Origin of the sequence: Flavobacterium sedimenticola, from assembly GCF_030053345.1 — a bacterium.
GTDB classification, from domain to species: domain Bacteria; phylum Bacteroidota; class Bacteroidia; order Flavobacteriales; family Flavobacteriaceae; genus Flavobacterium; species Flavobacterium sedimenticola.
On record NZ_JASGBP010000002.1, the window covers coordinates 57672 to 115342 of the forward strand.

The 57671-nt window shown below is 42.1% G+C and carries 43 protein-coding genes and 1 pseudogene (2 of these 44 cut by a window edge); 21 read left to right on the plus strand and 23 right to left on the minus strand.

Annotated features, from left to right (window positions below; genetic code table 11):
* A protein-coding gene (locus tag QHT84_RS04500; RefSeq protein ID WP_283238358.1) for a GEVED domain-containing protein crosses the window boundary here: on the plus strand, window positions 1–5710 show its 3' portion. It extends 3479 nt beyond the left edge of the window; 5710 of the gene's 9189 nt are visible here — the last part of the coding sequence; its start codon lies beyond the left edge, outside the window; it ends in the stop codon at window positions 5708–5710.
* Between the two features lie 69 nt (window positions 5711–5779).
* Here the strand turns inward: QHT84_RS04500 and QHT84_RS04505 are convergent, their stop codons facing one another.
* Window positions 5780–6160 carry an RNA-binding S4 domain-containing protein gene (locus QHT84_RS04505; RefSeq protein ID WP_283238359.1) on the minus strand — a complete coding sequence of 127 codons (381 nt, stop codon included), beginning with the start codon at window positions 6158–6160 and terminating at the stop codon, window positions 5780–5782.
* 79 nt (window positions 6161–6239) lie between these two features.
* Between QHT84_RS04505 and QHT84_RS04510 the strand changes: the two genes are divergently transcribed.
* A complete protein-coding gene (locus QHT84_RS04510) occupies window positions 6240–7214 on the plus strand; it encodes an FKBP-type peptidyl-prolyl cis-trans isomerase (RefSeq protein WP_283238360.1) in 975 nt (324 codons plus the stop codon).
* Between the two features lie 56 nt (window positions 7215–7270).
* Here the strand turns inward: QHT84_RS04510 and QHT84_RS04515 are convergent, their stop codons facing one another.
* Together QHT84_RS04515 and QHT84_RS04520 are read right to left on the minus strand one after the other, a co-directional pair.
* A complete protein-coding gene (locus QHT84_RS04515; RefSeq protein WP_283238361.1) occupies window positions 7271–8224 on the minus strand; it encodes a transketolase family protein in 954 nt (317 codons plus the stop codon).
* A gap of 4 nt (window positions 8225–8228) precedes the next feature.
* On the minus strand, window positions 8229–9074 hold the full coding sequence (locus QHT84_RS04520; protein WP_283238362.1) for a transketolase: 846 nt from the start codon (window positions 9072–9074) through the stop codon (window positions 8229–8231).
* 226 nt (window positions 9075–9300) lie between these two features.
* Here QHT84_RS04520 and QHT84_RS04525 point away from each other — a divergent pair, with 226 nt between their 5' ends.
* From QHT84_RS04525 to QHT84_RS04555, 7 genes are all read left to right on the plus strand, one after another.
* Window positions 9301–9708, plus strand: a complete 408-nt coding sequence (locus QHT84_RS04525; protein ID WP_283238363.1) for a response regulator — start codon at window positions 9301–9303, stop codon at window positions 9706–9708.
* A 334-nt stretch (window positions 9709–10042) separates the two neighbouring features.
* Window positions 10043–11173 carry a tRNA guanosine(34) transglycosylase Tgt gene (gene tgt, locus QHT84_RS04530; RefSeq protein WP_283238364.1) on the plus strand — a complete coding sequence of 377 codons (1131 nt, stop codon included), beginning with the start codon at window positions 10043–10045 and terminating at the stop codon, window positions 11171–11173.
* 79 nt (window positions 11174–11252) lie between these two features.
* On the plus strand, window positions 11253–12338 hold the full coding sequence (locus tag QHT84_RS04535; protein ID WP_283238365.1) for an LptF/LptG family permease: 1086 nt from the start codon (window positions 11253–11255) through the stop codon (window positions 12336–12338).
* Window positions 12325–13209: a DMT family transporter gene (locus tag QHT84_RS04540; RefSeq protein ID WP_283238366.1), complete on the plus strand. Its 885-nt coding sequence runs from the start codon at window positions 12325–12327 to the stop codon at window positions 13207–13209. Before QHT84_RS04535 ends, QHT84_RS04540 begins: the two co-directional genes overlap by 14 nt.
* Window positions 13210–13317: 108 nt before the next feature.
* Window positions 13318–14271: an acetyl-CoA carboxylase carboxyltransferase subunit alpha gene (locus QHT84_RS04545; protein WP_283238367.1), complete on the plus strand. Its 954-nt coding sequence runs from the start codon at window positions 13318–13320 to the stop codon at window positions 14269–14271.
* Between the two features lie 141 nt (window positions 14272–14412).
* Window positions 14413–15960 carry a replicative DNA helicase gene (dnaB, locus tag QHT84_RS04550; protein ID WP_283238368.1) on the plus strand — a complete coding sequence of 516 codons (1548 nt, stop codon included), beginning with the start codon at window positions 14413–14415 and terminating at the stop codon, window positions 15958–15960.
* Window positions 15961–16124: 164 nt separating this feature from the next.
* The gene (locus tag QHT84_RS04555) at window positions 16125–17384 is read left to right on the plus strand and encodes an asparagine synthetase B (protein ID WP_283238369.1); all 1260 of its coding nucleotides are present in this window, start codon (window positions 16125–16127) and stop codon (window positions 17382–17384) included.
* A 198-nt stretch (window positions 17385–17582) separates the two neighbouring features.
* On the opposite strand, the gene QHT84_RS04560 is transcribed toward QHT84_RS04555, so the two are convergent.
* From QHT84_RS04560 to QHT84_RS04590, 7 genes are all read right to left on the minus strand, one after another.
* Window positions 17583–19715, minus strand: a complete 2133-nt coding sequence (locus QHT84_RS04560; protein ID WP_283238370.1) for a S9 family peptidase — start codon at window positions 19713–19715, stop codon at window positions 17583–17585.
* A 57-nt stretch (window positions 19716–19772) separates the two neighbouring features.
* Window positions 19773–20234, minus strand: coding sequence for a DinB family protein (locus QHT84_RS04565; protein ID WP_283238371.1), 462 nt, complete (start codon window positions 20232–20234; stop codon window positions 19773–19775).
* A gap of 66 nt (window positions 20235–20300) precedes the next feature.
* Window positions 20301–22919 (minus strand): cyanophycin synthetase, encoded by a 2619-nt coding sequence (cphA, locus tag QHT84_RS04570; protein WP_283238372.1) that lies wholly within the window; start codon window positions 22917–22919, stop codon window positions 20301–20303.
* Between the two features lie 377 nt (window positions 22920–23296).
* The gene (locus QHT84_RS04575; RefSeq protein WP_283238373.1) at window positions 23297–24139 is read right to left on the minus strand and encodes an alpha/beta hydrolase; all 843 of its coding nucleotides are present in this window, start codon (window positions 24137–24139) and stop codon (window positions 23297–23299) included.
* A gap of 33 nt (window positions 24140–24172) precedes the next feature.
* The gene (locus QHT84_RS04580) at window positions 24173–24952 is read right to left on the minus strand and encodes a zinc ribbon domain-containing protein (RefSeq protein ID WP_283238374.1); all 780 of its coding nucleotides are present in this window, start codon (window positions 24950–24952) and stop codon (window positions 24173–24175) included.
* Window positions 24953–24955: 3 nt separating this feature from the next.
* Entirely contained in the window at window positions 24956–26050 is a 1095-nt protein-coding gene (locus QHT84_RS04585; RefSeq protein WP_283238375.1) for a Nif3-like dinuclear metal center hexameric protein, read from the minus strand.
* An 83-nt stretch (window positions 26051–26133) separates the two neighbouring features.
* The gene (locus QHT84_RS04590) at window positions 26134–26700 is read right to left on the minus strand and encodes a hypothetical protein (RefSeq protein ID WP_283238376.1); all 567 of its coding nucleotides are present in this window, start codon (window positions 26698–26700) and stop codon (window positions 26134–26136) included.
* A gap of 119 nt (window positions 26701–26819) precedes the next feature.
* On the opposite strand from QHT84_RS04590, the gene lpxK reads away from it, so the two are divergent.
* Window positions 26820–27863, plus strand: coding sequence for a tetraacyldisaccharide 4'-kinase (lpxK, locus tag QHT84_RS04595; protein WP_283238377.1), 1044 nt, complete (start codon window positions 26820–26822; stop codon window positions 27861–27863).
* A complete protein-coding gene (locus tag QHT84_RS04600; RefSeq protein WP_283238378.1) occupies window positions 27835–28647 on the plus strand; it encodes a purine-nucleoside phosphorylase in 813 nt (270 codons plus the stop codon). Before lpxK ends, QHT84_RS04600 begins: the two co-directional genes overlap by 29 nt.
* Here QHT84_RS04600 and QHT84_RS04605 read toward each other — a convergent pair.
* The 5 genes from QHT84_RS04605 to QHT84_RS04625 form a co-directional block, all read right to left on the minus strand.
* Window positions 28644–30818, minus strand: a complete 2175-nt coding sequence (locus tag QHT84_RS04605; RefSeq protein WP_283238379.1) for a tetratricopeptide repeat-containing hybrid sensor histidine kinase/response regulator — start codon at window positions 30816–30818, stop codon at window positions 28644–28646. The genes QHT84_RS04600 and QHT84_RS04605 overlap by 4 nt on opposite strands.
* Window positions 30819–30863: 45 nt before the next feature.
* On the minus strand, window positions 30864–31853 hold the full coding sequence (gap, locus tag QHT84_RS04610; RefSeq protein ID WP_283238380.1) for a type I glyceraldehyde-3-phosphate dehydrogenase: 990 nt from the start codon (window positions 31851–31853) through the stop codon (window positions 30864–30866).
* Entirely contained in the window at window positions 31843–32721 is an 879-nt protein-coding gene (locus tag QHT84_RS04615; protein WP_407649232.1) for a cation diffusion facilitator family transporter, read from the minus strand. The genes gap and QHT84_RS04615 overlap by 11 nt, the downstream gene beginning before the upstream one ends.
* A gap of 8 nt (window positions 32722–32729) precedes the next feature.
* The gene (lipA, locus tag QHT84_RS04620) at window positions 32730–33599 is read right to left on the minus strand and encodes a lipoyl synthase (protein ID WP_283238381.1); all 870 of its coding nucleotides are present in this window, start codon (window positions 33597–33599) and stop codon (window positions 32730–32732) included.
* 105 nt (window positions 33600–33704) lie between these two features.
* The gene (locus QHT84_RS04625; protein ID WP_283238382.1) at window positions 33705–34952 is read right to left on the minus strand and encodes an MFS transporter; all 1248 of its coding nucleotides are present in this window, start codon (window positions 34950–34952) and stop codon (window positions 33705–33707) included.
* Window positions 34953–35138: 186 nt separating this feature from the next.
* Between QHT84_RS04625 and ygiD the strand changes: the two genes are divergently transcribed.
* On the plus strand, window positions 35139–35972 hold the full coding sequence (ygiD, locus tag QHT84_RS04630) for a 4,5-DOPA-extradiol-dioxygenase (RefSeq protein WP_456071406.1): 834 nt from the start codon (window positions 35139–35141) through the stop codon (window positions 35970–35972).
* Between the two features lie 31 nt (window positions 35973–36003).
* On the opposite strand, the gene QHT84_RS04635 is transcribed toward ygiD, so the two are convergent.
* Window positions 36004–37095, minus strand: a complete 1092-nt coding sequence (locus QHT84_RS04635; protein WP_283238384.1) for a C1 family peptidase — start codon at window positions 37093–37095, stop codon at window positions 36004–36006.
* A 123-nt stretch (window positions 37096–37218) separates the two neighbouring features.
* Here QHT84_RS04635 and QHT84_RS04640 point away from each other — a divergent pair.
* The 7 genes and pseudogenes from QHT84_RS04640 to QHT84_RS04670 all read left to right on the plus strand — a co-directional run.
* Window positions 37219–38064 (plus strand): annotated as a pseudogene (locus QHT84_RS04640) (1,4-dihydroxy-2-naphthoyl-CoA synthase); the annotation flags it as partial.
* A gap of 19 nt (window positions 38065–38083) precedes the next feature.
* Window positions 38084–38599, plus strand: coding sequence for a PH domain-containing protein (locus tag QHT84_RS04645; protein WP_283238385.1), 516 nt, complete (start codon window positions 38084–38086; stop codon window positions 38597–38599).
* Window positions 38599–40092: a PH domain-containing protein gene (locus tag QHT84_RS04650; RefSeq protein WP_283238386.1), complete on the plus strand. Its 1494-nt coding sequence runs from the start codon at window positions 38599–38601 to the stop codon at window positions 40090–40092. The genes QHT84_RS04645 and QHT84_RS04650 overlap by 1 nt, the downstream gene beginning before the upstream one ends.
* Window positions 40093–40136: 44 nt before the next feature.
* Window positions 40137–41066, plus strand: a complete 930-nt coding sequence (gene menA, locus QHT84_RS04655) for a 1,4-dihydroxy-2-naphthoate octaprenyltransferase (protein ID WP_283238387.1) — start codon at window positions 40137–40139, stop codon at window positions 41064–41066.
* Between the two features lie 15 nt (window positions 41067–41081).
* The gene (locus QHT84_RS04660; RefSeq protein WP_283238388.1) at window positions 41082–41759 is read left to right on the plus strand and encodes a metal-dependent hydrolase; all 678 of its coding nucleotides are present in this window, start codon (window positions 41082–41084) and stop codon (window positions 41757–41759) included.
* Between the two features lie 70 nt (window positions 41760–41829).
* The gene (locus QHT84_RS04665) at window positions 41830–43029 is read left to right on the plus strand and encodes a tetratricopeptide repeat protein (protein WP_283238389.1); all 1200 of its coding nucleotides are present in this window, start codon (window positions 41830–41832) and stop codon (window positions 43027–43029) included.
* Window positions 43030–43033: 4 nt separating this feature from the next.
* Entirely contained in the window at window positions 43034–44077 is a 1044-nt protein-coding gene (locus tag QHT84_RS04670) for an o-succinylbenzoate synthase (protein ID WP_283238390.1), read from the plus strand.
* A 45-nt stretch (window positions 44078–44122) separates the two neighbouring features.
* Here the strand turns inward: QHT84_RS04670 and creD are convergent, their stop codons facing one another.
* Genes creD through QHT84_RS04695 form a run of 5 tightly spaced genes read right to left on the minus strand, consistent with a single transcriptional unit; the run spans window position 44123 to window position 47233 of the window.
* Window positions 44123–45478 carry a cell envelope integrity protein CreD gene (gene creD, locus QHT84_RS04675; RefSeq protein ID WP_283238391.1) on the minus strand — a complete coding sequence of 452 codons (1356 nt, stop codon included), beginning with the start codon at window positions 45476–45478 and terminating at the stop codon, window positions 44123–44125.
* Window positions 45479–45489: 11 nt separating this feature from the next.
* A complete protein-coding gene (locus QHT84_RS04680; protein ID WP_283238392.1) occupies window positions 45490–45813 on the minus strand; it encodes a hypothetical protein in 324 nt (107 codons plus the stop codon).
* Between the two features lie 2 nt (window positions 45814–45815).
* Complete coding sequence (locus QHT84_RS04685; RefSeq protein ID WP_283238393.1) at window positions 45816–46271, minus strand: hypothetical protein; 456 nt, start codon at window positions 46269–46271, stop codon at window positions 45816–45818.
* Between the two features lie 53 nt (window positions 46272–46324).
* A complete protein-coding gene (locus tag QHT84_RS04690) occupies window positions 46325–46621 on the minus strand; it encodes a winged helix-turn-helix domain-containing protein (protein ID WP_283238394.1) in 297 nt (98 codons plus the stop codon).
* A 3-nt stretch (window positions 46622–46624) separates the two neighbouring features.
* Complete coding sequence (locus QHT84_RS04695) at window positions 46625–47233, minus strand: hypothetical protein (RefSeq protein WP_283238395.1); 609 nt, start codon at window positions 47231–47233, stop codon at window positions 46625–46627.
* 85 nt (window positions 47234–47318) lie between these two features.
* Between QHT84_RS04695 and QHT84_RS04700 the strand changes: the two genes are divergently transcribed.
* Together QHT84_RS04700 and QHT84_RS04705 are read left to right on the plus strand one after the other, a co-directional pair.
* Complete coding sequence (locus QHT84_RS04700; protein WP_283238396.1) at window positions 47319–48689, plus strand: M28 family peptidase; 1371 nt, start codon at window positions 47319–47321, stop codon at window positions 48687–48689.
* Window positions 48690–48921: 232 nt separating this feature from the next.
* Window positions 48922–49272: a DUF1801 domain-containing protein gene (locus QHT84_RS04705; protein WP_283238397.1), complete on the plus strand. Its 351-nt coding sequence runs from the start codon at window positions 48922–48924 to the stop codon at window positions 49270–49272.
* A 36-nt stretch (window positions 49273–49308) separates the two neighbouring features.
* Here the strand turns inward: QHT84_RS04705 and QHT84_RS04710 are convergent, their stop codons facing one another.
* Window positions 49309–57492, minus strand: coding sequence for a choice-of-anchor L domain-containing protein (locus tag QHT84_RS04710; protein ID WP_283238398.1), 8184 nt, complete (start codon window positions 57490–57492; stop codon window positions 49309–49311).
* 30 nt (window positions 57493–57522) lie between these two features.
* On the minus strand, window positions 57523–57671 hold the end of the coding sequence (locus tag QHT84_RS04715; protein ID WP_407649233.1) for a hypothetical protein. The gene runs 691 nt beyond the window's last position; only the last 149 of its 840 coding nucleotides appear in the window; its start codon lies off the right edge, out of view; the stop codon is at window positions 57523–57525.

Below are 57671 nucleotides of genomic sequence, written 5' to 3' on the forward strand. Positions count from 1 at the left end.
GCCGGTGAATGCTGTTACATCAACAGGATTTAATGCTTCCTTTACCGTAGCCGGAACTGCCGGTGTAACTTACGGGTATCAGTGGCAAAGAAGACTGACTGTTTCTCCTGAAACATGGACTAACTTGACTGATGATTATGTGGCACCTTCTACAGGTAATTATACCGGAACCAATACCGCTACTTTGAATGTATTCAGAGCAGGTTCGGCACCGGCATTGACGAATACCGTATACAGATGTATTTTAACACCGCCGTCTCCATGTGCTAACTTAGTGTCTAATAATGCTACGTTAACTGTGGGAACAACCGGTATCGTTTCGAACCCGCAAAGTTTATCTATCTGTTTACCGGCTCCGACCAGTCCGCTGCCACAATTTAACGTGGTGACCAGTGGTTCAACACCAAATACTTTGGTTTGGTCTGTGAGTACTAATGGAGGTGTAAGTTATGTAAACATGCCAATGTATAACATTAGTACTAATGCCTATACAGGTCCTAATACCACCGCTGTTCCTGGATTAACTTTTGAGCATCCGGTAGATTCTTCTAATCCGTCATTACGTGATTACAAGACATTAACCGTTTCAGGGATTAATGGTGCTACACCAAACAATTTAAGATTCAGAGTGACTATTAACACATTTGTGGTAAGTCAACCTGCAATTCTTACATTGGCAAATCCTGTGGCCATCACTAATGATTTATCCACAACTCCTGTTAAAGTTTGTTATGCTCCGACAGCTGCACCAACTACTTTCACGGTTTCTACTTCCGGAAGTGTTGGAACTGTAGTGTGGAAATATGCGACCAGCGCGAGCGGTCCTTACACAGATGTGGCTTTGGGTACCCCGGCCGGAGTTTCTTATGTTACTGCTGCTGCGTCAAACAACTACTCATTGACTGTTAATACAACTGCGGGTGTTACTCCTCTGGGAACATACTATTACAAAGCATTTGTAGGCAGTGCCGGATCTTGTCCGACAGTTGAATCGAATGCAGGTGCCATTGAGGTAAGCCGACCAACTATTACCGCGTCAGCTTCGTCAGCTTCTTATTGTACTCCTGGTCCGGCTGTTACCTTGACAGCAGGAGGTAGTGATATTGGCAATTATTCTTGGTCAACTTCACAAACAGGGGCTACTATTGGAGTTACTCCTTCTAGTGCTACTACGTATACCGTTACAGGAACTGATTCTAACGGATGTTCTAACACGGCTCAGGTAACCGTTGGAGTTGGAGGAGCGTTTACCGCTGCAGCCAATTCAAATACAAACACTGTATGTCCTGGTGCACCGGTACTTTTAACGGGTGCTGCAACAACATTGAACCCATCTTACGGAGGTTTAGTGGGCGCTTATACGTTCTCTACATCCACAGGTGCGGCTTTAGACAACATGAGCGGTGCTACTACATTGGTAGGAACATCTAACGATGATACTCCTGTTGCCGGTGTAGCAATTCCGTTCCCATTCAATTTCAACGGAGTTAACTATACGTTCTTTAGTGCTTCTCCTGACGGATTTATCAGATTAGCAAACACTAACGCTGCTGCTACCAGCCAGTTCTCAAATTCGGTAACCAGTACCACAAACATTCCTAAAATCTATCCGTTGTGGGATGATTTAGCGACAGGTACTGACGGATGGGTTAAAACGGTAACCAGAGGTACGGCTCCAAACAGAATTGTTGTTATAGAGTGGAGAGTTACGGTACCTAGAAATACAACCGGTGCAGCAAACTCTAACTTCCAAGCTTGGTTATATGAAGGCTCGAATAAGATAGAATTCCGCTATGGCTCTATTGGTACCACAGGATCGGCTTCTGCAGGTCTTACCGGTTCCGGAACGCAATACCAAAGTATTACGTATTCAACCAATACGTCAAGCAATTCTACGTCGAACAATTCACTTACTACACCACCAGCCAGTGGAAGAATGTATACATTCTTACCTCCGGTGATAGATACTAACACGTATACGTATGCTTGGACTTCTACACCTGCAGGATTCACTGCGTCCGGTGCCTCTGTAACGGCTTCACCTTCGGTGAATACAACGTATAATTTGACAATCACATCGCAATCAGGATGTACCGCTCAAGCTACTAAAGCTATTAGTGTTGACTCGGCGCCTCCTGTGATTGGTACACAACCGGCTGCTTTACAGCAAGTTTGTCAAGGAACTACTGTAACCATAAGTGTAGCAGCAACAAGTGCTACGCCTTTAACCTATCAATGGTTTAAAGATGGCTCTCCTGTAGCCAATGGTTCGGGTATTTCCGGTGCTACTACCAATACTTTAACCATTACAGGTTCTACTCCTGCAAACTCAGGAAACTATACGGTTAATGTAACTAACTGTTCTACAGTAACCAGCAGTACAGCTGCTTTAACGGTATATCCAACGCCAACTGTGGTAGCGCCTGCAGCTCAAGCTTACTGTATCGATGCAACAATTCCTTCGATTCCTTTGGTAGGAACACCTTCAGGAGTAACATTTGATATCAGTGGTGGTGCTGCTCTAGGTTTGGCTAATCAAACCGGCGTAACGGCAATACCATCTTTTGTACCGACTGCCAGTGGAACGGCTACTATTACAGTAACACCTAAAGCTAATGGTTGTACCGGTACAGCGGTTACGTACAGTTTAACGATCAATGCTTTACCGGCTGCTCCGGTATTGACTTCAACACCGGTGTGTGAGGGCAGCACGTTAAACTTAAATGCTAGCGTTGCACCTCTTACAGGGTACACTTTGAACAGTAACAGCGGAGTATCGTTTATTGATATTAATGCTACCGGAACTTCAGTAGGTACTCTTGAGGATGATAGTGAACATAACATTACAATTCCTGCGTTTACCTTTAATGGTGTATCTTATACAACAGCCAGAATTGGAAACAACGGGGTAATTGTATTCGGTTCTAGTTCTGGTGAGATTACTTTCTCTAATACGTCACTGCCAACTACTTCAGTTGCTGCGGGTAATGCTTTCTTAGCCCCATATTGGGATGACTTAGATGTTCAAACCGGAGCCACATGTAAAACTCAAACAGTTGGTAACATACATATTATTCAGTTTACCACTATGGCGCATGACGCCTTCACCACGGGTTCAATTACTTTCCAAGTTCAATTGAATCTTACTACAGGGGTTATTAATTTTGTATATCCTGATGTTATTTTCGGCAGCTCTACGTATGATTCCGGAGTTAATGCTACTATCGGTATTCAGTACAGTAGTTCAGCGGCACTACAGTATTCATCAAATACAGCTAGTTTGGTTAATGGACAAAGTTTAACCTTTACCCCTCAGGCATATTCTTATGCTTGGACAGGTCCGGGCTTTACTTCAGCGGTTCAAAATCCTAGCATAGCCAATGCTACTCCGGCGAATAGCGGAGCGTACACACTTCAAATTACAAATCCTAACGGATGTAAATCAAGTGCTACGGTTAATGCAACAGTATATCCGACACCAACAGCGGTGGCTCCGGCGAACCAGCTATACTACAATGGCTTAGCTACTGCAGCTATTCCGTTGAGTGGTACGCCTTCAGGCGTTACGTATGATATCAGTGGCGGTGCCGCTGTGGGATTAGCAAATGCTACCGGAATTACTACGATTCCTTCATTTATTCCAGTAACAGGTTCTGCTACCGTATCGATTACGCCTAAAGCCAATGGATGTACCGGTGCTACAGTGACTTATAACATTGTGGTAACCGCTGTTAATGCGAATCCAATTGCAAACCAAGTATATTGTGAAGGTGTTACAACTGCAGCTATTCCTTTGTCAAGTACTCCGGCTACAGTGGTAGGGGCTACAATTACCTATAATCTTAATGTAGTAGGGGATGATATCGGATTGTATAGTGCAACCGGATTAACTGAGATTCCGTCTTTTGTTACCAAACCTGGTTCTGCTACCATTACAGTGTATCCGGTTTACGGAGGTGTATTTGGTGGAGCCGTTTCGGCAACCATTACGGTAAATCCGTTACCAACAGCTACTATCAGTGGTACAACTCAAGTTTGTAGAAACGATGCGTCTCCTTTAATTACCTTTACAGGAGCTAACGGAACAGCACCATATACCTTTACATATACCTTAAATGGTGGTGCAAACCAAACCATTGTATCGTTGGGCAATGTGGCTACTATATCTGTTCCTACGTCATCTGCAGGTACTTACACGTATACTTTAGTAAGTGTTCAAGATTCAAGTTCAACCACTTGTTCTCAAGCACAAGGCGGCTTTGCTTCAGTAATTGTATATCCTACACCTACTGCTGTTGCTCCTGCTAACCAATTGTATTACAGTGGATTTGCTACGGCGCCGATTCCGTTGTCTGGAACTCCGACCGGAGTAACATTCAACATCAGCGGCGGTGCTGCTGCAGGATTACCGGATATGACTGGAATTACAACTATTCCGTCGTTTATTCCAACTACTACTCCAGCTACGGTAACGATTACACCTGTAGCCAATGGTTGTATCGGAGCCCCGGTATCATATCAAATTTCGTTTAGACCGGTTATTGTTAATATTTCTTCCAATGTTTGTGGTAGCATCAATAACGGTTTGAACAATCAAATCAACTGTACTCAAGTAAGCGTACCTGGATTTACAACAACAGGTTACCAATTTGAAGTAACCAATACCGATACCGGTGAGGTTTCTATTGTACAAAGCAGTCAACACCACTTTAAGTTAACTGATGCAGCGAACTATGCTTATGGTACTACATTTACCATCAGAGTAGCGGCTATCTTAAATGGTAATGTTCAAGGATACTTCGGTACTACTTGTTCGTTAACTACTGCTTCTGTGGCTACTACTAAAGTGGTTACAGCACAGTGTGGCGCTACATTGTTGTTCATCAATTCAACAATTAATGCTAACTCTGTAGGTTCTACCAACTTGTACCGATTCAGAGTAGCATTGGCTACTGCTCCAACTACATATTACTATGTTGAGCGTACAGTGCCTAACTTCAAGTTAACCGACGTAGCAGGTTTACCATTGTTGTATGATACAGAGTATAAAGTAGACGTTCAAATCAGAGTGAAATTAGCCGGATTTGAAGCTTGGTCTCAATACGGACAACGTTGTTCGGTATTTACGCCATCGGCTCCTGAAACGTCTTTGGTAACGTCTCAATGTGAGGACTATCAAGTACCTTCATACACGACTACTATCAATGCCATTGCATTCCCTGGAGCAACCAAATACCGTTTCAGATTAGTAGGCTATGATGAGTTTGGTGATGTTAACTATGATCAATATGTTGACAGTACTACGCCAAGCTTTACGTTGAGTATGTTTACAGGTTTAACACCTTCTACAACGTACACGGTTTCAGTTGCCATGGAATTGTTCGGGTCATTTACCGCTTACGGAAAAGATTGTAGTATCATCACTCCGTCTATTGCAAGACAAGTCGATCCTTCAATGGTTATTGAGTTCAAAGCAACAGCATATCCTAACCCGTTTGCGGCGAACTTTATGTTGAATGTGAGAACCTCAAGTTCATCTGTTATCACTATCAAAGTGTACGATATGGTTGGTAGATTGGTTGAAGCAAGATCCGTAACAGTTGCCGAATTAGAAAACGCAACTATTGGTGATCGTTATCCGTCAGGCGTATACAACGTTGTTGTGTCTCAAGACGAAACCGTTGAAACCGTTCGCGTTGTTAAGCGATAATTAACCAGTAATAAAAGAAAAACCCATCAAGAAATTGATGGGTTTTTTTATTGTTTTAAAAAGTAAAAATTATATTTCTTCCTCAGCGCCAAACTCAAAATCATCCAAGTCTCTTCGGTCTTTTTTGGTAGGTCTTCCGGTTCCGGATTTTCGATAATGTTCTTTGGATAATTTTAAAAGTTCCAAATGCGCAAAGGCTTCCGCAGGTGTTTCATCTTTTCGGTAAATGTCTGTTAATTTGGCTCCTACACGGTTTAAGGGAATATCCAGAACCTTTAGGGTATAGGTGATTTGATCTTTCCGGAAAGTAATCGTATCACCGGGATATACGTCTCGGGATGCTTTGGCCACTTGACCGTTTACCGTAATTTGGTTTTTCTGACAGGCTTCCGTCACCATGTTTCGGGTCTTGTAATACCGAACACACCACAAATATTTATCTACTCTCATTTTTTTTCCAAAATCAACGTTAAATAGTTCACAAAAATAAATCAATATTGTATCTTGCGTGCTCAAAAATCAGATTAAAATGAGTAATTTTTTTAAAGCTATTGTAGTGGTCTTTTCGGCTTTGACAATAGTTTCATGTAACAAAAATGATGACAGCTCGGTGCCGTTACGGGATTATGCGGAACAGTACCAAAAAGATATTGCCCTTATTGAAGAGTTTTTACAAACCCACTACATGGATGTCGTAGATCATCCGGGTTTTCCGGATGACCAAAATGTTATCTTTACCAAAATTCCCGATGGGGGAACCCAAACACCTATTTGGAATGATCCGAATTTAGTAACCGATTTTACAGTTGATTTACACGACATTACCTATAAGTTGTATTACATCAAGCTAAGAGAAGGTTCGGGGCCGAACAGTAAATCGCCTTGTAATGTGGATAAGGTACTAACTTCCTACAACGGTAAATATTTATATGAAAAAACAGAAACCGTAAACGGTGCTTCAACGCAGGTTTTAACATTAAAACAATTTGAAGAATCCATCAACCCGCAAAGTTTTTTTAGTTTGACCGGTGTAATCCGAGGTTGGAGCGAAGTTTTTCCTAAGTTTAAAACCGGCTCTTATTCGAGTAATCCTGACGGGACATTGAGCTTTACCGATTTTGGTGCGGGCGTTATGTTTCTACCTTCCGGATTGGGATATTTTGCCAATTCCACCGGGTCGATTCCGGCGTATTCACCTTTAGTATTCTCCTTCAAATTATACGAAATTGAAAGAGTTGATCACGATAGCGATGGTATTTATTCGTATCAAGAAGATATCAACGGCGACGGTTATGTGAGAGTTTTGGAAGAAGGCGTAGCCAATCCGGATGATACCGATGGTGACGGAAAACCGGACTTCTTAGATATAGATGATGACGGTGATTTCTTTACTACAAAATCAGAAATAGAGGATCCGTTAACCGGCGACCCGTATCCGTTCGATTTGATCCCGACCTGCAGTGACGGAAAGAAAAGACATCTGTCTAACTTGTGTCATCAGTAAAACGTATATACTAAAAAAGCCGCTCTTTGAGCGGCTTTTTTTTATATGACTGACATTTATTTTCTTTTCATTACTTTCTCAACAGCGGCTTCTATAGCTTGATGGTTGAGTTTGTATTTGTCCATCAACTGCTCCGGTGTGCCGCTTTCACCAAAACTGTCTTGTACGGCTACAAATTCCTGAGGTTTGGGATGATTAAGCGCTAAAACACGGGCAACACTTTCGCCCAAACCCCCTAAGATGTTGTGCTCTTCGGCCGTAACCACACAACCGGTTTTAGCAACCGATTTTAAAATGGCTGCCTCATCCAAAGGTTTGATGGTGTGAATGTTGATAACTTCAGCCGAAATACCTTTGGCTTCCAAAGCTTCTGCCGCTAGTAATGCTTCCCAAACCAAATGTCCGGTGGCAATAATAGTCACATCAGTACCTTCATTCAACAAGATGGCTTTTCCAATCACAAAAGGCTCATCGGCAGGCGTGAAGTTAGGTACTACCGGACGGCCGAAACGCAAATAAGCCGGTCCGTGATGCTCGGCCAATGCAATGGTGGCCGCTTTGGTCTGGTTGTAATCACAGGTGTTTATCACCGTCATGCCCGGCAACATTTTCATCAAACCGATATCTTCCAAAATTTGATGCGTAGCGCCGTCTTCTCCTAAAGTTAATCCGGCATGCGACGCACAAATTTTCACATTCTTATCCGAATAGGCTACCGATTGTCGAATTTGGTCGTACACTCTTCCGGTCGAAAAATTGGCAAAGGTTCCGGTAAACGGAATTTTCCCGCCGATGGTTAACCCGGCAGCGATACCAATCATGTTGGCTTCGGCAATACCAATTTGGAAAAAACGTTCCGGATGATTCTTTTTAAAATCGTCAAACTTTAAGGAACCAATCAAATCGGCACAAAGTGCCACTACATTTTCATTTTTCTGACCCAATTCGGTCATGCCCGCACCAAAGCCGGAACGGGTATCTTTACTTCCTGTATTTGTATATTTTTTCATAATTCTAGTAGTCTCCCAAAGTTTCAGTATTTTGTGCCAACCCGATAGCCAATTGGTCATCATTTGGCGCTTTTCCGTGCCAAGCATGTGTGTGCATCATGAAGTCGACACCATGCCCCATTACCGTATGCAATAAAACACACACCGGTTTTCCTTTGCCGGTTCTGTTTTTCGCTTCAGCCATTCCGGCTATAATGGCTTCTATGTTGTTTCCTTCTGTTATTTCCAATACATCCCAATCAAAGGCTTCAAATTTGGCTTTTAAATTTCCTAACGATAATACGTCCTCGGTAGCCCCGTCAATTTGCTGTCCGTTGTAATCTATGGTGGCAATAATGTTGTCAACTTTTTTGGCAGAAGCATACATGATAGCTTCCCAATTTTGACCTTCCTGTAACTCTCCGTCACCGTGTAACGAATACACCAAATGGGCATCGCCGTTGAGTTTCTTGGCTAAAGCAGCGCCAATCGCTACCGATAACCCCTGACCTAATGAGCCTGAAGCCATGCGTACGCCCGGCAGTCCTTCATGAGTCGTTGGATGGCCTTGCAAACGGGAATTCAATTTTCGGAAAGTAGCCAATTCCGACACCGGGAAATAACCGCTACGGGCTAAAACACTGTAAAAAACCGGTGAGATGTGACCGTTAGATAAGAAAAATAAATCTTCCCCGATACCATCCATGGTAAAGCTCGGATTTCGTTTCATTTGGTGTTGGTACAATACCGTAAAAAACTCAGCGCAACCCAGTGAACCACCCGGATGTCCCGAATTTACAGCATGAACCATGCGAAGAATATCTCTTCGTACTTGTGTTGTAAAATCTTGTAAATGTTGTGTGTTAGACATTATTGAACAGTATAAATTAATTGCGTCAAAAGTAATTCTAATTTTTGCAAGCCACAAAAGTTTTCCGAATTAGTTATCAAAAAAACACCGCCATTAATAGTGTGTAATGCGCAACCCGTTGCGTGGCTTTTTTATTGTTCAAGATAGAAATTGTGTAAGAAAAACAGATTATTTTGTAACAGCCAATGCCGTTTCTTATAGTAGCTTTACCAAAAAAGAATGGACTATGAAAAAAGCGCTTACGTTATTTTATCTCGATGACGATTTCGAAGACTTAGATTTTTTTCAGGAAGTAGCCGGTGACTTAGGGCATACCGTTCGTGTTTTTGCCGATGGTCGAATCATGCTTTTGGTTTTGGAAACGGAAGCCGTTAAACCTGATGTGATTTTTCTCGACATTCATATGCCGATTCTCAACGGGCAGGAAATCCTCGAAATCATCAAAAAAACAGATACCCTAAAAGACATTCCGGTGGTGATGGTATCGGGAGCGTACCCTAAAAAATTAGTGCGCCATTTTTCTGAGTTGGGTGTCAATTACTTCCTCAAAAAGCACCATGTACACGATTATCGTGAATCTTTGAAAGAGTTGCTCAACGACCATTTAGCAACTCGAAAGGCAACAGCCAAATAAGCGACCATCCATAATCAACCTTTAGTACTAATTCATGAAAAGCCCTTCAACGACGGGCTTTTCCTTATTTTGACACTTAATAAGGGCGTGTCCCTTGCCTGCTCATAAAGCCGGCAAGGGTCAGGCTGTTCACTATATCTTTTTTACCGTTAGTTCGAGTGTTCTTATAATAAGGATGTATCGGGAACCAGTAAAAAAGGATGCCGTTGCCATCCTTCACGCTTTTAAACCCAATCGATATCAATTTTTTGCGCCGTCGTTGTTATTTAATTCCTAATTCCTAAATTCCTAATTCACAATTCTATTATCTTTGCCGACTGATTAAGCGATTACAATGAAATTTGATTTATTAGCCAAAGATCCCAATTCAAGGGCACGCGCCGGAAGTATCACTACTGATCACGGCGTAATTGAAACCCCCATATTTATGCCTGTTGGAACGGTTGCTTCGGTCAAAGGAGTACACCAACGCGAACTTAAAGAAGAAATCAACCCCGATATTATTTTAGGGAATACCTATCACTTATACCTTCGCCCGCAAACCGAGATTCTCGAAAAAGCCGGTGGCTTGCATAAGTTTATGAATTGGGATAGAAATATCCTCACCGATAGCGGCGGTTACCAAGTGTATTCGCTTTCGGCCAACCGAAAAATCAAAGAGGAAGGCGTAAAGTTTAAATCGCATATTGACGGTTCGTACCATTTTTTCACACCCGAAAATGTGATGGAAATTCAACGTACTATCGGTGCCGATATCATCATGGCTTTCGACGAATGTACACCGTATCCGTGCGATTATCGCTATGCCCAACGTTCGATGCATATGACTCATCGTTGGTTGGATCGCTGCATACAACACCTCGAAAAAGTGCCAACCAAATACGGGTATGAACAAACCCTTTTTCCTATCGTTCAAGGGAGTACCTATAAAGATTTACGTCAACAATCGGCCGAATACATCGCCAATGCCGGCGCACAAGGCAACGCCATCGGTGGTTTGTCGGTTGGAGAACCCGCCGAGGAAATGTACGCCATGACCGAAGTCGTTACGGCTATTTTACCCCAAGACAAACCACGCTATTTAATGGGTGTCGGAACACCTATCAATATTCTGGAAAACATCGCTTTGGGTATCGACATGTTCGATTGTGTGATGCCGACCCGAAACGCCCGAAACGGTATGTTGTTTACCGCCAACGGGATTATCAATATCAAAAATAAAAAGTGGGAAGACGATTTTTCGCCTATTGATGAAATGGGACATACTTTTGTAGATACCGAATATACCAAAGCCTATTTGCGCCACTTATTTGCCGCCAATGAATATTTAGGAAAACAGATTGCGACCATTCACAATTTAGGTTTTTATATGTGGTTGGTTCGTGAAGCCAGAAAGCATATCTTAGCGGGAGATTTCAGAGCTTGGAAAGACATCATGGTCAAACAAATGAGCCAACGATTATAAAGTAACGCGTTCCGAGTTGAAAGTTCCGAGTTTAATTTTAACTCTGAAACCTTGAACCCGAAACCCGAAACCAACATTTATGTTAAGAATAATTGACAAATACATTCTCAAACGTTACTTAGCCACATTCTCGGTGATGTTGCTGATGTTTATTCCTATCGGAATTGTGATTGATGTTTCGGAAAAAGTCAACCGCATGATTGAGAACAAGGTTCCGTTTGGGAAAATTGCGGTGTATTATCTCGATTTCACCATTTATTTTGCCAATTTATTGTTCCCTATATTTTTGTTTCTTTCCGTAATTTGGTTTACCTCTAAATTGGCCAACAATACCGAAATCATTGCCATTTTAAGTTCCGGAATTTCTTTTACGCGCTTTTTACGACCTTACATCATCGGGGCTACCATAGTGTCTTTGTTTGCCTTGGTGATGAGTATTTTTCTGGTGCCCAGCGCCAGTGCCGGATTTAAAAATTTCAGGTATATGTATCTGATTGGAAACGGTCAAAATGAAATGCGGGACAACTCCGATGTGTTTCGCCAAATCAGCAAAGATGAGTACCTTTTTGTGAGTAATTTCAATGAAGTCAGTAAAATGGCATTCAATTTTTCGATGGAAAAATTTGAAGGAGATAAACTGAAATACAAAGTGACGGCCAGTCGCATCAAATGGAATGAAAGTAAAAAAAATTATACGTTGTTCAATTACAGCAAGCGCAAAGTAGGAGCGTATGGCGACATCCTGGAAAAAGCCGAAAAGAAAGATACTGTTTTCCATTTTGACCTCGACGATTTAACACCAGTGGTTTATATTGCGGAGACATTGCCACTTAACGACTTGCATAAATTTATCGATAAAGAAAAAGCACGAGGCTCTTCCAATATTAATACGTATTTGGTGGTTTTGTACAAAAAATACAGTATTCCGGTATCGGCTTTTATTTTAACGATTATTGCAGTGGCCGTTTCCTCCATGAAACGCCGTGGCGGTATGGGAGTCAACTTAGCTATTGGTATCGTATTGGCTTTTGCCTTTGTCTTCTTAGATAAAGTATTTGGTGTTTTGGCCGAAAAGTCTACAGCACCGCCCTTGCTCGCGGTTTGGACACCTAATATTGTTTTCGGAACATTAGCTATTTACCTTTTGCGCAATGCCAAGCGATAGTTTGAAACATTACCTACACCTTCATTTGATTGTGTTTATTTGGGGATTTACGGCCATATTAGGTGCGTTAATTTCTTTGGAAGCCTTGCCTTTGGTGTGGTTCCGAATGCTGTTTGCTATAGGTTTTATTGCGGTATACATTTACTTTAAGAAGTTACCACTCCGCATTACCTTAAAAATGATGTTGCAATTTTTGTTGGCCGGACTTATCATTGCCCTGCACTGGTTTACCTTTTTTCACGCCATTAAAATTTCCAACGTATCTATTACGCTGGCGTGCTTGTCAACAGGAGCCTTATTTGCTTCATTGCTCGAGCCGATTCTGTACGGAAAGAAAATTGTTTTTTATGAAGTAGTATTCGGATTACTGGTAGTCATAGGGTTGTATATTATTTTTTATGTTGAAATTCAATATTTCTGGGGTATTGTTACTGCATTGACTTCCGCTTTTTTATCGGCATTGTTCACGGTTATCAATAGCAAACTGGTAAAATCATGCGACGCCACTGTAATCTCCTTTTACGAATTATGCGGCGGTGTTTTGTTTTTTACGCTGTTTTTGTTAGGTACACAAAGCTTTTCAACAACTTTTTTTAAGCTCACGGCTTCCGATTTAACCTATCTTTTGGTGCTCAGTTCCGTTTGCACGGCATATGCCTTTATTGCCTCAACTTCATTAATGAAATTTTTAAGTCCGTACACGGTTATGCTCACCATCAACTTAGAACCTATTTACGGGATTATCTTAGCCGTTCTACTATTTGAAGATAAGGAGAAAATGAGTTTTCAATTCTACCTTGGCGCCCTGATTATTGTCATTACAGTGGTTTTAAATGCCATACTTAAAAGCAGAAAGAAATCGTTAACCTGACTTTTTCACACGCATGGTTTTTTGTTTAAAACAAATGACTCGGATTTGCTTTTTATCACAATTTAAAATTTTATATTTGCTATTCGATTAAACAAAACGACTTATCCTATGGAATATTTAGATTTTGAGCTTCCTATCAAAGAGTTGGAAGATCAACTCGATAAATGCCAGCTCATCGGTCAGGAATCCAATGTAGATGTGACCAATACCTGCAAACAGATTGAAAAAAAATTAGAAGAAACCAAAAGAAAAATCTATAAAAACCTTACGGCTTGGCAGCGTGTACAATTGTCTCGTCATCCGAACAGACCGTATACTTTAGAGCATATTGCGAATTTAACCAAAGGAACGTTTTTAGAAATGTTCGGCGATCGCAATTTCAAAGACGATAAAGCCATGGTGGGCGGATTGGGTAAAATAGACGGTCAATCGTTTATGCTCATTGGCCAACAAAAAGGAATCAATACCAAAATGCGTCAGTTGCGTAACTTTGGTATGGCGAGCCCCGAAGGGTACCGCAAAGCGCTTCGCTTGATGAAAATGGCCGAAAAGTTTAATATTCCGGTAATTACTCTAATCGATACTCCGGGAGCGTATCCCGGCTTGGAAGCCGAAGAGCGTGGTCAAGGAGAAGCCATCGCCCGAAATATATTGGAAATGGTGCGTTTAAAAGTACCGATTATTTGTGTCATTATCGGAGAAGGTGCTTCCGGTGGTGCTTTGGGAATCGGAGTAGGCGACAGAGTACTTATGATGGAAAACACCTGGTATTCGGTAATTTCACCCGAATCGTGTTCTTCTATCTTATGGAAAAGTTGGGAATACAAAGAGCAAGCAGCCGAAGCCTTAAAACTGACCTCTGCCGATATGAAAAAAATGAAATTGGTAGACGATGTGATTCCGGAGCCACTGGGCGGCGCGCATTACGATAAAGAAACCACTTTCAAAACGGTTGAGCAATATATCATGAAAGCGTTTAACGAAGTGAAAGATTTATCAACAGAAGAATTAGTTGCGCAAAGGATGGATAAATACAGCAAGATGGGCGAGTTCAAGGAATAAAATCTTACAAAACTTAACGTAAATCCGAAGCCTTGCCGTTTCGGATTTTTTTTGGGTTATCAACAAAAAAAGGAAATTTATAAACATTGTTTTTGAATAACTCAATCACAATAATGCGGTCAAAATGGTTACTTTCGTTTTATGGAAAACATCAGAAATATTAATCCTATTAAAGTAGATAAAACTACCATCATAAACTTAGAGAAAGGCAAACTCCCGCCGCAAGCCATCGATTTGGAGGAAGCGGTATTGGGTGCTATGATGATTGATAAAAAAGGAGTCGATGAAGTTATCGATATCCTGCAACCGGATGCCTTTTACAAAGACGCACACAAGCATATTTTTGAAGCCATTTTTCAGTTATTCACAGATTCGCAGCCGATTGACTTATTAACAGTGTCTTCCCAGCTCAAAAAGAACGGGAAACTCGAGTTGGCGGGCGGTGATTTTTACCTCATTCAACTCACGCAAAAAATATCGTCATCGGCGCATATTGAATTCCACTCACGCATCATTTTGCAGAAATACATTCAGCGGAGTTTGATTAAAATTTCTTCCGAGATTATTGAGGAATCGTATGATGAAACCACCGATGTGTTTGATTTGCTAGACAAAGCCGAATCGAAACTCTATGAAGTGACCCAAGGCAATATCAAGCGCAGTTCGGAAACCGCGCAAAGCTTAGTAATTCAGGCCAAAAAGCGTATCGAAGAAATTGCCAACAAAGAGGGGTTGAGCGGTATACCAACCGGTTTTGAAAAGCTGGATAAGGTAACCTCGGGTTGGCAACCGTCCGACTTGATTATCATTGCAGCGCGTCCCGGTATGGGTAAAACCGCTTTCGTGTTGTCGATGGCGCGTAACATGGCTATCGATTTTAACCAACCCGTTGCCGTGTTTTCTTTAGAGATGTCGTCTGTACAGTTGATTACCCGTTTGATTTCCTCCGAAACCGGCTTGTCTTCCGAAAAATTGCGTACCGGAAAACTTGAAAAACACGAGTGGGAACAACTCTCCACCAAAGTAAAAGACTTAGAAAAAGCACCTCTATACATCGATGATACGCCTTCGCTTTCTATTTTCGATTTGAGAGCGAAAGCCCGTCGTTTGTCGTCACAACACGGCATCAAATTAATCATTGTCGATTATTTGCAATTAATGACGGCCGGTGGCAGTAACGGAAAAGGGGGCGGAAACCGCGAGCAGGAAATCTCGACCATTTCCCGAAATTTAAAAGCGTTGGCCAAAGAATTGGAAGTGCCCGTGATTGCCTTGTCGCAGTTATCACGTGCCGTGGAAACCCGTGGTTCGAGCAAACGTCCGCTGTTGTCCGACTTGCGTGAATCGGGCGCTATTGAACAAGATGCCGATATTGTATCGTTTATTTACCGCCCGGAGTATTACAAAATCGACGAATGGGATGACGAAGAGCAATCGCCAACCGCCGGTCAGGCCGAATTTATTATCGCCAAGCACCGTAACGGCTCCCTCGAAAATATCCGTCTGAAATTCATTGGTAGCTTGGGTAAATTTGACAATCTCGAAGAGTATGGTGGTGGTTTCGACGACTTACCGTCGCGTATGAACAGCGATGACAATCCGTTTTTCACCAAAAACCTGCCATCGCCTAACGAAGCGTTCGGCAGCAATATCAACCGAGAGGATGATGACAGCGATGTGCCGTTTTAAAATACCAATCCCGATGCTGTCGGGATTTTTTTTTAGGCTTTTCTTCACATAAAAACGACTAATTTTACAAAAAAGAAATGCCGAGTAAAACCGAATGTCCATCGGACATTTTAATATCAAATCGTCACAGTAAATCTACTATCTTTGAATAAAATGCGATTGCCATGTTGAGAAAGACCGTTTATTTTTTTCTATTGTTACTTTCCTTTACTGCGAAGGCCAACTTTTTATTGTTGCCGATGGATGATGTTTCGCAAAAGAATCACCTCAAGGCTTACGGCATTACCTATTGGGCATTAGACAAACAATACAAAGCGAGTTGGTTGCTCAACTACCGCGGCGGTTCTTTTTTATTGCCCGATGCAACTGAAATTCGAAAAGAATGTCAAATTCGAGGCGTGAGTTTTGAAGTCTTGTCGGATGCCGAAATGCAATCGATTTTGGATGCTATTTCGAGTCCGTCTCAGAACATGGAAACCGTAGTGTTGGAAAAAGCACCCAAGATAGCCGTGTATTCGCCGCCGGGCAAGCAACCATGGGACGATGCGGTAACCATGGTGTTAACCTATGCCGAAATTCCGTTCAAAGTGGTTTACGACGAGGAAGTGCTGAGTGATCAGTTAATTTTATACGATTGGTTGCATTTGCATCACGAGGATTTTACGGGTCAGTATGGTAAATTTTACGGTGCCTACCGAAATGCCCCTTGGTATATTGAGCAAAAGAAAGAGGCGGAGGCGTTAGCTGTCAGATTGGGATTTGGTAAAGTGTCGCAAGAAAAACTGGCGGTCGCCAAAAAAATACGTGACTTTGTAATTGGTGGTGGTTTTATGTTTGCCATGTGTTCGGCAACGGACAGTTTTGATATAGCGCTTTCGGCGGAAGGCGTGGATATTTGTGAACCGATGTTTGATGGTGATGACAGCGACCCGAATTACCAATCGCGTATTGATTACAGCAGAACGTTTGCTTTTAAAGATTTTATATTGGACAGAAAACCGGAACACTATGAGTTTTCGGATATTGATATGACCGAGAAGCGACGCATTCCGTTTGAAAAAGATTATTTTACCTTGATGGAATTCTCCGCCAAATGGGATGTCATTCCGAGTATGTTATGTCAGAATCATACCCAATTGGTAAAAGGATTTATGGGACAAACCACGGCGTTCGACAGTAATTTGATCAAGTCGAGCGTATTGGTTTTGGGCAAAAACGAGCTTAATGACGAAGCGCGTTATATTCACGGGCAAAAAGGCAAAGGCTTCTTTACGTTTTACGGCGGTCACGACCCCGAAGATTACCAACACCGCGTAGGCGATGAGCCAACAGTTTTGGATTTGCATCCTACTTCTCCCGGTTTTCGCTTGATTTTGAACAATGTACTGTTTCCGGCGGCACGTAAAAAACCACAGAAAACATAAAAAAATCCCAAACGATATTGTTTGGGATTTTTTTTAGCCCCGATTACTTCACTGATTTAACATTTGTGATCCGGTGTTCAGGGAATGTTTTGCATTTGAAGCGGCATCCTTTTTCGTGTTCTCGATACACAGTTGTCACCGCACTCGAACTGACGAAAAAGATACAGCGGAAAGCGGGATTACCTGCCGGCAGGGCTTCTACTTATTATTATCGATCACGTAGTTGAGTACTTTTTGAATCAAATGCACGCGGTCTTTACCGGTCACGTTGTGTTTGTGCATCGGGTACGGGAAATAGTCGACTTGTTTACCGGCTTCGACAAACTTTTTAACCAAGGATAAATTGTGTTGTTCTACCACAACATCGTCGCTGGTACCATGAATTAAAAGCAATTTTCCTTTTAAGTTTTTAACGTAATTGTACACGGTGGTTTCTTCAAATCCTTTCGGGTTTTCGGCCGGAGTATCCATATAGCGCTCGCCATACATGACTTCGTACCAACGCCAATCGATTACCGGTCCACCGGCTACACCCACTTTGAACGTATCGGGTTTGCGTAGCATTAAGGAAGTCGTCATAAAACCGCCATAGCTCCAGCCGTGTACCGCCAAACGATTGCCATCAACATACGGCAACGATTTTAAGTATTCCACACCTTTAAGTTGGTCGTCCATTTCGTTGGCGGCTAAGTTGCCGTGAATGATGCTTTCGAAGGCAAAACCGCGATTGTCGGAACCGCGATTGTCTACGGTGAACACCAAGTAGCCTTGTTCCGCCATCCAGTACATCCACAAATTAGCACCATCCAAGTAAGAATTGGTAATCATTTGCGCATGCGGTCCGCCGTAAACATAAACCAAAACGGGATATTTTTTGGTTGGGTCGAAGTTGCTTGGCTTAATCAAGCGCGTATACAAATCGGTAGTACCGTCGGCCGCTTTGATGGTTTTGATGTCGGCTGTTCCGATTTCGTAACCGTCGTATTTATTCGGACTCACCAAAAGGGTTTTGGCTTTTAGGTTTTTGTCGTACAACACCGATTTGGATGGCGTGTCGTGGTTGGAAAATTCGTCAAAGAACCAGTTTCCGTCGGCACTCGGAATCACATTGTGTACGCCCGGGTCTTTGGTAATTAGGGTTTGTTTGCCTTTTAAATCGACTTTGTACACCAACATGTTGGTCGGGTTCGGACCGGTAGCTTTGAAATAAATCTCGGTTCCGGCAGTGTTGGTGCCAATGATATCGCGTGTAACGAAGGCGTTGTTGGTTAGTTGCTTGATGAGTTTGCCTTCCAAAGTGTAATAGTATAAGTTTTGGAAGCCGCTTTTTTCGCTAAACCAAACAAAGTTATTCGATTTGGCATTCGGGAAAAAAGCTTCGTGTTCGGGTTCTACCCAACGCTGATTTTTCTCGTTTAAAATCGTTCTCACAAACACCCCGGTGTTGGCTTCGTACAAATTCAAGTTCATGTCGTTTTGCCCGCGGTTGAGTTCGGCAACTAACACGTATTTTTCATCGGGTGTCCAAGACAAGTTGGTTAAATAGTCGTCTGGGTTGCCACGAGGCGTAATGAAAACCGTTTTTCCGGTAGCTACATTGTAAATACCTACGCGTGGTTTTTCGCTTTTTTGTCCAATCATCGGGTATTTGATGTTGACCAATTGACCCGGTGTTTGGGTAATGTCTAACAAAGGATAGTCGGCTACTTCCGTTTCGTCTTTTTGATAGAAAGCCAAATAATTGGATTTTGGCGACCAAAAAATCCCGCCGCTGATACCGAATTCATTTCTGGCAATGGATTGTCCGGAAACGATTCCCTTATTGGTTTCATTGGTTACAGCAATTTTTTCTCCTTTACCATTGATGAAGTACAAGTTGTTTCCTTCAGTAAACGCCAGATTTTGTTTGTTACCGTCGAAAGTGGTATTCTCAGCGTTTTCGGGCGACTTCAAGATTTTTTTTCCACTCTGAGTGGTAACGTTGTAACTGTAATAGGTACCGTTTTCTGAAACCATAAACGAAGTGGCATCGAGCCATTGTAAACCAAAGAAGTTTTTGAGTTTGGTGCCCAAAGCAGTGTTGATGTCCGTTAAAGTGATTAATTCGGTTGCCGCATCGTTACTACTGGAAGCCGATTTCATTTTGGTCCAGGCATCGGTGTAAAACACGTATTTGTTGGTGTTGGGAATCCATTGAAAACCGGTTAAACCATCGGCTCTAAAGGCACGACCTTGTTGTAGTACGGCTTCTTCTAATGTTATTTTTTTCTTTTGAGCTTGAAGGGATAATGTCAGCAAGAAGCTGAGGAAAAGGATAATCTTTTGGTTCATGAAGTACAGTTTTTGTTGTGTGTAAATGTATAAAAAAAGGACAATTTATATCGAAAATTAGCCTTTGTTTAAGATGTCGTTAACGATTTTAAGATGATGATTGGTATGTAGTTTCAGAAACCAAATGGCCGATTTCAGGTTTAAGTCTCCAAAATACGGATGGGTGAAGTAGCTGTTCGCCGGCAGGCTTTGCAGAAGTGCTGTTTTTTCTTTTGCTGTAGCCAATTTGCTTTGTAAATCATCAAGTGATGCCGTCTCTATTGGTCTGACTAACTTCGGCGCTTTGGCTCTTCCTCTGGGAATGGAATTGCGAAGTTGGATATAGGTTCGTTTCCAATTGGGACGCCATTGGTAATTTTCGGGGTTCGACTGCTCCAATTGGTTAACAATCCCGATAATGACCAATAAGCTATGATCCAATTGCCAACCCACGGTGGATTGCGAAACGGTAAGATTGGCTTTTTTATGGTATTGAAGATAGTCTTCAATCTGTTGTAATAATGAGGTTAGTGTTGGCATCAAGTTAGGGTATAAAAAATCCCAAAAACCTCTCGGAATTTGGGATTTTGATTTCGGTACATGGTATTATGATTCTTCGTTTTCTTTGTCCAGATACTCCTGTACAATTTCAATGGCATTGGTCACCACATCGCTCAAGGCCGTAATAAAAGTGCCTTCTTGCGCGCTGTTGATGGCGTGTTTGATGGCTTCTACTTCTTTGGTGATGATTTCATGGGTCACATTTCGGCCCGAAGCATTGATGCCATCCATAATGAGTCCGATGATTTCTTCCTCGGTGCGTCCGCGCAAATGTTTTTCCTGACGGATGATGATGTGATCAAACATGCGTGCCGCAATAGTTGCACACTCTTTGATGTCTTCATCACGACGGTCACCAACCCCGGCGATGATGCCTATTTTTTTGGTGGCTTCTACCGATGACAAATATTCTTCGACACCGCGATACCCGGCCGGATTGTGAGCAAAGTCAATCATGACTTTGAATTTCTTGAATTCAAAAATATTCATACGACCCGGTGTTTGCGCTGCACTCGGGATAAAGGTTTGTAACGACAAACTGATGTCTTCCGTTTTGAATCCCCATAGGTAACTGGCTAAAGTGGCGGCCAAGGCATTGGCAATCATAAATTTGGCTTTGCCGCCTAAGGTCAGCGGCACGTGAGTGGCGCGCTCCACTCTGATTTTCCATTCGCCTTTTTTGATGGTGATGTATCCGTTTTCATAAACGGCTACGATTTTACCTTCTTTGGCAAATTTTTGAACGGTTGGGTTATTTTCGTCCAAACTGAAGTAAGCGATGTTGCAGCTCAACTCATTAGCAATCTTCAAGCATTGCTCGTCTTCGGCATTTAGGATGGCCCAGCCGTCTTTTTTCACCGAACGTACGACTACGCTTTTTACACGCGCCAAATCGTCCAACGTATGGATGTCGGCCAAGCCCAAATGGTCTTCCTGAATGTTCGTAATGATGGCAATGTCGCAACGACTGAAACCCAATCCGGCGCGGAGAATTCCGCCACGAGCCGTTTCGAGTACCGCAAATTCCACCGTCGGGTCTTTTAGGATGTATTCGGCCGATAATGGTCCGGTAGTGTCGCCTTTTTCCATCATGTGGTTTTGGATGTAAATCCCGTCTGAGGTGGTAAACCCAACTTTATAACCGTTGTTTTTTACGATATGCGCTAACAATCGGGTAGTAGTGGTTTTTCCGTTGGTTCCGGTTACGGCTATGATGGGAATACGGCTTGGTTTGCCCGGCGGATACAGCATATCGATTACCGGAGCCGCTACGTTTCTAGGCAAGCCTTCGCTGGGCGCCAAGTGCATGCGGAAGCCCGGTGCTGCGTTGACTTCCAAGATACAACCGCCGTTCTCCTTTAGCGGTTGTGTTAGGTTTTCGGCCATAATATCGATACCGCAAATGTCTAAGCCGATAACACGCGAGATGCGTTCACACAAGAAAATGTTTTCCGGGTGCATCATGTCGGTGACATCGATAGAGGTTCCTCCGGTGCTGAGGTTGGCGGTCGATTTTAAATACACAATCTCTCCGTTTTTCGGGACCGAATCTACCGTATAGTTGAGTTTTTCCAATAAATCTAAGGTGTCGCGGTCGACGTCAATTTGAGTCAGGACATTTTCGTGTCCGTAACCGCGACGCGGATCGCGATTGGTTTCGTCGATAAGTTGTTGTATCGTATCTTTTCCGTTTCCGATGACGTGCGCCGGTTCGCGCTTGGCGGCGGCTACTAATTTGTTATCGATGACTAAAACACGGAAGTCAAAACCGGTGATGAATTTTTCAACGATGACACGACGGCTGTATTTTTTGGCATATTCTAATCCGGCTACGGCATCTTCCCAAGTTACTACGTTAATCGAAGCGCCTTTGCCGTGATTGCCGTCGAGTGGTTTGATGACAATAGGGTAGCCAATCTTTTTGATGGTGTTTTCCAAATCTTCTTCATCGACACAAATGCTGCCACTGGCTACCGGAATCGAAGCCAGGTCGAGCATGCGTTTGGTTTCTTCTTTATTACAAGCGATGTCTACGGCAATGTTACTGGTTTTACAAGTAATGGTCGCTTGAAAGCGCATTTGGTTGACGCCGTATCCCAATTGCACTAAGGAATTGGTGCCTAAACGAATCCAAGGAATGTCGCGCGCTACGGCTTCATCCACGATACTTCCGGTGGAAGGACCGAGACGCACGCGTTCGCGGATTTCACGCATTTTTTGGATGTCGGCTTCGACGTCGTAGTCTTTGCCGGCAATCAGGGCTTCGGCAATGGCTACGGCACTTTCGGCGGCAAACATACCCACGCTTTCTTCGGTATAGCTGAACACTACATTATAGACTCCCGGTGTTTTGGTTTCCCGGGTACGTCCGAAACCGGTTTCCATACCGGCTAAGGTTTGGATTTCGAGGGCAATATGTTCGATGACGTGTCCCATCCAAGTGCCGCGTTCGATACGGGAAAAGAAACCGCCGCGTACGCCTTCGGAGCAGCGATGCTCAATCATGGTGGGAAACATGGCTTCGATACGTTCGCGGAAGCCTTCGATTTTGTTGGTAGGGAATTGTTCCATTTCTTCGAGGTCCAAACGCATTTGAATGAGTTTTTTGCGTTGGACACTCCACAAATTCGGTCCGCGTAACGCTTGTATTTTTAGAATTTTCATAAAGTAGAATGAATTGTAATGTGATTGTGTAATGATTTTGTTAAAAATAGGAAATAATTGTTTTTATCCCACACTTTTTTTAAACAAACCCTAAAAAAGTAATTTTAGTTTCGATGATTTGCTTTTGGAATATTGATAGTCAGTGATTTAAAGGTTACAGATACAAAAGACGATGGCTCTTTAGCCCCGATTGCAGTGGAAATCCTTTGCCGTCAGTTCGAGTATTTTGTTTGGCTTCTCGATACATTCCGATAAATCGGAATACTCGAAGCGACGCATTGAGCGTAAATGACAGCTGAGGGAAACAAAAGGTATCGAGAACTCGGCAAAGATTGCAACGGAAAGCGGGAATAGGGATTACTGATAAGCCCGAGCTTTTACGCTTCAATAAAAGCACATATTTTTTGGTACAAATCGGCGTCGTGCATGCTGTGACCCAAACCTTGAGTTTCGATATACGTAGCATTTTTCCAGGCTTTGGCGTAGTGGCGGCCTTCTTCGACCATGATGACGTTGTCCTGACTGTCGTGGGCGATGATGGCTTTGTGGTGAAAGTTTTGAGCAAACAAATGACCCGCGAAATCGTTGATGTGCATGTTGAATTTTTCCTGATAGTACTGCTCTAAAAGCCGCTTCATTTTGGTGTTGAGGCTGAGCAGGTTGATAAAGTTGTCGCTGATTTTTTTGAAACTGGACGGGGCACCGAGCAGCACAATTTTTTCAATATGCGGATTGGGATACTTGTTGAGGTAAAAGGTGATGGCGGCTCCTCCGATAGAGTGGCCGATTAAGGTTTTGGGTTGGTATTTTTCGGTTAGTACACGGATGAATTCGGCGTACCGCGGCGCATTGAATTCCTTACCCGAACTGAGTCCGTGTGCCGGCGCATCGATGGCAATGATGGTTTTGCCCAACGGTTTGAGATGATTGAGTAGCTTTTTCCAGCGGGCGGCATTGCTTTCCCAGCCGTGCAACAAAAGGATGCTGTCTTCGGAACCCTGCCAGATGTAGGCTTGGAAGGTTTCGCCATCGTACTGCAGGGTTTGTTGTTGGGCGCTGCGCAGCGATTTGGGCAGGGCTTCTTTTTGAAGTTTGCCTTTGCGCGGTGAACTGAAAATTTTGTAAGCGATATTGCGCGCTTTCACAGGCTTAAAATAGCTGACGGTGTTGAGGTAGAGGCCGACCGACTTGGCGAGGAAGAAGAGTTGAATTTTTTTCATAAAAAAATCCCGAGCGAGTCGGGATTTAAACGATTATAGGTGAGCGAATAATTGTTGCATTTTTTCTCTTTCCTCTTGCGCTAAGGCGGCATCTACTAAGATTCTGCCGGAGTGCTCATCGGTGATGATTTTTTTGCGGGCTGCAATTTCCACTTGTGTTTGCGGCGGAATGGTAAAGAATGACCCTGCCGAAGCACCACGCTCGATAGAAACAACGGCTAAACCGTTGCGAACGCTGGAGCGGATTCTTTTGTAGGCCGCTAACAAACGAGGCTCGATTTGTGCTTCAAACTCAGCAGATTTTTCCATTAAGAAGTTTTCTTCTTTTTGGGTTTCGGCCATGATATCGTTCAATTCCGCTTTTTTGTGTTTTAAGTGTGCCGTTTTTTGGTCTAATTTTTCTTTAGAATTGGCAATCACCTCTTTTTTATGCTCGATAGAAGCTTTGAGTTCTTTGATTTGTTTTTCGGCCAATTGGATTTCCAATTCCTGGAATTCGATTTCCTTGGTTAACGAGTTGAACTCTCTGTTATTGCGAACGTTTTTTTGTTGTTCGGAGTATTTTTTTATGGCCGCTTGGTGTTCTTCGATAGCGCTTTTTTTGTTTTTGATTTGCTCTTCGATGGTTACCAAATCAACTTTTAATTTGTCTAAACGAGTGCTTAAGCCGGTTACTTCATCTTCTAAATCTTCTACTTCTAAAGGTAATTCTCCTCTCACGTTTCTGATTTCGTCAATTCTGGTATCTATGATTTGCAAGTCATAGATTGCTCTCAATTTGTCTTCAACACTTAGTTCTTTTGTCGTCGCCATATTTTATAAGTACTTAACTGGATTTGTATTTTCTTCCGAAAAAATGATGGCAAAATTAAGGATTTTTTTCTTAAGAAAATCAACAATGTAATTTTTTGTAAATCTTTCACTTTCGAAGTGTCCGATGTCGGCTAAAACCAATTGATTTTCGGCTTCAAAAAAATTGTGGTACTTTAAATCGGCGGTCAGAAAAACATCGGCTCCGGCTCTTTTGGCATCATTGATGGCAAAACTTCCCGAGCCGCCAAGGACCGCTACTTTTTTTATCCGTTTACCCAATAAAGCACTGTGTCGGATGCCACCGCATTGCATGGTTTCTTTTACATGCTTGAGAAACGCTTTTTCTTCCATAGGTTCGGTAAGTTCCCCCATCATGCCGAGTCCTATGTTTTGGTGTGCGTTTTGGAGTTCGTAGATTTCGTAGGCCACTTCTTCATATACATGATGGTTGAAGAGTGCTTTTAATACTTTGGCTTGCAGGTGTTTTTCAAACGTAACTTCAATTTTGATTTCTTCGTTCTCTACAAATTCGAAGCGCTCTCCAATTTCGGGTTTGCTGTCCTCGTTACCCATGTAGGTTCCGATGCCTTTGGAGTTAAAGCTGCAATCTTCGTAGTTGCCAATCTTTCCGGCTCCGGCATCGAACAGTGCATTGCGCAATTGCTCCACGTTTTCGGGAATGGTATAGGTGACTAACTTTTGAATGAAATTTTTCTTAGGGACCAATATTTTGGTGTGGGTCAATCCGAGTGCATCACAGAAGATTTTATTAACGCCGTGTTTGTGGTTGTCGAGAGCCGTGTGTACCGCATAGATGGCAATATCGTTTTTGATAGCCTTGAGTACGGCGCGTTCCACATAATTTTTACCGGTAATTTTTTTGAGTCCCGAAAAAAGAATAGGATGGAAGCAAACCACTACATTGCACTTTTTAGCAATGGCTTCCTCGATGACGCTTTCCAGCGCATCGTGGCAAACCAATACGCCTGTAGCTTCCGTATTGGCATCGCCTACGAGTAAGCCTACGTTGTCAAAATCTTCGGCGTAGGCCAAAGGTGCCATTTCTTCTAGTATCGAGAGGATTTCTTGTATTTTCATGTTTTGGTTGTATGTTGTAACTCGTACGTTATGTGTTATCAGTTATCTGAAAATCCGAGCAGCTGAATATTTGTCATCCGATCTCACGTAGCCCATTCGTTTAAATACTCTTTAATGACCCAGTTGTCGTTTACTTTTTCGAGCAGTAAAAAGCGACCGCTGTTGTGTTCGATGGTTCGGTAAAAGGCCACTTTTACCAAGGCAAATTGGTTTTGGGCAAAATAAATAGGTTTATTAACGATGAGCATGCGTTGGTTGTTTTCGCCGTATTGGGCCGTTTCAGCCTGAAATTGTTCCAGCGAAACACAGTCGTTTACCTTACTTTTCAAATACTGATTTTGGTTGGTGAATATTATGTTGTATTCGGTCGACCAGTCCTCAGGAGCTCCGATGCCGATTTGCTTTTTGATTTCGGCGGCGTTCTTTTTGAGTAGATTGTGATTGGCAATCACTTCCAAGACTTCTTCGTTATTGGGTGCCTTTTGGCAATAAAACCGCAATAGCTGCAGGCGGTTTTTGGCAATCACTTTTTCCTCTTTGTAATATTTAGCAAAGATGATTTTCAGTAGGGCCGCATTGTCTTCTTGTTGCGAAAAGACAGCCAAAGAGTGGGTTAAAAACAAGATGAGAATTAAATGTACTGTTTTCATTTTGGAGCTACGAATGCATAATTAAATGATACCCGGAAACTTTACCAAAGATAAGGTCTTTTGTTTCAAAAATATAAAAACATTCGTGTATTCGTGGGTTATATTTTTATATTTGTTAGATGAATTTTTTGCGAAAATTACTTTTTCCCTTGGCCATTTTGTACGGCTGGGTTACTTCCATCCGAAATTATCTTTACGATACAGGAATACTCAAATCCCGTTCTTTCGATGTTCCTGTGATAGTTGTGGGTAATTTAAGCGTAGGCGGAACGGGTAAAACACCACAGATTGAATACCTCATTCGGTTGCTGTCGCCGCATTATAAAGTGGCTACGTTGAGTCGCGGTTACAAACGAAAATCAAAAGGTTTTGTTTTGGCTGATGCCACAGTTAATGCTGAGGTTTTGGGTGATGAACCCTTTCAATATTTTCAAAAGTTTCCGCAGATACAAGTCGCTGTTGATGTCGATCGCTGTCACGGAATCCAACAATTGTTAGCACAAAAAGAAGCTCCCGAGGTTATTTTGTTGGATGATGCCTATCAGCACCGCAAAGTAAAAGCAGGGTTTTACATTCTGCTTACGGCTTATGATGATTTGTTTTGTGACGATTGGATGTTACCTGCCGGAAACCTCAGGGAAAGTAGGAGTGGCGCCCAAAGAGCGAATATGATAATTGTCACCAAATGTCCGCCGAACATTTCAGAAATTGCACAGCAAGAAATCGCGCAAAAGTTACAGCGATTTGCGGCTCCTCAAAATGGTGCTGACAAGGTTATTTTCTTTAGTTGTATTGATTATGACGAGAAAGTATACAATGCTTCGGATAGTTTGGACGTAACGGCAATTCAATCGCAATCGAAATTATTGTTGGCCGGTATCGCCAAACCCTCCCCTTTTTTGGAGTATCTGCAATCGGGGCATGATGCAGTGATGATTTTCCCCGATCACCATCATTTCAGCGAGAGCGATATTTTGGCGATAAAAAACAAAGCCGGCGGTAAAATTATTGTCACCACCGAAAAAGATTTTGTACGTTTGCAGGCTGCCGATTTTTCGACACCGTTATATTATTTACCCATCAAAAGTAAACTGTTGCAGCACAGTGATTTTTTTGATAAAACTATTTTAGACTATGTGGGAACTTGTACAGGAAACCGTTAATTACATTAAGAATAAAACCAATTTTACTCCGGAATACGGCGTGATTTTAGGCTCCGGATTAGGGAGTTTTACCGATGACATACAAATTACCTTTACGTTACCGTATAGCGAAATTCCGAACTTTCCGGTGTCGACCGTAGAAGGACACAAAGGCGCTTTGGTTTTCGGCACCATAGGCGACAAGAACGTAGTAGCCATGCAAGGAAGATTTCATTATTATGAAGGCTATTCCATGCAGGAAGTTACGTTTCCGGTACGTGTAATGAAGTATATAGGCGTTACCAAACTTATTGTTTCTAATGCGTCCGGTGGTGTGAATCCCAATTATAAAGTAGGCTCCATTGCTATTATTAAAGATCATATCAATATGATGCCCGAACATCCGTTACGTGGTAAAAACGACAGTCGATTCGGACCTCGATTTGTGAATATGAGCGAACCGTATAGCTTAGCAATGATTGCCAAAGTAAAAGCCATCGCACAAGCTGAAGGCATTGAAGTACATGACGGGGTGTATTTGGGGTTACAAGGGCCTACTTTTGAAACCTTACACGAATACAAAATGGTGAAAGTAGTAGGAGCGGATTGTGTTGGCATGTCAACGGTTCCCGAAGTTATTGTGGCGCGTCACATGGAATTGGAAACGTTTGGAATTTCGGTAATTACCGATATTGGTAGCGAAGAACACTTGGAAAGTATCACCCACGAGGAAGTCCTCAAAGCCGCCAAAGCCGCGGAACCTAAAGTGCGTTTATTGATTAAAGAATTAATCCGGCAGTATTAACTCAGGATTTGCGCAATGCTGCTGTAAAATTTATCGGGATCGAACGGTTTGGTTATCACATCAGTCATCCCGAAAGAAAGCAGCATTTCCCTGTTTTCGTTTAGTGAAATAGCCGTCAAAGCGATAATGGGTTTTTGTTTGTCAAATTCCCGAATGTGTTGCGTTGCTATGGTGCCGTTGATACCCGGCAGATGCACATCCATGAGTACCAAATCGAAGTTGTTATCTTGTCGAAGGATTTCGATGGCTTCTTCGCCGTTATCAATTATTTGGCAGGTCATGCCTTTGTTTTCGAGCATTTTTTTGGTGACCATTTGATTGATTTTATTGTCTTCCACCACCAACACATGTTTGCCTTTTAAGACCTCCTCACAGTATTCTACCTTTTTCTCGTCTTCTTTTACGGTTGTGTTATTGCTGTTGAGCAGGTTTAGCTCGATGGAGAAAATAGTTCCGATACCTACGGTACTGTTGAGGCTGATTTCACCGCCCAACAAATCGACCAATTTTTTGACAATTGTCAATCCTAAACCGGTTCCGCCGTATTTTCGGTTGATTTCGATAGAACCTTGTGAAAAACTATCAAAGATGGTTTCTTGCTTTTCGGCCGGGATACCAATGCCGGTATCGGCTACTTCAAAATGGATACGGGTAAAGTCATCCCCGTTTTCAACCCCTTTGGCGCTGACTTTAACGGTGCCCTTGTGTGTAAACTTCAAAGCGTTGTTGATGAGGTTGATAAAAATTTGGGATAACTTGGTCGGATCACCTAAGTATACCTCAGGCAACGATTCATCGATTTCCAGCACAAATTCGTTGTTGTTTTTGGCCGCAATTTCACTCATAGAACTTTGAATATCGGTGAGTAATTGTTTCAAATTGAAGTCGATGTACTCAATTTCAATAGTACTCGAATCGATGCGGTTGATTTCCAATATTTCATTGATGAAGGTCAGTAAATAATTCCCCGAAAACTTAAGTGAGTTCAGGTAATGCATTTGGGTTTTCTTCGGATTATCTTCAATCAATAAATGCGTAATTCCGTTGATGGCATTGAGCGGTGTGCGCAATTCGTGACTAACCGTGGAGAGAAATTCCGCTCTGGCTTTGGATGCTTTTTCGGCTTTTTCTTTGGCCAACTGCAGTTCCGTGTTTTTTTCTTTTAACAGTTCATTGGTTTTGCTTCTGATGATGTTGTTTTTATAAAGAGTCAAACTCAAAAGCGATAAAATAGAGATGAGCGCGATACCCAAAATACTAATGAGTTTTACAAACTTATTGGTTTTTTGTTGTTCTTGATTTTCTTTAGCCATTTGTTCAATGGTTTTGATTCGTTCACTCTCTTTAAACTCTTCAAAATCATTAGCGTCTAATTTTTGATTATTCAACTCGTTTACGCTTTCTTTCAGCACTAAATGTTCTTTTAAATACTGATGTGCTTTTTCAACATTGCGTAATTTTTCGTAGGCCTTACTCAACGATAGCAAAATAGCTGCTTTTTGTTCGGGATTATTGTCTTTGGCATTTAAAGCCAATGCCCTGTTGAGATAGTTAACGGCCAGGTTGTTATGGTTCAGACTCTCTTCAATGGAACCCAACTGATATAAGGCTTCCGCTTTGGTTTTGAAAATGTCTTTGTCGTCGGGCTTGGATACAATTTCATTAAAAAGAAGCGACGCCAAATCGGTTTTTCCTTTGTTTTTGTATAAAATTCCCTTTTGTAAATTGAGCGGTTCCGCGGCATCGATTTTCAAAACTTCATACACTGCTTTGGCTTTGTTAAAACTGATTTCGGCTTTGGAGAAGTCGTCGTTTTTCATCTGACAAATTCCCATATTGTAATAACAAATAGCCAACTGATTGGACGGAGGAATCGAGCTAAGCAGTGCGGAACATGTTGTAAATACGTTTAAGGCGTCGTTGTATTTTTTGAGTTCGAAATAGGTTTGTCCTAACGAAAAGGTGGCATCGGCAGTTTTTTTTACATCTCCTTGCGTTTTGGCGTAATTGATGGCTTTCTGGGAAAAATACAGGGAAGCTTTGTAGTTATTGGTTTTCTTGTTGAAATTTGCTAAATCGATAAAATAGGTCGTACTGTCAACCGAAGCAGTCTTCTGAGTTTGGCTTAGGCCAAAAAACGGAAATGCAAAAATGAGCCAGAACCATTTCATGACGTGCAACGGTTTATAGGATTTAGGAATATAAATGTAACGAAATTATTTTTTTAACAAAATAATCAAGTCGATTAATCGCGATGAATAACCAATTTCGTTATCGTACCAACCGACCACTTTGACCATTTTATCAATCACCGAGGTGAGTTGTGCATCAAAGAGACAAGAATTGCGATTGCCTAAAATATCTACGGATACGATAGGATCTTCGGTGTAAGCCAAAATCCCTTTTAGGTGCGATTCGGCCGCTTTTCGAAAAGCAGCATTAATTTCTTCGATAGTAACTTGTTTTTTTACATAGCAAGTAATATCTGTCAAAGAGCCATCAGGAACAGGAACACGAATGCCGCTGCCTCCGATTCGGCCTTCCATATCCGGAAAAATCTTGGTTAATGCTTTGGCTGCTCCGGTAGTTGTAGGCACGATCGATTGGCTGGCACCGCGGGCTCTGCGTAAATCTTTGTGCGGTTGATCGTGCAGGCTTTGGTCAGTAGTGTAGGAGTGAACCGTAGTGATGTAGGCTTGCTCAATACCGCATAATTCATTGATAACTTTAATCATAGGGGCGGCATTATTGGTCGTACAACTAGCGTTGGATACTATAGTTTCCGTTCCGTCTAAAATGTTTTCGTTTACCCCTAATACAACCGTTTTGATTTCGGGAACTTCGCTGGGAGCGGAGAGAATAACTTTTTTTGCTCCCGCGGCAAGATGTTGATTGATTTCAGAAAACAATTTGTATTTACCGGTGCTCTCAATGACAAAATCAACATTCGGCCATTGGAGATCTTGAATATTTCTTTCATGGAAGAAACGAAAATGTTGTCCGTCAACAATAATCGATTGCTCGTCGAAGGAAACATCATAAGGCAATACACCGTGTATGCTGTCGTATTTAATGAGATGTGCCATGGTACGATTATCGGCAATATCGTTAATAGCAACGACTTCAATACTCGGATGATGGAGTAGTAAACGGAACAAATTTCTTCCGATTCGTCCGAAACCATTGATGGCGATTTTAGTTTTCATTTGGTTCAATATGTATCAAAACATGTCCCAATTGAGGGATTTCTTTTCGCAAGGTGTCTTTAAGTAAGTGGGCAATATCGTGTCCTTCTTTTACCGATATTTCAGCATCAACAGTAGCATGGAGATCGACATGATATTTCATGCCTGCTTTCCGGATGAAACATTTCTCGGTATCGATAACCCCTTTCACCGTAAGGGAAACTTTTCGGATGTCTAAAATTAAGTCGTCGTAGAGATGTTCATCCATAATTTCTCCCAAAGCCGGTCGGAAAATAAGGTAACTGTTATACAAAATAAAACCGGAGGCAAAAAGCGCCGCCCAATCATCTGCCGATTCGTAGCCTTTTCCTAAAAATAGCGCTACCGAAATTCCGATGAAAGCCGCCACCGATGTTACTGCGTCGCTTCGGTGGTGCCAGGCATCAGCTTTTAATGAGGAGCTGTTGGTTTCTATTCCGCGTTGCATCACTTTTCTAAAGGAAAACTCTTTCCAAATAATGATACCGCCTAACACATAGAGTGTCCATGATTTAGGCAAGTCATGCGGGGTACCGATATTCAGGATGCTTTCGTAGGCGATGATGGTGGCCGATGTGATTAAAAAGCCTACCACTATAAAAGTAATTAAAGGTTCCGCTCTGCCGTGACCGTAGGGATGATTTTCATCGGCCGGTTTGTTGGCGTATTTTAAGCCGAATAACACTAAAAATGAAGCAAAGATATCCGTGGTTGATTCGATGGCATCGGCAATCAAGGCATAGGAATTTCCAAAGAAACCGGCCAATCCTTTCACTAATGCCAACAAAGTATTTCCGATTAAACTGAAATACGTGGCTTTGATAGCAGATTCTTGATGGCTGATTTCCATTGTGAAATTTATAAAATGTGCTTTTCGGCATGATACGACGAACGTACTAAAGCACCGCTTTCCACATGTCGAAATCCCATAGCTTTCCCTATTTTTTCGTATTTTTCAAATTGCTCAGGTGTGATAAATTCTTTAACCGGTAAGTGTTTTTTGCTGGGTTGTAAATACTGTCCGATGGTTACAATATCCACATGATTATCTCGTAAATCCTGCATGGTTTGGATGACTTCTTCTTCGGTTTCACCCAGTCCCAGCATGATACCCGATTTGGTTCTGCGGATTCCCTTTTCTTTGAGGTATTTCAACACCGCTAAGCTTCGGTCGTATTTGGCTTGGATGCGTACTTCGCGTGTCAAACGACGAACGGTTTCCATATTGTGAGATACTACTTCGGGATTGGCTTCTACGATGCGGTCTAACATTTTTTCGTTACCCTGAAAGTCGGGAATAAGCGTTTCCAAAGTGGTTTCGGGATTCATTCTTCGGATAGCCTGAACGGTTTCGAACCAAATAATGGAGCCCATATCTTTTAAATCGTCACGATCGACGCTGGTGATAACCGCGTGTTTGATTTTCATGATTTTGATAGAGCGCGCTACTTTTTCGGGCTCTTCCCAATCTACCGTCTCCGGACGTCCCGTTTTTACACCGCAAAACCCGCATGAACGGGTACAAATATTGCCCAGAATCATAAACGTAGCCGTTCCTTCACCCCAGCATTCTCCCATATTGGGACAGCTTCCGGAAGTACAAATGGTATTCAGCTTGTATTTATCTACTAAGCCTCTGAGCTCGGTATATTTTTGTCCGATGGGTAATTTGACTTTGAGCCATTTTGGTTTTGCAATCGGCTGGTTACTGTTGATGATTGATTCCATACTGTTTTTTTGCTTGGCAAAGATACAAAGGATGATTGAAGAATGGGTGTTTTAGATTTCAGAAAATGATGTTAAAAAAATGAATTTTAAAAGTAGGGGTTTGAATTATGATTCTACAAAATCCATGTGACGGTTGTGGGTTTCACTGATGGTCAACGTGGCATAAATGCCTAAGGCGAAGGCTACCAATCCTACGATAGCAGCGGCATTAATAACAGAGTGGCTTGCTTTAAAGTAGTCAAACCCAACAAGCATGATGGGCACCGTACCTCTTACCATATTGGGTACGCTGGTGGTAGCCGTGCTTCTGAGATTGGTGCCGAATTGTTCTGCCGAGACCGTAACAAACATCGCCCAGAAGCCACAGCCTAATCCAATCCATCCACAATAAAAGTAGTACATGTTTTCGGTTTTGGGACCGCTGAATAAGAGCAATGTGACACCTAAAAGGGTAAAAAGCAGCATGTACAAAATAGCTTTTTTTCGCGATTGCAATTGGTGGGAAAACCAACCGCTGCCAAAATCGCTGACCGAGGTGGAAATGTAGGTCCACATAATGGCTTTTCCGGGATCGATGGAAGCAATGCCCATTTCGGGTGCGAATTGATTGGCCATAAAAACCAATATGCCGATACAATACCATATCGGAACACCAATTAAAATGCATTTTACATATTTGGTAAAGAGCTTAGGCGAGGTGAAAAAGGCAAAGAAGTTGCCTCTTGAAATGGACTTGTCTTCTTTGACGGATTGAAACATACCGCTTTCCGCCACGCTGATACGCAACACCAAGAGCATTAAACCCAGTCCGCCACCGATAAAATAAGCAGTAGTCCAACTTCCGGCTAATTCTACGGTAAACTGCGCCACCACGGCACCCAACACCCCAAATCCGGCTACAATGGAGGTCCCCAAGGCGCGGAGTTCTTTGGGTAAGGTTTCGGAAACCAACGTAATACCGGCGCCCAATTCGCCCGCCAATCCAATTCCGGCGATGAATCGGAGCCAGGCGTAAATCATTCCTTTATCGGCGAAATCGAGTTGCGGTAAAAAGCCGCAGGCAATATTGGCTAACGAATACACGATTATGGATCCGAACAGTACCGAGAGTCGTCCTTTTTTGTCACCAAATACGCCCCAAAGGATACCGCCCAATACCAGTCCGATCATTTGGTAATTGATAATCAAGGTACCAACGGTGTCGGCTTCCAATCCTAAATCGTTGAGGCTTGAAATGCGGACAATGCCGAAGAGCAGTAGGTCATAAATATCTACAAAATAGCCTAAGGAAGCTATAATGACCGGAAATCCGAACAGGTGTTTTATCTTTTCTCGCGTGGTGAATTTTGTCATAGTTGGTTTTGGTTGCGATTCAAATATATATGATTTTGTGATGTAGTCGTTTACAACTTGAACAGAGATGTTAAATTTTTCTTTTTCATAGTTTAATCTTATCATAAATGCCATACATTTGTATATACAAGTATTAATCTAATGAATCGCGCTGATTTTATCAAGCTGGCAATAGGAGGAACAACCATGATGGCATTACATCCCTTATATAAGTGGTCTAAAGACCTTAAAGAAACGGATCAAAAAATGCCGGTATTATTTATTGGTCATGGTTCGCCCATGAATGGTATTGAAGACAATGAGTTTTCGCAAAAATGGCATCGTTTAGGGAAAGAGATTCCCAAACCCAAGGCTGTTTTAGTCATATCGGCGCATTGGCTTACTCAAGGCACCCATGTCACGGCCATGGAAAACCCGAAAACCATACACGATTTCGGTGGTTTTCCGCAAGCGCTGTTTGAGGTGCAATATCCTGCGAAAGGAAGTCCGGAATTGGCTTTAGAAACACAAAAAATAATTACATCAACTTCCGTAGGTTTGGATCACGATTGGGGATTGGATCACGGTACTTGGACTATTGTTCGTCACATGTATCCGGATGCAGATATTCCGGTGTTGCAGTTGAGTATCGATTACAAAAAACCGCCGCAATACCATTTTGATTTGGCTAAGGAATTAGCTTCTTTACGAAAAAAAGGGGTGCTCATCATCGGTAGTGGTAATATGGTGCACAATCTGCGTATGGTGGCTTGGGATAAACTCAACGAGCCCGAGTTTGGTTACGATTGGGCTCAGGAGATTAACACTGTTTTCAAAAACAAAATCAGTTCCGGGGATGCGCAATCGATGATTAATTACCAAAAATTAGGCAGTGCGGCACAATTGGCCATTCCGACGCCCGATCATTATTATCCGTTACTTTATACACTTGGTTTGCAGGAGAAAAAGGATGCCGTGTCTTTTTTTAATGACAAAGCTGTAGGAGGTTCACTGACCATGACTTCGGTACAATTCGGATAAATAAAAAAGGAAGCTAATGCTTCCTTTTTTATTACAGTTTCAACGCTTCTTTGGTTTTGGGTAGTAAAGCATCTTTATGAACTAATACCGAAATGGCTTTGAGTTTTAGGTAGGGTACACTCATGTAAACATAGCCGTCAATTCCCGATTTTGTGCCCCAAGAATTTTTGACTTTGTAATACACATTCCCTTTTTGGTCTCTGGCTTTTCCGACAATATGCATTAAATGATCATCGGTAGTGTTGTAATTTTCAAATTCGGCTTGGCGAAACTCCGGTGTAATTTTCATTTCGGGCTTAATTTCGGTAATACATTTCTCGGTATCTTCCTCTTTTTCCGGAATTACTGCTACGCCGTTTTTGGCCGAAAAAGTTTTCTCACTCACATCACTGTCTAAGGCTACTGTAAAACCACGTTCTATGGCATAGTCAATGTTGCTGACAAACTCGTCTAAAGGAACATTGTAAAAGAAACCGTTGGAGTAATTGTCGGGAATATTCAAAATAAATTGGGTATACATCGGTTGATGGGTGAACGATGTGATTGTCACATAATCGTTGAGGTTGATTTTGTAGGTTGCGGCAAGCTCTTTCGGACTAATCGTTTTTACCCCATCTGATTTTCCCATATAACGATTCAAAACATCGCTGTAGTCGGTTTTCCAATTGGGATATTTCAGAGGCGTTTCTGCCACGGCTTTTTTCAGAATTTCTTCTAATTCCACTACCATTTTGGAATGATCGTATTTATCTTCCGGGTTCAGTTTCCCGCTAAAATCGCTTTGCAAAGCCAATCCTTTTTGGGCAGCACTGTTGATGACATCATGATTTAAACCGCCTTCCCCGAATTGTGCTTTTCCTTGTCGCATTACATAATTATCAGCTTTGTCTAAATAATTGATTTTAACATTGTACATCTCCGATAAATCCAATTTTTTTCCGGAAGCTCTGATGATTTCGGCTTCTAGAAAAGAGGTGGATGAAAAACTCCAACAGGTTCCGGTGTTTTCTTGCGCCGTAACCGGAGTGGCTTCAATGTCTTTAACCGTTTGAAAATTATACTTTTGGGAAAACACTTGTCCGCTCAACAATAACAGCAAACCGCACAGGATATTTTTATTCATAAGATTATGTTTAGTGATGAGGTTAAACTCAAAAAATGATTTATTTTTACGCTAAAATAATGGTTTTAGTGAAGCCGGCGTTATTTTTAACTAAAAAGTAAGAAACCTGTAAAAGTTTGTTTTAAAATGAGTGCAATCAATTGGATTACCGCCAAAGAATTTGAAGATATCACCTATAAAAAATGCGACGGAGTCGCCCGTATAGCGTTTAACCGACCGAATGTACGCAATGCTTTTCGACCTAAAACAACCAGTGAATTATACCAAGCATTTTACGATGCCATGGAAGATACTTCTATAGGTGTGGTATTATTGTCGGCTGAGGGTCCGAGTACTAAAGACGGGGTTTGGTCTTTTTGTAGCGGCGGCGATCAGAAAGCCCGCGGGCATCAAGGCTATGTCGGAGAAGATGGTTACCATCGTTTAAATATCCTCGAAGTGCAGCGTTTAATCCGCTTTATGCCGAAAGTAGTTATTGCGGTGGTTCCGGGTTGGGCCGTTGGCGGAGGGCATAGTTTGCATGTGGTATGCGATTTAACACTGGCCAGTAAAGAACACGCTATTTTCAAGCAAACCGATGCCGATGTGACTAGTTTTGACGGCGGTTACGGTTCGGCGTATTTGGCCAAGATGGTCGGGCAAAAGAAAGCCAGAGAAATTTTCTTTTTGGGTCGAAATTACACGGCGCAAGAAGCACACGATATGGGTATGGTGAATGCTGTGATTCCGCATGATGAATTGGAGGCCACCGCCTACCAATGGGCGCAGGAAATTTTAGCCAAATCGCCAACCTCTATCAAAATGCTCAAGTTTGCCATGAACTTAACCGATGACGGCATGGTGGGTCAACAAGTATTTGCCGGAGAAGCCACACGTTTGGCGTATATGACGGATGAAGCGGTGGAAGGCAGAAATGCCTTTTTGGAAAAGAGAAAGCCTAACTTCGGGAAAAACAAATGGATTCCGTAATATAAATGATTTAATGGCTATGGATAATTTTACCAACGATACCATCGACACGACTACTTTGCCCAAGTATGAGGCGGTGGCCTTAACCCGTTTGCATCCCAATTATATCAAAGAAGTCATGTTATCCAGAGGATTGTTGTTACTAATTATCGCTATTGCTTTGGGACTCGGAATTGTTTTCGTAGACGAAATAGCGGCACAGCAAACCCTTTTTATAGGCGGTTATGTTTTGTTGGTATTTTTGATGCTGTTTCTGGCGTTTTTGGCCGTGAAGAAGAAAGCGTATGCGTTCAGAAATCACGATGTCATTTTTCGCAGTGGCATTATTGCCACTAATACTATGGTGATTCCCTATAACAGGGTACAACACGTGGCGTTGCACGAAGGCTTTTTGGCCCGTTTTTTCGGTTTGGCCAAAATTGAGATTTTCACAGCCGGCGGGGTGTCGAGTGATATTGAAATTCCGGGAATTGCCAAAGAGGAAGCCGAGAATATCAAGCAATTGTTGATGGGTAAAATTCAAAAACAATTGTAATGGAAACCCATTTTAATCAGCCGCAACGCCAATCTCCTATTGGAGTATTCGTGATTTTCTTTGAATCTGTTTTTCAGGTTTTGAAAGCTACGTGGCCGATTATTTTAGTCACATTATTAAAAGCGAAGCCCGGAGCTGTTTTTTACAGCTTCTTGGTTTTTTTGGGAGTTGTTGTTTTTTTGGGCATTTATTCGTTTTTTAAATACCGCAACTTTACGTTTTATATTGATGATGCGAATGATGAGTTTATCATCCACGACGGCATCATCAACAAAACCAAAACAACCATTCAGTTGCATAAAATCCAACAGGTGAATATCAAGCAATCGCTGATTCAAAGAATAATAGGTGTCTATGCTTTGGATATTGATACGGCGGGTAGCGAAAATAAGGAAGGCAATATCAAAGCGATTTCGCACGAATTGGCGGTCGCCTTGAAATCGAAGTTGCTCGAGAATGAGGGAAAAGTAACGGATGAGGTGGTTGTTGAAGAAGCCAAAACCGAATCCAGTGTCCCTTTTCTCAAAATCAATTTGTTGAGTTTACTCAAAATCGGAATTACGTCCGATTATGTAAAAAGTATCGGTTTGATACTTACGTTTTTCTTCACGGCGTATGAAAATTTGCATCAGGCCGGCGCCGAAGACATGATTAATACGGAAAAGATTGAAGGTTTTGTCGATCAGAATTCGGTTTGGTACAGCGCTTTGGTGTTCGTACTGCTGATGTTTACGGTTATTTTCGTCATCAATATAGCACGTACCCTGATTAAGTTCTTTAATTATACGGTATCGCAACAAAAAGGATCTTTTGTGTTGTCTTATGGTTTAATTAATACCAAGAGCACCATTTTGAAACCTGAGAAAGTTCAGATAACCAAAGTATCTCAGAATTATTTTCAAAAAAAACTCAATGTACTCGAAATCAAAATCCGACAAGCGTTGAGCAGTGAAAAGCACGAAAAAAAAGCCATTATTGAAATCCCCGGTTGCAACGCACACGAACGCGATGAAATTTTAAAATTGTTATTTAAAGAATTGCCGCAAAAAGGAACGATGATGCAGCCTAATTTTCGCAAATTACTATTTTCGGTATTTCTGCTCATTGTTGTACCTTTAACGGGCTATTGGTTGTTGGGAACGTATGCCGATGAAACGCTTTTTGATTTTATCAATTTGGCTTTTGTATACGTTATTTTTGTGTTTGCAATTTTGTTTTTCGGATTCAGAAATTACCGATTGTTCATTAACAGTCGCCATATCATCAAGCAAAGCGGTGCTTGGGATATTGATAATGAAATCATCCCAATCGAAAAAATTCAAGCCATTACTACTTCGCAGTTGTTTTGGCATAAAAGTTTAAATATCGGTTCACTGACGTTGCATACTGCAGGAGGTAATGTTACCTTTCATTTGGGTCAATTTGATAAAATTAAAGCGTATGTAAACCTTTGGTTGTACGAAATCGAAACGTCCGATAGTAATTGGATGTAAATTGAAGTGTAAAGAAAAATTAAAATTTAATAGTTAACATCAATATGAAACACTGGATTCAAGCCGCGCGCGTCAGAACTTTACCATTATCGGTATCCGGAATTATCGTGGGAAGTTTTTATGCCATGTCGCAAGGGATGTTCAATTGGTATATCGTGGCCTTTGCCTTGCTTACGACTTTAGGATTGCAAATTTTATCCAATTTTGCCAACGACTACGGAGACGGTGTCAAAGGAACCGATAACGAAGACAGAGTCGGGCCCAAGCGCGCCATACAAAGCGGCAGTATTTCGGCGGCAGCGATGAAGCGGGCGATGGTCATTACATCATTAATTACCCTGGCTTTTGCGGTGCTTTTGATTTATTTCGCTTTCAAGCTGCACGAAAATTATCTGAAATATTCCCTGTTTTTCTTAGTCTTGGGTATTCTGGCTATTGCCTCGGCTATTCGTTATACGGTGGGTAAAGGCGCTTACGGATATCGGGGTTACGGCGATTTGTTTGTGTTTATTTTCTTTGGTTTGGTGAGCACTTTTGGTGTTTATTTTATGTTTTCCAAAAGTATCGATTGGTTGCTTTTGTTGCCGGCCACAGCGATTGGTTTTTTGAGCGTTGGCGTGCTCAATCTGAACAACATGCGCGATGAAGAAAGCGACAGAAAATCGGGTAAAAACACTATGGTCGTTAAGAATGGCGGCGCTTGGGCTAAGAAGTATCATTTTTTCTTAATTATCACAGCTATGGTGTTGGTGTTGTTATTTGCGTTTTTAAACGATTTTCATTTCGATCAATACATCTTTGTGGTGGCTTATTTTCCAATGGTTAGCCATTTGCTGACGGTGTATCGAAACAAAAACCCGAAACTCTTAGATCCGGAACTCAAAAAGTTAGCCATCAGTACGTTTTTATTGGCGGTGTTGTTGGCCTTATGCCTCATTTATTTTATTTCCGATATTGTGGTAAATTATGTATAATCAAAAAATAAAGTCATGAAAATAACCTTTTACGGACACTCTTGCATTGGGATTGAAGTCAGCGGAAAGCATATCATCGTCGATCCGTTTATTTCGGCCAATCCCAATGCGTCTCACATTGATGTAAACAGTCTGAAAGCCGATTATATACTAATCACTCACGCACACCAAGATCATATTTTAGATGTGGAAACCATTGCCAAAAATAACAATTTAGTCATTGTTTCCAATTGGGAAATCGCTACGCATTACGGGAATAAAGGGTTTCAAAATCATCCGATGAATCACGGTGGCAGTTGGTCATTTGATTTCGGCAAAGTGAAATATGTTAACGCTGTTCACTCGAGTTCCTTTCCCGATGGCTCTTACGGTGGCAGCGCCGGTGGTTTTGTCATTGAAGGCGAGCATAAAAACATTTATATCTCCGGTGACACTGCTTTAACGATGGATATGAAATTGATTCCGATGCGAACCCAACTCGACTTGGCCGTTTTTCCTATTGGGAATAATTTTACGATGGATGTGGAAGACGCTATCATGGCAGCTGATTTTGTGGGCTGTGATAAGATTTTAGGGTGTCATTACGATACGTTTGGTTTCATCGTTATCAATCATGAGGAAGCGAAGAAAAAATTCTTTGATGCCGGAAAAGATTTGATGCTCTTGCGGATAGGCGATAACCTTTCGCTGTAAAATCAATTGTAAAAAGACCAAGAGTGCCAAAAATGGCACTCTTATTGTTTTTCAGGACAAAAAATAAATCATGAAATTAGTATCTTTTATTACCGCCCTTTTCATAACCACGGCGGTAATGGCGCAAAGTAAAGAAGGGGAATGGGACGCCGTTCGGGCCACCAATGAAACGGTCAACTTAGGGGCGGGTAAGCGCGTGTATGTAAAAACTGTTGACTTTCCTGCAGGGACCACCGAATTAGTCTATCGTATTTCCTTATTGGACGACAATCAAAAAATGAGTACCAGTTTGGTTTCTTTACTGAAAGCCATTCCCGATCCGAGTGGCATTAGTCAGGGAGCGGCCGGCGCGGTTTTCTTACTGTCTACTATTTCCGGCGACGACAAGTGTACCTTTGCGGTTTTTACCGAAGAAGCCGATGCCATTCAGTATCAAAAAACCGGGGCGGCTAAAAATGCTTGTTTTATTCAAAACGAGCCGGTGAACAAAGCGGCACGGTTGTTTTCTGAAAATACGCAGTGTGTGCCGACGGGTGTAAAACGACTTTATTTTGGCTTTCAAAGCGAGAATTGGGTGATGAAACAAAAAATTGTTTTAGAAGTGGTGCCATGGGTGGATGCCAATTTAAAAAAAGGTTGGAATACCGAAACCAAAAAAGAAGTCATCGATTGGATTAAAACCTTGCCGGTTACCCAAAGACTCTTGCAAAAAGAGTTGTTTACGGGCTATTTCGTGGTTCGCGTGTCACAAAAGTATTCCTATGCCGAGTATAAAAAGTTATTGCCGTCAGAGCGTGTTACTATGGCGGCGCAACTCACGGAGGAATGTTTGCAAAAGTCGGGCTTGCGCAACGAATATTTGGAAGCCGTCAGAAAAGAGGCTATCCAACTACAGGCAGCCGGCAAAATGAATGAAGCGATGGCACTGATGCAAAAAGAAATAGTGGATATGCAAAAAGCCAAAGATGCCGATTATGCCTTGCTGGGTTCTTTGTGTTTGTTCACCAAACAGTTTATCAAAGCCGAAGAGTGGTGCCTTAAAGCGATTACTTTGAATCCGTCGGAAGTGGCGTATCAACTCCAATTAGCCCATATTTATATGTTTACCGACCGGCTAAAACAAGCCAAAGCGATTCACGAACAGTACCAACAAAACCATCTTTCCAACTATAAAAGTTGGGCTGCTCAAACCAAACTCGATTTTGAGCAGTTTGAAAAAAAAGGTTTTGACACCCGAAATTTCAAAAAGATTTTACGCGTTTTAGAGTGAGAAAATGAAAGCAACCTACCATCAATACATCCTGAATTTTAAAAACCCATCGGGTACTTCTCGAGGCGTTTTAACCCAAAAAGAAACCTGGTTTATTGTGTTGGAGCAAGACGGAAAAAAGGGCATAGGAGAGTGCGGTATTTTGCGTGGTCTTTCGGCAGACGACAGAGATGATTATGAAGAAAAATTAAAATGGACTTGCCAAAATATTCATTTGGGAGAAGCAACATTGTGGCAGGAATTAATCGAATTTCCGTCGATTCAGTTTGGCGTCGAAATGGCTTTTTTGTCTTTGAAGAGTGATGATCCGTTTGTTTTATTCCCTTCCGATTTTACTTCCGGACAGCAATCAATTCCGATTAACGGTTTGGTTTGGATGGGCGATGAAGCCTTTATGAAGGATCAAATTGAGGCCAAAATTGCGCAAGGTTTTTCGTGTATTAAAATGAAAATCGGAGCGATTGATTTTGAAAAAGAAAAGGCTTTATTGCGTTTTATTCGGGAACATTTTGATGAAAACACCATGGAAATCCGAGTCGATGCTAACGGTGCTTTTGATGGAAATGAAGCTTTAGATAAAATAAATCAAATTACTGGTTTTAAATTACATAGCATTGAGCAACCGATTCAAAAAAATAACACTGACATCATGTCAGTGTTGTGTAAAAATACGAATTTATCTATAGCTTTGGACGAGGAACTCATTGGGGTGTTTTTACCGGAAGACAAAGAAAAATTGCTGCAAAAAATCAGACCGCAATACATCATTTTAAAGCCGAGTTTCATCGGTGGATTTCGCGGCACCCGAGAATGGATTGCCTTAGCCGAAAAGTTTCAAATTGGTTGGTGGATTACATCGGCCTTAGAGAGTAACATTGGTTTAAACGCCATTGCCCAATTTACATTTACACTTCAAAATCCGATGCCGCAAGGATTAGGAACCGGAAGCTTGTACACCAATAATTTTGATTGTCCGTTGGAAGTGGCACAAGGACAACTTTGGCATCGACCTAATCGAAATTGGACGCTGACTGAATTCTTTTTATAATGAGAAAAACCTGTTCTAAAGAACAGGTTTTTTTCTGTTTTCGGACTATTTACTCCAATCAATTTTTCGGGAAAAACACATCACAGCGGCTAAGATTAAAAACAATCCGATGCTGCCCACCAACAAGGCGTAATCTTCCATTTGAATAATGACGTAGATAAAAGTGTACAATACGGTTAATGCCGTTCCGATGAATAGCGGAAATTTTTTATTCTTTAAAATGGATACCGAATAGAGCGTAATTAAGACTACTATCGCTAGGCCCGAAATGGCGTAAGCCGTTGTAAAACTACTGTGCTCGGTAATCGAAATTAACAACGTATAAAACATTATGAGTGCAATCCCAATCATAGCGTATTGAAAAATGTGAATGTTGATTTTACTGATGGATTGGATTAAAAAGAAAATCAGAAACGTTAATCCGATGACTAAAAAACCATATTTGGAAACCCGTTCATTTTGCTGGTACTCATCGACGGTTTCTATAAACTTTACACCAAAGGTATAATCGTCCAAATCGGGCAAAGCATTGACGTGTTGTTGCGAAAAAGTTCGATTGATGTCCAATATTTTCCAGTCGGCATGAAATCCTTTGGTGTTGATGGTTTTGGTCGTGTCATTGGCGGCGAACGATCCTTCAAAACTCGGGGAGTCCCAATCGGAATCAATGCTTACCGTAGTGACTTTTCCAATCGGAATAAAATTAATGCGGTTACTACCGTTGTAGGTAATGTTGAAATGGAAGTTGATTTTGGCATCCGGTGCCAATGTTTTATAGTCGAACAGATTGGTAGCCAAAATACTGTACTCGCTTTTTTCATTGTTTTGCGGTTCAAACGACAGTTTTTGGTCGTTGAGCTGAATTTTCAACTCGCTTTTGATGCTTTTTAAGTTCGTCGTTTTTACGATTACCGATGCCTTATTCCACAGTACGTTCTCATCAGCAATGTTGAGTTTGGCAAAATCGGGCTTGGTGAAATGGCCCTTAAACTGCATATCCGACGTAAAAACAATTGGTTGGTAGAGTCCGCGTTTCAGCGACTCATTCTTTTTGACCACCGATTGGTTGTTGAGTTCATTCGGAAAGCAATACACATAATTAACCGTTGCTTTTTTTTGAATGGTTGTTACGCCGGTTTTGGTATCGGTTACGTTATAATTTTCAAATGAAGTATACGGCACCTTTAAAATCGGGCCGTAAAAAACAATGTCGCTTCCCCAAAGTGTAGCCACTTCGTCAACCACTTCCAGTTTGCGTTGTGATCGTTCTTTAATTAAATCTTGCACAAAAAATAGCGGGATGAGCAGGAATAGAGTCAGTAAACCTACCAATATCATTTTGGCGGTATTGGATTGAAAAAATGATTTTTCTTCGATGTGGGTGTTTTCTTGATTTTCCATGGGTATTAATTTTAGTTTGAATAAGTGTGACGAATAACAATGTAGAAATACAATACGGCAATTGGAATGTTCGCCAGTAGCAGTAGTATTTTAATGCATAACAGTTCCCGATTTTTGGGTTCAAAGCAAAAGCGATAGACCAAATGCAGTACTACCGTACCGTTGACCACGGCGGCAATCATGACGTAGTAAAAGCCGAGAATAATCCATATAGGTGTTGTTGGAAAAAGCAGATAGAATAGGAGCATTAAAGTCCCAATGAGGAACGAACCCAGAGCGATATACGTCGGAAATCGATCGTAGTTGCTTTGTTTGTAACCAAATAGTGTTTCCATAGTTATTGAATATTAAATGTGTTTTGAATGTTTTGAATCGGTTGTGTCAGCATTTTGTCAAAAGCCAAGTCGTAGAATCGATGGGCCATTTTGCCTCTTTGATACTGCTTGTAAAAGGATTTCAAATGCGACCCGTAGAAAAGCGTTCCGAGACCGATGACCAAGATAAGATAGGCACTTCTTTTGCCATTACCCCATAAATAGTATTGCATGCCAATTTCCTCGGGTACCGAAACTCCGGTGTTGGTAAGTACATGAATGATGTCGTGGTCTTCTAATTTGGGTTGTAATTCAAAATTATAGCGCAGTAAAAAGCAACCGAGATGAAAGCCTAAAGTATCCTCAGGATAACGAATCAATTGTGGGATGCTGATATCCCAAGCTTCGTTTTTTTTGTAGAATTTTTGATAAGGCTTTTTGCTCCATTCGTACATTTTTTCGAGGATAAGTGCTCTCATATTTTAATTTTAAAAGTACTTTGAAAATCAAAGTAAATGAATAAAAAAAAGGGTTACGTTTTGGATATTAATTTTTCTAAAGCGTCTAAATGATCTTTAAAGGCTTGTCGGCCTTCGGTTGTGACGCTATAACGGGTATTGGGTTTTTTACCGATGAATTGTTTTTCAATCCGAATATAGTTTTCGCTTTCCAAGGCTTTGGTATGGCTCGCTAAGTTACCATCGGTCACACCGAGCAGTTCCTTCAGCATGTTAAAGTCGGCACTTTCATTTACCATCAAAATCGACATAATACCCAAACGAATACGATGGTCAAAAGCTTTGTTGATATTTTGTATGATGTTCTTCACTAATTAATTTCTATCGTATTTATAATACATTACCGCACCATAAATAATATGGCAAATTCCGAATCCTAAAATCCAAAAATACAAGCCGAATCCGGAGAACTCTACGGCTAATAATCCTAAAACGATTTCGGTAATACCCAAATAACGTATATCCCTTAAGGTATATTTGCTGGCATTCACACAAGCTAATCCGTAAAAAATGAGTGTTATCGGAGCAATTAAGCCATATACGCCGTTTTTTAATAAAAGTAAGGCCAAAATACCACCCGTGAACAACGGAATGCAAAAATTAATTAACAGTCTTTTCGACGAAGGATTCCATACTTTTTCGCCAATTTTTTTGGCTTTTTGTACCGTCATGATGTAGGAAGTAATTAACGAAAGGACCAGCACCACCATAGCGGTTGCAACAATCAGTTTGAAGGTGGTGCTCTCCAGTGTGATGTATCCCGATGGATGGTTGTCTATCAAAACCGTTACTACTACTGCACCGCCCAAAGCATACAAACCGGCTAAAATTCCCGATAAACCGCTGAGCGATATAAACTGGGTCGATTGTGACATCATTTGCTTAATGTCTTGCAGGTCTTTCAAATAATCTTTTGTTTCCATATAAAAGTACTTTGAAAAACAAAGTAAGTGAATCTTTTTTCGACAACCAAATGTTTTTTAAATTATTTTTGAAAAAATATTCCCCATGAAAAAACTAGCTCTCTCGTTATTCCTTTTTACCGCTTTTTTACAGGCTCAAACCCAAGATGAGCAAATGTTACGAAAGTTATACACTACTGCCTTAACCGATTCTAAATGCTATGCTTGGTTGGAGCATTTGTCCAATACCATCGGACAACGCATGTCGGGTTCCGATGGAGCGGCCAAGGGGGTGCTTTATACCCAAAAAGAATTAGAGGCTTTAGGATTAGATCGTGTTTTTTTGCAAGAAGTAATGGTGCCGAAATGGGTGAGAGGGGCAAAAGAAACGGCCTATATCGTAGATAAAAAAAATAAAACCGAGGTGCCGATTTGTGCGTTGGGCGGTTCTGTCGCCACACCAAAACAAGGTATTACTGCAGAAGTTGTTGAGGTGCATACCCTCAAAGAGTTGGAAATACTAGGGGAAGACAAACTGAAAGGGAAAATTGTTTTTTACAATCGTCCGATGGAGCCCGAAAATATTGATGCCTTCGTTTCGTATGGAAGATGTGGTGATCAGCGGAGGGCAGGAGCTATGGAAGCCTCAAAGTTTGGTGCTGTAGGCGTTATTGTTCGTTCCTTAAATTTAAGATCCGATGATTTTCCACATACCGGTGCTACGAGTTATGGCGATTTAATCGATGAACAAAAGATACCCGCAGCAGCTATCAGTACAAATGGAGCCGATTTGTTGAGTCGGAAGCTAAAAGCCAATCCGCACTTGCAATTCTACATGAAGCTGTCTTGTCAATCGTTGGGTGAAGTGCTTTCGCACAATGTGATTGGAGAAATCAAAGGCACCGAACATCCCGAGAGAATCATGGTGGTGGGCGGTCATCTCGATTCATGGGATTTGGGCGATGGTTCCCACGATGATGGCGCCGGTTGTGTGCAAAGCATGGCCGTTTTAGAGTTCTTTAAAAAGTTACAGTACAAACCCAAAAATACCATTAGGGTAGTATTGTATATGAATGAAGAGTTTGGAGGGAAAGGCGGTAAGAAATACGAAGAGTTATCAAAAGCCAATAATGAAAATCACATTTTTGCTTTAGAAAGCGATGCCGGTGGATTTTCTCCCCGTGGGTTTTCTTTTGAATGTGATGATGCTAATTTTGCCAAAATCAATGGCTGGAAGCCGTTGTTTGAACCCTATTTGATTCATAATTTTTTCAAGGGTCATACCGGTTCGGATATTCATCCTTTAACTTCCGAGAAGATTGTCAAAGCCGGTTTGCGTCCCGATTCTCAACGCTATTTTGATTACCATCATGCGGCGAATGATACTTTTGATGCCATTAACAAACGCGAATTGGAACTGGGTGCAGCTACAATGGCAGCCTTGGTATATTTGTTTGATCAATACGGAATAGATTAGTATGCCTAAGTTTTGGTTTCACGTCCTTCAAATCCTATCTTATTTTGGATTTATATTGCTCGTTACCGGTGTCATAAGCATCGTTAAGGACTTGTACTCCCGTCCGGAAGATCCGGCATTTAAAATAGGGTACGGCCTTGGCGCCGTATTCATTTTTGGTCTGCTGTTTTGGCTGAATGCTCAATTATACCGATATAGTTCGAGAAAAATAAAAGCTAACACATAACTGATTTTGAAGCCTACCGAGTTATACATCCTTAATCAACCCGAACCCTACAGAAGCATGCTGTTGCATATTGTCTCCGTGGTCGAACATGCGTTACCTAATGTTACTTTGGAGTTCAAATGGGGTATTCCGTATTTCTATTATAAGAAAAAGCCATTGTGTTATTTGAATGCCAGTCACAAGCATCAATATGTAGATGTGGGGTTTGCCAGAGGTTTTCAATTGACTCAAAATACAGCCTTTCTGATAGCCGATAAGGGTAGAAATACCGTAAAGTCTCTTCGCTATCGCAGTTTATATGAAATTGATAATGAAGTTTTAACAGCGGTATTAGCAGAAGCTCAAAACTTATACTAAAAAAAACGTCCCGAAATTTTCGGGACGTTTTTCTTTCTATTGTTCTCGGTTTACATATATCCAACCGGTTTTGGCAGCTTGATTATCGTTGAATTCGATGACATAGTAATAGGTGCCATCCGGTAATTCATCGCCTTTATCAGATTGACCGCCCCATTGGTTAGTATATCCTGATTTGCTGTACACTTTCATACCGTATCTGTTAAAGATAGTTAAGACTCTTACATTATAATCTGTTAAATCAAAGAAATCATTAAGACCATCTCCATTTACCGAGATACCTTTTTGGATTCCGCAATACAAACGATCGACAATGAAATCATGAGTAGTGAAACAGCCATTAGCATCCGTTACAGTAAGTGTAAAGGTTATAGGAGGTACTTCTGTTGTTGGTGTTGATGCCAAATATTCAGCGGCATTGAATGCCGGTGAATTCCCAACTACCTGTCCACTACTGTTAAACCAAGCGAATGTTGCAGTGTCTTCATTAAATGATGGTGTAAGCGAATTGAATTGTAAAGTAAGATCGTCATCGATACAACTTTCCGTAATTTCAAAATCAAAACTATTCAATACCGTTACCGATAGAGTTCCGTTGGTTGCACATTGTCCGGGATCCGCTGTAAAGGTGAAGTTAAAAGTTCCAGCAGTGCTACTATCAATAGTAGCCGGTGACCAAGTCCCTGTAATTCCTTGAACGGATGTAGTGGGTAAGGTTGGCGGATTAATTTCTCCCAAACACACATTAGCAATGGCATTGAACGTTGGTGTTACGTTCGGATTAACCGTTATAGTCATGGTAGTGGTAGCTGCACACTGACCTGCCGTAGGAGTAAACGTGTACGTGGTAGTCGCGGTATTGTTTAATGCCGGTGTCCAAGTACCGGTGATTCCTTCGATAGAAGCAGTTGGTAATGCACTTAACGTTTCTCCGCTACAAATAGCGGCCACTTGCGTAAAGGTTGGCAAGGCAGGTGGCGTTACATTTACGGTTAATGTTCCGGATGCAGCACATTGTCCCGCATTTGGTGTGAACGTGTAAGTAGCCGACTGTGTATTGCTAATCGTTGACGGATTCCATGTACCGCTAAACCCTTCTAATGACGTAGCCGGGAATGATACAGCATCGCCATTACAAATAGTAATAGAGGTAAAGGTAGCGGTAACAGTAGCATTCACGTTTATGGTTCCGGTTTGTGCAGCAGGATTACAACCTCCTGAGGTTGTTACCACATAGTTGAATACTCCGTCTTGTGTAGGTGTACCGCTGATTACAAAATTACCGGTACCACTGTCATAAGTGCCGGTCACTCCACTTGGTAATCCGGTCACACTCACAGACGTCGCATTAGCTGAACTATAAACAATATCCACAATTGGTGTGTTCACACAAACGGTTTGTATATTGTTAGAAGAGGTTAAGTTCAAACTAACCGCAGGCGAAATAGTTACCGTTCCCGAAGCAGGAGCAGAGCTACATTCTGCTGAAGTTATCGTAACGGCATCAAGGAAATTACCCACACTCGGATCGCCACCGGTACTGGATACCGATACGAATCGGATGGTGTAGTTGCTTCCGCCTGAAAGCGGAATGGTATAATTTAAGTTATGTAAAACCCAAGCCGTATTACCATCGGTGAAATTGCCTAAACTTACATATGGTCCGCCCACAGGGCCGATTTCAACACCTACAGTGTCATTGCCTTGGCGTCCTCTGTGAGCAAATGAAATTTGCAATTGAGCGCCCGGATAGGTGGTGAAATCTTGAGAAATGGTGGCAATCGAATTCCCGTTCATTTCAATAAATTGACCACCTTGGTAAGCAAATACATTTTCAAATCCGGCAGGAGGCCAAACTTCTAAGATGCCATCAGCTGCAGAAGTATCCCAACACGGAACAGCACTTTCATTGAGCATGTTCGGGAACTGACCGGTTGCTGTAGGGTTTTCAAAGCTACCGTTACAGAAAGAAGTACCGATAGGAGTGATAACTACAGTATAAGTACCGGCCACACTGGTATTGAAGCTGGCCACGTTACCCGGATTGGTCACTCCTGTCGGAACGGTCCAAGTGTAATTGTATGAACCCGGTGTTTGAGGAGTTGCTGTTATAGTCGTACTTTGACCGGTACAAATAGAAGCACTGTTCACAGTGACAACAGGCGCTCCCGGATCGGCCAACGTAATCACTTGTGTATTCGTTCCCGAGCATAAAGCCGTGCTTAAACTAAAGTTGGAATAAACTCCGGCATTTAATCCGGTGAGTACAATTAACCCATTGGCATCGGCGGTCAAGGTTAACGGACCAACATTGGCGGTGTCATCGGTATACGAAACGGTATACACTTGGTTTGGTGTCAATGAAGATAACGTAATCGAACCGGTGTTGCTGTTACAAGTTACCGGATTAGTCCCAGCTACCGAAACAGTAAACGGTGCATTCAAAGTAATCACATCGGTGGAACTAAAGGCACAACCGTTTACGGTAAAATTAAAGTTGGTATAAACACCTACGTTTAATCCGTTCAATGTGTAAGAACCGCTCGCATTAGAGTTGATGGTTACCGGGCCTACCGGAGAACCATCATCAGTATAGGTCATACTAAAACTGGTGCTTGGTGCTAAGTTACCTATAGTGATGCTACCATCGGTGGCAGTACAGGCAGTAGGATTAACAAATGTATACGTAGGGTTGTTTTGTAAAGTGTAGGTAGCGATGAAGTTGGCTCCGTTATTATTAATAAGGATGGTATCATCACATTGTGACGTCGAATTAACATCTCCGGTCACATCATAATACACCTCTAATACATAATCACCCGCAGGGAATGCCGTTAAGTCAACCGGCGATTCTGCATCGGTTAACACTTCCTGCCATTTTTGATCTCCGGTATTACATGGACCACCTGTTGGGAATGTTCCTCCGGAGCAGTCATCAAAGAAAGGTAAATTGATAACGGAGAAAGCACCCGGAGTTCCGGATTGCGGATAGATTCTGTAATACAAATTGGCACTACAAACATTGGCTGTAGCACTTTTGAATGTTTTTAATTCGGCTCCTCTTAATTTCAACGTATTAGAGTTTGAAATATAAGTTCCGAAATCATTGTTGGTAAAAATATTTTGAGCCGGACCAATAATTGAAGTGCCCGATCCCATAGTGTTGTAGAATTCACCCGAGTCACAATCCGTTACCCAAACGGCATTGGCAAAACTTCCGAAAGCACAGTTTTGATAAACAGTTACCGACATGGTGGTAGTAGCGGCGCATTGCCCCGGATTAGGGGTAAACGTATAGGTCGCGGTTTGCGTATTATCTACAACCGCAGGCGACCATGTACCCGTAACTCCGTTAGATGAAGTAGCTGGTAATGTTGGTGCCGTGTCTCCGCTACAAATAGGGGCCGGAGAAATAAAAGTTGGAATTACCGTTGGTGTTACCTGAACCGTCACGGTCACTTGAGCAATACAACCTTGGTCACTTGGCGTGAAGGTGTATGTTCCGGTCACGGTATTGTCTACGATAGCCGGATTCCAAGTTCCGCTGTAACCGTTGTTGGACATGTTCGGTAATACCGGAGCGGTTTCATTTTGACATATATCCGTATCGATAGTAAAGGTCGGAACGTTAAGCGGATTTACAATTAAATTGAAAGATCTGATTTCATAACATCCCGTGATATTGTTTTCGATTCTCACATAAACGGTTTCCGTGTATTGCGTAACATTGGTATACTGTGTAGGATGCGGATTCACTTCGCCAACAGCATCAGCATTCGAGGCATAATATGTTACGGTATAGTTAGCAGTATCCAAAGAACCTAAAGCCGAAGCATTATTCGTGCTCAAATCAAATAAAGCATAGCCCGAATTATCACAAGCTGTTAAATTGTTCGGAGTTCCCGGTACAAAAGGATCATAATATTCGATAGTGATAGAGTCACTTGAAGAACACGTAGTATTGATGTATTGAACTGAAACCCCATAAACTCCCGGTTGGTTGATGGTAAGATTTGGTCCTGTTTCATTCGGAATTACATTGGTACCGTTAGTCCAGGTAAAAGTGTAAAGCGCCGGATCTAAACCGGTTGAAATGGTATAACTGGTACCGGCACAAAGCGCAGTATTGTTCGCCTGAAGAAAATCGTCTCCCAGGTCGATATTTCCGATATCTAAACTTCCTCCTTCCAAAAATACAGCAGAGTCAAAAGCGTTATCCAATCGGTCTGCAATCACCAACTTGATATGGTATTGATTACCCGGTGTAACGGTTGAAGTAGCAGTAAGCGGCACAGTCACCCCATTGAAGTTGGTTGGGGAACTTAACGGATCTAAACCACCGAAACCATAGAAAGCATCAAAATACTGTGGATTTACAGAAGCACAAGCATTGTTGTACTGCTGATCGCGAATGGTCACAACAGATACCGGTGTAGTCGTATTAGGAACTACCGCTAAATTGGTTGTTACTCCGGTGCTAAGGTCGGTCAATAAGAAGGCAAATGCATCAGAATAGTCACATTGGAAAGTACCATACTCTTCAGAGGCAAAAATAAAGTTAAAGTTAATGGTGTTTACTAAAGGGACGAAATCAAATTCTAATCTCGAAGCATTACGAGAGTTCATAGGGTTTCCGGTTGCTGCCAAGATAATAGCTTCCAATTGCGGATCTCCCGTCCAAGCCTGAATACCATCACTTAATGTGGTGGTATTTGGTCCCGGAGCACTCAAAGCATTCCCCGAAGTTAATACGATACCATCTGCAAATGGGAACGTTGAACCGTTCTGGTTAAAATAACCGATACCATTGGTAGAACCAAAGTTAGAACCGGTTGAAGCAGTGACATTGGTTACCGTTGCACAAGTGGAATTTAAGAATACATCTTCCACCAATTGTGTTATAGTGTATTGGTTGGTGTTAGTGCTTATAGGTGGCGGAATAGTACCGATACAAACATCAAAAGTAGAAGTTTGTCCGGCTGTGGCAGTCCACGTATATACTCTTATGTAATAGGTTTGACCAACCGTTAAACTGTTGGCAATACTTTCATTGTTATCGCTACAATACAATTGAGTTAAACTTCCGCAAGAACCGCTGTATAAAACATGGAATAAATCAGTAGTACTTCCGGCAACGTTAGTTAAATTAATACTGTGTGTAGTGGCAGTAGCCACAAATGAGAACCACACATCGTCATCATCGGTTCCGCCACAAGTATTAGGTTCAGTCGAAGCAGTAGCACCTATAACCGTACCCGAAGCAAATTGTACGCAATCGGTGTCCGGATTTACCGGTACATTAATAGCATTACTACATTCGTCGTTAGAAATTAAAGTCGCAAATGTTACCGGGTTCGACCATAAACTGATGTCTGAATCACTACAGAACGAACGAACATACACTTTATATTGTGTTCCCGAGTTTAAGCCGTTATAGGTAAAAGGGTTTGTGTTGGCAGTAACCCAGCCCGGAGTGGTAGCATCAGGAGCCGGTGCAGAGGCCGGTAAAAATAGTACTTGCCATGAAGTGGCACTTCCAATTTCGGTCCATGATACGGTAGCACCGTTTTGAGTGATTGCCGAAACTGCCACGGCAGTTGGTCTCGGACAAGTTGGAGGCGGATTACAGGTTACATTGGCAATCCATCCCGGATTGTTAACCGAACCATCACTGCGGAATCGGAATGTTAAACACCCGTCAACACTGGAAGAGGTAAACGGACCGGGTATATCGGTTCCCCAATAGCCTCCCGGAAGACCGCCCGGAACGTTTGCTGCCGGATTCGTGCTGGCAATTTGAGGGGCAGCAATCGAATTTCCGTCAAATACGTAAAGGGCATCCCAGTTGGCTTCGGTATTAAATGAGGTAAAAGTTACGGTAACTTGCTCTCCAGGAACAGTAGGGCAAATGGTTACCGTAGAATCTGAATTGTTAGGGTAATTTGCTGCAGGACCACCTACATCCACAAAATTACCGCCACAAACCGGTGGTGCTACTTGTGTTGTGATAGTTCTCGGACCTGCCCAGGTACTTACACCATCCACACCACAGTTTCCTCTTACATACAGGTCATAACAAGTAGTTGGATTCAATCCGGTAATTACAAAAGGATTTGAGGTGGTTGGTACCCATCCTGTTGAACCTGCGGTAGGTGCCGGAGAGCCACATGGTAAGGCTAAAACCTCCCAGGATGTTGCTGCACCAACATTAGTCCATCCTAAAGTAGCGGCATTTGACGTTACATTAGTAGCGGTTAATCCGGTAGGTTGTTGACATGCCGGTGCCGGTGCACAGGTAATATTAGCTATCCATCCCGGATTGTTCACGAAACCATCACTTCTGAAACGGAATGTCAAACAGCCATCCGGACTGGATGAAGTGAAAGGTCCCGGTATAGCAGTTCCCCAATACCCGCCAGGAAGTCCTCCGGGTACATTGCCGGCACCATTAGCACTGGCAATTTGCGGAGCCGCAATTGAGTTTCCGTCAAAAACATACAGGGCATCCCATGTCGCTTCGGTGTTAAACGATGTAAAGGTAACAGTGACTAATTCACCCGGTATAGTAGGGCATATAGTAACTGTTGAATCGGAATTATTAGGGTAGTTTGCCGCTGGTCCGCCCGGATCCACAAAGTTTCCACCACAAACCGGTGGGGATACTTGCGTTGTGATGGTTCTTGGTCCGGCCCATAAACTCACTCCGTCTGTACCACAATTTCCTCTTACATACAAATCATAACAAGTGGCAGAGCTTAACCCCGTAATAGTAAACGGATTGGTCGAAGCTGCTTGCCACCCTGTTGATGCTGCTGTTGGGGCGGGGGAACCACACGGTAAAGCCAAAACTTCCCAAGAAGTGGCTATACCAACGTTCGTCCATCCTAAGGAAACAGAGTTAGACGTAATTGTAGTAGCTGTCAAAGCAGTTGGTTGTTGACAAACGGGTGGTGGAGCACAAGTAACATTGGCAATCCACCCCGGATTATTAAACGAGGCATCACTTCTGAAACGGAATGTCAGACATCCGTCCGGACTGGATGAAGTAAAAGGTCCTGGTATAGCTGTTCCCCAGAAGCCTCCGGCCAATCCGCCCGGTACATTTCCGGCACCATTGGCGCTTGCTATTTGTGGGGCTGCTATAGAGTTTCCGTCAAAAACATACAAGGCATCCCAGTTGGTTTCAGTATTGAATGAGGTAAAGGTAACCGTAACCTGCTCACCCGGTATGGTTGGGCAAATAGTAACGGTTGAGTCGGAATTATTAGGATAATTTCCTGTTGTTCCTCCGGCATCAACAAAGTTTCCGCCACATTCCGGTGGGGCTGCTGATGTAGTAAAAGAGCCGGATGCGGTTGACCATTCACTTGAATAACCGGTATCACATAAAGCTTTTACATAAAAAGTGTACGAAGTATTCGGTTGCAATCCGGTTACAACATAAGGAAGAGTTCCGTTGTAAACGGTTCCAACTCCGGTTGGCGTTCCCGGCGAAGCCACAATCTCTATTTCCCATGAAGTGGCACCGCTTGGATTAAGCCAATTCAAACTGGCTCCGTTTTGTGTTACTCCGGAGAAAGTTAAGCCGGTTGGCGTAAGGCATTTAGAATTGATGCTGACACAGTCAATCAACCATCGGTCCCCATCCAGTGTAGTCCCAGGTTGCGTAAAAACTTTTACAAAGGAGACATATACTTGTTGTCCGGCAAAGGCAGACAAATCAACTATTTTTTCTTCATAGATATTAAAAGTCGCAGTTAAATCAGCTTCAGTCCATTGTTGCACCAAGGTGCTGTAAGCGGCGGGGTTGGTTTGTGAAGCACTTCCCGGTGCCACCTTAATCTGATATAGGGTACCTTGATTTCCGGTTGCAAAACTTCGGGTAAAGAAGTGCATTTCACCATTTGCCGGAATGGTAACCAAAGGAGTGGCTAAATAATCTTCGGAGGTATTCCCCTGACCAATATTTTCCCGATTTACGTAGGCTGCATTGGTGCCTTCATACACAATGGGTGGCGAGGCCACAGTGGAGTTAATTCCCCATCGCTGTCCAAGTCCTACACCGTTGTCAAAAACAGCCCAATTACCGGTGCCGAGCGTCCATGTGGTAGATGGTAACGGGTTGGGTCCTGTTGTCGATTCAAAACATTCTGTTGCCATTTGGGCAAAACCCGAAATGGAAAAGAAAGAGGCCAATAACAATAACGTAATTTTTTTCATAATGTTGGTTTTTGGTCAAGGTTTATAAAATTATACTTTAAAGATACCGCCAAAGACAATCACCCGCTGTAAAAAATAAAAACTCTGTGATGCTCTGTCCGACGGATTATGAGTTGTTCTGATATCATCCATATTGATATAACCGCCTTTTAATTCCGTTTGCAAAAAGAAATGTTTGA

Excerpts from the sequence above, each read along its gene's own strand:
- QHT84_RS04505 (WP_283238359.1), bottom strand. The coding sequence starts at position 6,160 with ATGAGAGTAGATAAATATTTGTGGTGTGTTCGGTATTACAAGACCCGA.
- QHT84_RS04510 (WP_283238360.1), top strand. The coding sequence starts at position 6,240 with ATGAGTAATTTTTTTAAAGCTATTGTAGTGGTCTTTTCGGCTTTGACA.
- QHT84_RS04515 (WP_283238361.1), bottom strand. The coding sequence starts at position 8,224 with ATGAAAAAATATACAAATACAGGAAGTAAAGATACCCGTTCCGGCTTT.
- QHT84_RS04520 (WP_283238362.1), bottom strand. The coding sequence starts at position 9,074 with ATGTCTAACACACAACATTTACAAGATTTTACAACACAAGTACGAAGA.
- QHT84_RS04525 (WP_283238363.1), top strand. The coding sequence starts at position 9,301 with ATGAAAAAAGCGCTTACGTTATTTTATCTCGATGACGATTTCGAAGAC.
- tgt (WP_283238364.1), top strand. The coding sequence starts at position 10,043 with ATGAAATTTGATTTATTAGCCAAAGATCCCAATTCAAGGGCACGCGCC.
- QHT84_RS04535 (WP_283238365.1), top strand. The coding sequence starts at position 11,253 with ATGTTAAGAATAATTGACAAATACATTCTCAAACGTTACTTAGCCACA.
- QHT84_RS04540 (WP_283238366.1), top strand. The coding sequence starts at position 12,325 with ATGCCAAGCGATAGTTTGAAACATTACCTACACCTTCATTTGATTGTG.
- QHT84_RS04545 (WP_283238367.1), top strand. The coding sequence starts at position 13,318 with ATGGAATATTTAGATTTTGAGCTTCCTATCAAAGAGTTGGAAGATCAA.
- dnaB (WP_283238368.1), top strand. The coding sequence starts at position 14,413 with ATGGAAAACATCAGAAATATTAATCCTATTAAAGTAGATAAAACTACC.
- QHT84_RS04555 (WP_283238369.1), top strand. The coding sequence starts at position 16,125 with ATGTTGAGAAAGACCGTTTATTTTTTTCTATTGTTACTTTCCTTTACT.
- QHT84_RS04560 (WP_283238370.1), bottom strand. The coding sequence starts at position 19,715 with ATGAACCAAAAGATTATCCTTTTCCTCAGCTTCTTGCTGACATTATCC.
- QHT84_RS04565 (WP_283238371.1), bottom strand. The coding sequence starts at position 20,234 with ATGCCAACACTAACCTCATTATTACAACAGATTGAAGACTATCTTCAA.
- cphA (WP_283238372.1), bottom strand. The coding sequence starts at position 22,919 with ATGAAAATTCTAAAAATACAAGCGTTACGCGGACCGAATTTGTGGAGT.
- QHT84_RS04575 (WP_283238373.1), bottom strand. The coding sequence starts at position 24,139 with ATGAAAAAAATTCAACTCTTCTTCCTCGCCAAGTCGGTCGGCCTCTAC.
- QHT84_RS04580 (WP_283238374.1), bottom strand. The coding sequence starts at position 24,952 with ATGGCGACGACAAAAGAACTAAGTGTTGAAGACAAATTGAGAGCAATC.
- QHT84_RS04585 (WP_283238375.1), bottom strand. The coding sequence starts at position 26,050 with ATGAAAATACAAGAAATCCTCTCGATACTAGAAGAAATGGCACCTTTG.
- QHT84_RS04590 (WP_283238376.1), bottom strand. The coding sequence starts at position 26,700 with ATGAAAACAGTACATTTAATTCTCATCTTGTTTTTAACCCACTCTTTG.
- lpxK (WP_283238377.1), top strand. The coding sequence starts at position 26,820 with ATGAATTTTTTGCGAAAATTACTTTTTCCCTTGGCCATTTTGTACGGC.
- QHT84_RS04600 (WP_283238378.1), top strand. The coding sequence starts at position 27,835 with ATGTGGGAACTTGTACAGGAAACCGTTAATTACATTAAGAATAAAACC.
- QHT84_RS04605 (WP_283238379.1), bottom strand. The coding sequence starts at position 30,818 with ATGAAATGGTTCTGGCTCATTTTTGCATTTCCGTTTTTTGGCCTAAGC.
- gap (WP_283238380.1), bottom strand. The coding sequence starts at position 31,853 with ATGAAAACTAAAATCGCCATCAATGGTTTCGGACGAATCGGAAGAAAT.
- QHT84_RS04615 (WP_407649232.1), bottom strand. The coding sequence starts at position 32,721 with ATGGAAATCAGCCATCAAGAATCTGCTATCAAAGCCACGTATTTCAGT.
- lipA (WP_283238381.1), bottom strand. The coding sequence starts at position 33,599 with ATGGAATCAATCATCAACAGTAACCAGCCGATTGCAAAACCAAAATGG.
- QHT84_RS04625 (WP_283238382.1), bottom strand. The coding sequence starts at position 34,952 with ATGACAAAATTCACCACGCGAGAAAAGATAAAACACCTGTTCGGATTT.
- ygiD (WP_456071406.1), top strand. The coding sequence starts at position 35,139 with ATGATGGCATTACATCCCTTATATAAGTGGTCTAAAGACCTTAAAGAA.
- QHT84_RS04635 (WP_283238384.1), bottom strand. The coding sequence starts at position 37,095 with ATGAATAAAAATATCCTGTGCGGTTTGCTGTTATTGTTGAGCGGACAA.
- QHT84_RS04645 (WP_283238385.1), top strand. The coding sequence starts at position 38,084 with ATGGATAATTTTACCAACGATACCATCGACACGACTACTTTGCCCAAG.
- QHT84_RS04650 (WP_283238386.1), top strand. The coding sequence starts at position 38,599 with ATGGAAACCCATTTTAATCAGCCGCAACGCCAATCTCCTATTGGAGTA.
- menA (WP_283238387.1), top strand. The coding sequence starts at position 40,137 with ATGAAACACTGGATTCAAGCCGCGCGCGTCAGAACTTTACCATTATCG.
- QHT84_RS04660 (WP_283238388.1), top strand. The coding sequence starts at position 41,082 with ATGAAAATAACCTTTTACGGACACTCTTGCATTGGGATTGAAGTCAGC.
- QHT84_RS04665 (WP_283238389.1), top strand. The coding sequence starts at position 41,830 with ATGAAATTAGTATCTTTTATTACCGCCCTTTTCATAACCACGGCGGTA.
- QHT84_RS04670 (WP_283238390.1), top strand. The coding sequence starts at position 43,034 with ATGAAAGCAACCTACCATCAATACATCCTGAATTTTAAAAACCCATCG.
- creD (WP_283238391.1), bottom strand. The coding sequence starts at position 45,478 with ATGGAAAATCAAGAAAACACCCACATCGAAGAAAAATCATTTTTTCAA.
- QHT84_RS04680 (WP_283238392.1), bottom strand. The coding sequence starts at position 45,813 with ATGGAAACACTATTTGGTTACAAACAAAGCAACTACGATCGATTTCCG.
- QHT84_RS04685 (WP_283238393.1), bottom strand. The coding sequence starts at position 46,271 with ATGAGAGCACTTATCCTCGAAAAAATGTACGAATGGAGCAAAAAGCCT.
- QHT84_RS04695 (WP_283238395.1), bottom strand. The coding sequence starts at position 47,233 with ATGGAAACAAAAGATTATTTGAAAGACCTGCAAGACATTAAGCAAATG.
- QHT84_RS04700 (WP_283238396.1), top strand. The coding sequence starts at position 47,319 with ATGAAAAAACTAGCTCTCTCGTTATTCCTTTTTACCGCTTTTTTACAG.
- QHT84_RS04710 (WP_283238398.1), bottom strand. The coding sequence starts at position 57,492 with ATGAAAAAAATTACGTTATTGTTATTGGCCTCTTTCTTTTCCATTTCG.